The organism is Haladaptatus rarus, from assembly GCF_054177585.1.
The window spans coordinates 57,672-114,594 of sequence record NZ_JBPEHG010000014.1 but is presented as its reverse complement, the minus strand read 5'-3'; the positions used below and the strand labels follow the sequence as shown (position 1 = coordinate 114,594).

At 55.0% G+C, this 56,923-nt stretch carries 54 protein-coding genes and 1 pseudogene (1 of these 55 running past the window's edge); 15 read left to right on the top strand and 40 right to left on the bottom strand.

Annotated elements, in window-relative coordinates; translation table 11 throughout:
* The first annotated feature begins 89 nt into the window (after positions 1-89).
* Positions 90-2,036, top strand: coding sequence for an archaea-specific SMC-related protein (locus tag ACR3FE_RS22225; protein ID WP_458209893.1), 1,947 nt, complete (start codon positions 90-92; stop codon positions 2,034-2,036).
* Between the two features lie 741 nt (positions 2,037-2,777).
* On the opposite strand, the gene ACR3FE_RS22220 is transcribed toward ACR3FE_RS22225, so the two are convergent.
* The gene (locus ACR3FE_RS22220; RefSeq protein ID WP_458209892.1) at positions 2,778-3,170 is read right to left on the bottom strand and encodes an ArsR/SmtB family transcription factor; all 393 of its coding nucleotides are present in this window, start codon (positions 3,168-3,170) and stop codon (positions 2,778-2,780) included.
* Positions 3,171-3,453: 283 nt separating this feature from the next.
* A complete protein-coding gene (locus ACR3FE_RS22215) occupies positions 3,454-4,380 on the bottom strand; it encodes an ArdC-like ssDNA-binding domain-containing protein (protein WP_458209890.1) in 927 nt (308 codons plus the stop codon).
* 333 nt (positions 4,381-4,713) lie between these two features.
* On the opposite strand from ACR3FE_RS22215, the gene ACR3FE_RS22210 reads away from it, so the two are divergent.
* The gene (locus tag ACR3FE_RS22210) at positions 4,714-5,124 is read left to right on the top strand and encodes a helix-turn-helix domain-containing protein (RefSeq protein WP_458209889.1); all 411 of its coding nucleotides are present in this window, start codon (positions 4,714-4,716) and stop codon (positions 5,122-5,124) included.
* 23 nt (positions 5,125-5,147) lie between these two features.
* On the opposite strand, the gene ACR3FE_RS22205 is transcribed toward ACR3FE_RS22210, so the two are convergent.
* The 11 genes from ACR3FE_RS22205 to ACR3FE_RS22160 form a co-directional block, all read right to left on the bottom strand.
* Positions 5,148-5,423, bottom strand: a complete 276-nt coding sequence (locus ACR3FE_RS22205) for a DUF7389 domain-containing protein (RefSeq protein WP_458209887.1) — start codon at positions 5,421-5,423, stop codon at positions 5,148-5,150.
* A 55-nt stretch (positions 5,424-5,478) separates the two neighbouring features.
* Positions 5,479-6,624: a Fic family protein gene (locus tag ACR3FE_RS22200; protein ID WP_458209886.1), complete on the bottom strand. Its 1,146-nt coding sequence runs from the start codon at positions 6,622-6,624 to the stop codon at positions 5,479-5,481.
* 170 nt (positions 6,625-6,794) lie between these two features.
* A complete protein-coding gene (locus ACR3FE_RS22195) occupies positions 6,795-7,283 on the bottom strand; it encodes a DUF7995 family protein (protein WP_458209884.1) in 489 nt (162 codons plus the stop codon).
* A 126-nt stretch (positions 7,284-7,409) separates the two neighbouring features.
* Entirely contained in the window at positions 7,410-7,850 is a 441-nt protein-coding gene (locus ACR3FE_RS22190; protein WP_458209883.1) for an SWIM zinc finger family protein, read from the bottom strand.
* 709 nt (positions 7,851-8,559) lie between these two features.
* Entirely contained in the window at positions 8,560-8,691 is a 132-nt protein-coding gene (locus ACR3FE_RS22185; RefSeq protein ID WP_458209881.1) for a hypothetical protein, read from the bottom strand.
* A gap of 34 nt (positions 8,692-8,725) precedes the next feature.
* A complete protein-coding gene (locus ACR3FE_RS22180) occupies positions 8,726-9,067 on the bottom strand; it encodes a DUF7344 domain-containing protein (RefSeq protein ID WP_458209880.1) in 342 nt (113 codons plus the stop codon).
* A complete protein-coding gene (locus tag ACR3FE_RS22175; protein ID WP_458209878.1) occupies positions 9,064-9,321 on the bottom strand; it encodes a hypothetical protein in 258 nt (85 codons plus the stop codon). Before ACR3FE_RS22175 ends, ACR3FE_RS22180 begins: the two co-directional genes overlap by 4 nt.
* 243 nt (positions 9,322-9,564) lie before the next feature.
* Positions 9,565-12,939, bottom strand: coding sequence for a GAF domain-containing protein (locus ACR3FE_RS22170; protein ID WP_458209877.1), 3,375 nt, complete (start codon positions 12,937-12,939; stop codon positions 9,565-9,567).
* Positions 12,940-13,001: 62 nt separating this feature from the next.
* Positions 13,002-13,208, bottom strand: a complete 207-nt coding sequence (locus ACR3FE_RS27815; protein WP_472850193.1) for a DUF8012 family protein — start codon at positions 13,206-13,208, stop codon at positions 13,002-13,004.
* Between the two features lie 208 nt (positions 13,209-13,416).
* Positions 13,417-13,632, bottom strand: a complete 216-nt coding sequence (locus tag ACR3FE_RS22165) for a hypothetical protein (protein ID WP_458209909.1) — start codon at positions 13,630-13,632, stop codon at positions 13,417-13,419.
* A 213-nt stretch (positions 13,633-13,845) separates the two neighbouring features.
* Positions 13,846-14,919, bottom strand: a complete 1,074-nt coding sequence (locus ACR3FE_RS22160; RefSeq protein WP_458209875.1) for a hypothetical protein — start codon at positions 14,917-14,919, stop codon at positions 13,846-13,848.
* A gap of 398 nt (positions 14,920-15,317) precedes the next feature.
* On the opposite strand from ACR3FE_RS22160, the gene ACR3FE_RS22155 reads away from it, so the two are divergent.
* Positions 15,318-15,995, top strand: a complete 678-nt coding sequence (locus ACR3FE_RS22155; protein ID WP_458209874.1) for a right-handed parallel beta-helix repeat-containing protein — start codon at positions 15,318-15,320, stop codon at positions 15,993-15,995.
* On the opposite strand, the gene ACR3FE_RS22150 is transcribed toward ACR3FE_RS22155, so the two are convergent.
* The 7 genes and pseudogenes from ACR3FE_RS22150 to ACR3FE_RS22120 form a co-directional block, all read right to left on the bottom strand.
* Complete coding sequence (locus tag ACR3FE_RS22150) at positions 15,971-16,249, bottom strand: DUF7389 domain-containing protein (RefSeq protein ID WP_458209873.1); 279 nt, start codon at positions 16,247-16,249, stop codon at positions 15,971-15,973. The genes ACR3FE_RS22155 and ACR3FE_RS22150 overlap by 25 nt on opposite strands.
* A gap of 169 nt (positions 16,250-16,418) precedes the next feature.
* Positions 16,419-16,681 (bottom strand): annotated as a pseudogene (locus ACR3FE_RS22145) (type II toxin-antitoxin system RelE family toxin).
* The gene (locus ACR3FE_RS22140) at positions 16,674-16,952 is read right to left on the bottom strand and encodes a ribbon-helix-helix domain-containing protein (RefSeq protein ID WP_458209872.1); all 279 of its coding nucleotides are present in this window, start codon (positions 16,950-16,952) and stop codon (positions 16,674-16,676) included. The pseudogene ACR3FE_RS22145 and the gene ACR3FE_RS22140 overlap by 8 nt, the downstream one beginning before the upstream one ends.
* A 63-nt stretch (positions 16,953-17,015) precedes the next feature.
* Positions 17,016-17,507 carry a DUF7995 family protein gene (locus tag ACR3FE_RS22135; protein WP_458209871.1) on the bottom strand — a complete coding sequence of 164 codons (492 nt, stop codon included), beginning with the start codon at positions 17,505-17,507 and terminating at the stop codon, positions 17,016-17,018.
* A gap of 251 nt (positions 17,508-17,758) precedes the next feature.
* Positions 17,759-18,304 (bottom strand): hypoxanthine/guanine phosphoribosyltransferase, encoded by a 546-nt coding sequence (gene hpt / locus ACR3FE_RS22130; protein WP_458209870.1) that lies wholly within the window; start codon positions 18,302-18,304, stop codon positions 17,759-17,761.
* Positions 18,305-18,355: 51 nt separating this feature from the next.
* Positions 18,356-18,562, bottom strand: a complete 207-nt coding sequence (locus tag ACR3FE_RS22125; RefSeq protein WP_458209868.1) for a hypothetical protein — start codon at positions 18,560-18,562, stop codon at positions 18,356-18,358.
* A 194-nt stretch (positions 18,563-18,756) separates the two neighbouring features.
* Positions 18,757-19,173, bottom strand: coding sequence for a helix-turn-helix domain-containing protein (locus ACR3FE_RS22120; protein WP_458209867.1), 417 nt, complete (start codon positions 19,171-19,173; stop codon positions 18,757-18,759).
* Between the two features lie 222 nt (positions 19,174-19,395).
* On the opposite strand from ACR3FE_RS22120, the gene ACR3FE_RS22115 reads away from it, so the two are divergent.
* Complete coding sequence (locus ACR3FE_RS22115) at positions 19,396-19,944, top strand: hypothetical protein (protein ID WP_458209866.1); 549 nt, start codon at positions 19,396-19,398, stop codon at positions 19,942-19,944.
* Positions 19,945-20,035: 91 nt separating this feature from the next.
* Here the strand turns inward: ACR3FE_RS22115 and ACR3FE_RS22110 are convergent, their stop codons facing one another.
* From ACR3FE_RS22110 to ACR3FE_RS22090, 5 genes are all read right to left on the bottom strand, one after another.
* The gene (locus tag ACR3FE_RS22110; RefSeq protein WP_458209865.1) at positions 20,036-21,418 is read right to left on the bottom strand and encodes a uracil-xanthine permease family protein; all 1,383 of its coding nucleotides are present in this window, start codon (positions 21,416-21,418) and stop codon (positions 20,036-20,038) included.
* Between the two features lie 149 nt (positions 21,419-21,567).
* Positions 21,568-22,215: a nucleotidyltransferase family protein gene (locus ACR3FE_RS22105; RefSeq protein ID WP_458209863.1), complete on the bottom strand. Its 648-nt coding sequence runs from the start codon at positions 22,213-22,215 to the stop codon at positions 21,568-21,570.
* The gene (locus tag ACR3FE_RS22100) at positions 22,212-23,450 is read right to left on the bottom strand and encodes a molybdopterin molybdotransferase MoeA (RefSeq protein WP_458209862.1); all 1,239 of its coding nucleotides are present in this window, start codon (positions 23,448-23,450) and stop codon (positions 22,212-22,214) included. Before ACR3FE_RS22100 ends, ACR3FE_RS22105 begins: the two co-directional genes overlap by 4 nt.
* A gap of 39 nt (positions 23,451-23,489) precedes the next feature.
* Positions 23,490-24,536 carry a PLP-dependent cysteine synthase family protein gene (locus tag ACR3FE_RS22095; protein WP_458209860.1) on the bottom strand — a complete coding sequence of 349 codons (1,047 nt, stop codon included), beginning with the start codon at positions 24,534-24,536 and terminating at the stop codon, positions 23,490-23,492.
* A 141-nt stretch (positions 24,537-24,677) separates the two neighbouring features.
* Entirely contained in the window at positions 24,678-25,757 is a 1,080-nt protein-coding gene (locus ACR3FE_RS22090; protein WP_458209858.1) for a BMP family ABC transporter substrate-binding protein, read from the bottom strand.
* Between the two features lie 295 nt (positions 25,758-26,052).
* Here ACR3FE_RS22090 and ACR3FE_RS22085 point away from each other — a divergent pair, with 295 nt between their 5' ends.
* Genes ACR3FE_RS22085 through ACR3FE_RS22075 form a run of 3 tightly spaced genes read left to right on the top strand, consistent with a single transcriptional unit; the run spans position 26,053 to position 29,821 of the window.
* Positions 26,053-27,729 carry an ABC transporter ATP-binding protein gene (locus ACR3FE_RS22085; RefSeq protein ID WP_458209857.1) on the top strand — a complete coding sequence of 559 codons (1,677 nt, stop codon included), beginning with the start codon at positions 26,053-26,055 and terminating at the stop codon, positions 27,727-27,729.
* Entirely contained in the window at positions 27,726-28,826 is a 1,101-nt protein-coding gene (locus ACR3FE_RS22080) for an ABC transporter permease (protein ID WP_458209856.1), read from the top strand. Before ACR3FE_RS22085 ends, ACR3FE_RS22080 begins: the two co-directional genes overlap by 4 nt.
* A gap of 2 nt (positions 28,827-28,828) precedes the next feature.
* Entirely contained in the window at positions 28,829-29,821 is a 993-nt protein-coding gene (locus ACR3FE_RS22075) for an ABC transporter permease (RefSeq protein ID WP_458209854.1), read from the top strand.
* 24 nt (positions 29,822-29,845) lie between these two features.
* On the opposite strand, the gene yqeC is transcribed toward ACR3FE_RS22075, so the two are convergent.
* Complete coding sequence (yqeC, locus tag ACR3FE_RS22070) at positions 29,846-30,607, bottom strand: selenium cofactor biosynthesis protein YqeC (protein ID WP_458209852.1); 762 nt, start codon at positions 30,605-30,607, stop codon at positions 29,846-29,848.
* A 94-nt stretch (positions 30,608-30,701) separates the two neighbouring features.
* Between yqeC and ACR3FE_RS22065 the strand changes: the two genes are divergently transcribed.
* Positions 30,702-30,962: a sulfurtransferase TusA family protein gene (locus ACR3FE_RS22065; protein WP_458209850.1), complete on the top strand. Its 261-nt coding sequence runs from the start codon at positions 30,702-30,704 to the stop codon at positions 30,960-30,962.
* The gene (selD, locus tag ACR3FE_RS22060) at positions 30,955-31,989 is read left to right on the top strand and encodes a selenide, water dikinase SelD (protein WP_458209848.1); all 1,035 of its coding nucleotides are present in this window, start codon (positions 30,955-30,957) and stop codon (positions 31,987-31,989) included. Before ACR3FE_RS22065 ends, selD begins: the two co-directional genes overlap by 8 nt.
* On the opposite strand, the gene yqeB is transcribed toward selD, so the two are convergent.
* The 6 genes from yqeB to ACR3FE_RS22030 all read right to left on the bottom strand — a co-directional run bounded on the left by yqeB (position 31,986) and on the right by ACR3FE_RS22030 (position 37,665).
* Entirely contained in the window at positions 31,986-33,566 is a 1,581-nt protein-coding gene (yqeB, locus tag ACR3FE_RS22055) for a selenium-dependent molybdenum cofactor biosynthesis protein YqeB (RefSeq protein ID WP_458209846.1), read from the bottom strand. The genes selD and yqeB overlap by 4 nt on opposite strands.
* Positions 33,563-33,784, bottom strand: coding sequence for a hypothetical protein (locus ACR3FE_RS22050; protein WP_458209844.1), 222 nt, complete (start codon positions 33,782-33,784; stop codon positions 33,563-33,565). The genes yqeB and ACR3FE_RS22050 overlap by 4 nt, the downstream gene beginning before the upstream one ends.
* Before the next feature lie 26 nt (positions 33,785-33,810).
* Positions 33,811-34,164, bottom strand: a complete 354-nt coding sequence (locus tag ACR3FE_RS22045; protein WP_458209843.1) for a DsrE family protein — start codon at positions 34,162-34,164, stop codon at positions 33,811-33,813.
* Positions 34,161-34,532 carry a DsrE/DsrF/TusD sulfur relay family protein gene (locus ACR3FE_RS22040; RefSeq protein ID WP_458209841.1) on the bottom strand — a complete coding sequence of 124 codons (372 nt, stop codon included), beginning with the start codon at positions 34,530-34,532 and terminating at the stop codon, positions 34,161-34,163. Before ACR3FE_RS22040 ends, ACR3FE_RS22045 begins: the two co-directional genes overlap by 4 nt.
* Before the next feature lie 125 nt (positions 34,533-34,657).
* Positions 34,658-37,117, bottom strand: coding sequence for a xanthine dehydrogenase family protein molybdopterin-binding subunit (locus ACR3FE_RS22035; protein WP_458209840.1), 2,460 nt, complete (start codon positions 37,115-37,117; stop codon positions 34,658-34,660).
* A complete protein-coding gene (locus ACR3FE_RS22030) occupies positions 37,105-37,665 on the bottom strand; it encodes a (2Fe-2S)-binding protein (RefSeq protein WP_458209906.1) in 561 nt (186 codons plus the stop codon). Before ACR3FE_RS22030 ends, ACR3FE_RS22035 begins: the two co-directional genes overlap by 13 nt.
* A 202-nt stretch (positions 37,666-37,867) precedes the next feature.
* Between ACR3FE_RS22030 and cofC the strand changes: the two genes are divergently transcribed.
* Positions 37,868-38,536, top strand: a complete 669-nt coding sequence (cofC, locus tag ACR3FE_RS22025) for a 2-phospho-L-lactate guanylyltransferase (RefSeq protein ID WP_458209839.1) — start codon at positions 37,868-37,870, stop codon at positions 38,534-38,536.
* 250 nt (positions 38,537-38,786) lie between these two features.
* Positions 38,787-40,250: an NCS2 family permease gene (locus ACR3FE_RS22020; protein ID WP_458209838.1), complete on the top strand. Its 1,464-nt coding sequence runs from the start codon at positions 38,787-38,789 to the stop codon at positions 40,248-40,250.
* 147 nt (positions 40,251-40,397) lie between these two features.
* Here ACR3FE_RS22020 and ade read toward each other — a convergent pair whose 3' ends face one another.
* From ade to ACR3FE_RS22005, 3 genes are all read right to left on the bottom strand, one after another.
* Positions 40,398-42,089, bottom strand: coding sequence for an adenine deaminase (ade, locus tag ACR3FE_RS22015; RefSeq protein WP_458209837.1), 1,692 nt, complete (start codon positions 42,087-42,089; stop codon positions 40,398-40,400).
* Between the two features lie 270 nt (positions 42,090-42,359).
* Positions 42,360-44,822 (bottom strand): xanthine dehydrogenase family protein molybdopterin-binding subunit, encoded by a 2,463-nt coding sequence (locus ACR3FE_RS22010; protein WP_458209836.1) that lies wholly within the window; start codon positions 44,820-44,822, stop codon positions 42,360-42,362.
* A complete protein-coding gene (locus ACR3FE_RS22005) occupies positions 44,815-45,342 on the bottom strand; it encodes a (2Fe-2S)-binding protein (protein WP_458209835.1) in 528 nt (175 codons plus the stop codon). The genes ACR3FE_RS22010 and ACR3FE_RS22005 overlap by 8 nt, the downstream gene beginning before the upstream one ends.
* 298 nt (positions 45,343-45,640) lie before the next feature.
* Here ACR3FE_RS22005 and npdG point away from each other — a divergent pair, with 298 nt between their 5' ends.
* On the top strand, positions 45,641-46,309 hold the full coding sequence (npdG, locus tag ACR3FE_RS22000; protein ID WP_458209833.1) for an NADPH-dependent F420 reductase: 669 nt from the start codon (positions 45,641-45,643) through the stop codon (positions 46,307-46,309).
* A gap of 31 nt (positions 46,310-46,340) precedes the next feature.
* Here npdG and ACR3FE_RS21995 read toward each other — a convergent pair whose 3' ends face one another.
* The 3 genes from ACR3FE_RS21995 to ACR3FE_RS21985 all read right to left on the bottom strand — a co-directional run bounded on the left by ACR3FE_RS21995 (position 46,341) and on the right by ACR3FE_RS21985 (position 49,472).
* Entirely contained in the window at positions 46,341-46,583 is a 243-nt protein-coding gene (locus tag ACR3FE_RS21995; protein WP_458209905.1) for a sulfurtransferase TusA family protein, read from the bottom strand.
* 193 nt (positions 46,584-46,776) lie between these two features.
* Positions 46,777-48,105, bottom strand: coding sequence for a 5'-deoxyadenosine deaminase (locus tag ACR3FE_RS21990; RefSeq protein ID WP_458209832.1), 1,329 nt, complete (start codon positions 48,103-48,105; stop codon positions 46,777-46,779).
* A gap of 131 nt (positions 48,106-48,236) precedes the next feature.
* Positions 48,237-49,472 carry a Zn-dependent hydrolase gene (locus ACR3FE_RS21985; RefSeq protein ID WP_458209831.1) on the bottom strand — a complete coding sequence of 412 codons (1,236 nt, stop codon included), beginning with the start codon at positions 49,470-49,472 and terminating at the stop codon, positions 48,237-48,239.
* A gap of 627 nt (positions 49,473-50,099) precedes the next feature.
* Here ACR3FE_RS21985 and ACR3FE_RS21980 point away from each other — a divergent pair.
* Positions 50,100-51,755, top strand: a complete 1,656-nt coding sequence (locus tag ACR3FE_RS21980) for an N-acyl-D-amino-acid deacylase family protein (protein ID WP_458209830.1) — start codon at positions 50,100-50,102, stop codon at positions 51,753-51,755.
* Between the two features lie 149 nt (positions 51,756-51,904).
* On the top strand, positions 51,905-52,942 hold the full coding sequence (locus ACR3FE_RS21975) for an LLM class flavin-dependent oxidoreductase (RefSeq protein ID WP_458209829.1): 1,038 nt from the start codon (positions 51,905-51,907) through the stop codon (positions 52,940-52,942).
* A gap of 217 nt (positions 52,943-53,159) precedes the next feature.
* On the opposite strand, the gene thrC is transcribed toward ACR3FE_RS21975, so the two are convergent.
* Positions 53,160-54,419, bottom strand: a complete 1,260-nt coding sequence (thrC, locus tag ACR3FE_RS21970; RefSeq protein ID WP_458209828.1) for a threonine synthase — start codon at positions 54,417-54,419, stop codon at positions 53,160-53,162.
* Between the two features lie 180 nt (positions 54,420-54,599).
* Here thrC and cofH point away from each other — a divergent pair, with 180 nt between their 5' ends.
* Complete coding sequence (cofH, locus tag ACR3FE_RS21965; RefSeq protein WP_458209826.1) at positions 54,600-55,952, top strand: 7,8-didemethyl-8-hydroxy-5-deazariboflavin synthase subunit CofH; 1,353 nt, start codon at positions 54,600-54,602, stop codon at positions 55,950-55,952.
* Positions 55,953-56,038: 86 nt separating this feature from the next.
* Here cofH and ACR3FE_RS21960 read toward each other — a convergent pair whose 3' ends face one another.
* Positions 56,039-56,923, bottom strand: the 3' portion of a protein-coding gene (locus tag ACR3FE_RS21960) for a dihydroorotase (RefSeq protein WP_458209824.1). 462 nt of this gene lie beyond the right edge of the window; 885 of the gene's 1,347 nt are visible here — the last part of the coding sequence; its start codon lies beyond the right edge, outside the window; it ends in the stop codon at positions 56,039-56,041.

Below are 56,923 nucleotides of genomic sequence, written 5' to 3'. Positions count from 1 at the left end.
ATCTTCGGCACGTTCACTGACGTTTGTTCCGTACTGTGCTGTACAGGAGCCTTCAATACCGTTAAATGTGTTCGCGCAAAGCTTCTCCTATGAGCACAGAACAGGTCGAAGAAGGAGATGTCCGGGTTCAAGCCCATAACATCGGTGGCATCTCCGAAACTGAAGCAGTGTTCGAACCTGGGGTGACCATCCTCACAGGGCGGAACGCCACGAACCGAACATCGCTGTTGCAGGCGATCATGCTCGCGCTCGGAAGCGAACAGGCATCGCTCAAAGGTGACGCCGAGAACGGAGCGGTCGAATTACAAATCGGTGACCGCCGATACACGCGAACGCTCACTCGGAGCGGCGACTCAATCTCGCTATCGGGTGATCCGTATCTCGACGACCCCGAACTTGCCAACCTGTTCACGTTCTTGCTTGAAGGTAACGAAGCCCGTCGGGCCATCGAACGCGGCGACGACCTGCGCGGACTTATCATGCGGCCGATCGACACTGACGAGATTCAGGCCGAAATCGAGCGCCTTGAAACCGAACGACGTGAAATCGATGAGCGCCTCGGGGAGATCGAAAGCGAAGAGCGTCGCCTCACTGACCTTGAGCGCCGACGCGAAGAGCTCGAAACCGAGATTGACGAGAAGCGTTCAGCACTCAAAGCGGCCGAATCGGAACTTGAGTCGCTGGACGCCACGGTCAAAGAGAGTCGTGAGGAGAAGAAGGAAGTCGAATCAAAGTTCGACGACTTCCGCGAGACCCGTTCGAAACTTGACCGCGTCCGGCGAGATATCGAGACCGAATCCAAGAGCATCACATCCCTCACTGAAGAGCGAGCAGAAGTCGAGGAGGAACTCTCTGCGTTGCCGGACGCTCAGTCAGTTAACGAGGACGATCTCGAAAAAGAGCTGAACCGGCTCCGCGAACGCCGGCGAACCATCAACAGCATGGTCAGTGAACTCCAAAACATAGTACAGTTCAACGAGGAGATGCTGGAGGATGACCGGACCGACATTCGTCACGCATTGGACCAAGATGTGGCGTCGGACGGGTCGATCACCGACCAGCTGGTTGAATCGCAGACGACCTGCTGGACTTGCGGGAGCGAGGTCGAGAAGAGCCAGATCGAGACGACGCTCGACCAACTCTGTGAGTTCCGCGAGCAGAAACTCGAAACCGTCAGCGAAATCAACGACGAACTCGAAGAATTGACAGATCGCCAGCAAACCCTACGCGAAAATCGAGAACGACGAGAGCAACTTGAAACTCGCTTCGAAGGGATCGACGACGAAATCGAAAATCGAGAACAGCGCGTCGAGGATCTCCGGGATGACCGCGCGGAGTTAGAGGACCGATTGAACGAACTGGAGACAGAGGTCGAGTCGCTCGAGAGCGACGAGTTCGAAGAGACCCTTGACAAACACAAGGAGACCAACCAGCTTGAGTTCGAACTCGGCCAACTCCGTGAGGACCTCGAGGACGTCGAGTCCGAGATCAAGTCCATCCAGGAGATGCTCGAGGAACGAGAGGCGCTGCAATCTGAGCGTGAGTCAGTATCCGAGGAACTGGTCGACTATCGGACGAAGATCGACCAGATCGAAGAACAGGCCGTCGAGGAGTTCAACACGAACATGGAGACGGTACTGAACCTTCTAGAGTACGAGAACATCGACCGAATCTGGATCGAGCGGGTCGAACGCGAAGTGCGCGAAGGTCGTCGCAAAGTCGAACAGACCAAGTTTGAGCTTCACGTCATCCGACAGACGGAAGCGGGAACAGCATACGAGGACACGGTCGACCACCTGTCCGAGAGCGAACGCGAAGTGACCGGTTTGATGTTCGCGCTCGCGGGTTACCTCGTTCATGAGGTGTACGAGACGCTGCCGTTCATCGTGCTTGACTCGCTCGAAGCCATCGACTCCGACCGGATTGCCTCTCTCGTCGAGTACTTCAGCGACTATGCCGACTATTCCGTCGTCGCACTCCTCCCCGAGGACGACGCGGCCCTCAACGAAGCCCATCAGCGGATAACCAACATCTAACTCGACGTCGATTCCGTCGAACATCGCTGGTTCCATCGACGTTTAGTCGAAGGGATAGTCTGGAATGGAGAGTGCCTGCGATTGTTCCGGGATTGCGTCTACAATTTCGAGTTCGGTGACTGCTCGAGAATCAAACGGAATGGGCCGCCGGGCTTGGTATGGAGGAAGCCGACGATGACGAGGGGTTTGGTGAATGCAGTGAGTAGGTCCACGTAAATCCAAATCCCAGGACATATGGCATCCTGTTTTGTACATAATACACAATATTCATTGGGACAAAGCGCTGCTCACTGCCGCTAGATTTTGTCGACGGGGCATGATTCCGCCTGCTGCACCCCTCCATAGTCTCACCCAGAAATACGACACCACTCTGATAGTTTTCTAGTCGACAGTTGAGTTATCTCGTTGCTTGCTTTCGATTAGGACTGAGCAGTCGACTCGACTTTGTCGACGAAAACGGTAGAGTAATCGTCAGAGCGCCCACTCGTTCGTGTGTCATCCGTACAATTCTACACTTTGCAACGACCACCCAATTACCGATGAATGAGCGCCAGTTGAGGCTGAAGACGAGCTCAAGCCCTTCTTCGCTCTCCAATTCGGCTATAAACACGCATCATTGCCCCTCTTTACCCACTGTAGTCTTATCTTCCACGTTTTCGGGATATAGAGGTCCTACAAACGAATATCGATAGAATCAAACGCAATCTGAGGAGTAGTCGGGGTCGGTCTCTCTTTCCATCGCTAGCTGATGGGAAAAGACGGCTCGATTGGGAGACAGCAGCCGAATTCACGTGCAGGATGCGAGTCCTGCGGCTTGCCGCAGGCGAGCGCGAGGGGGTCGTCCGGACGCGACAATCGCCCACGATTGATGTGTATCTGCTTGGTGTTCCCTTCACGCCGGGCGACAACGAGGTCGTTAGCGACCAAGATACCGACGGCCTTCGAGATGGTTGGTTGTGAGTAGTCCACGGCATCCGCTAGTTCCGTAATGGAAAACTCGTCAGTGTGATAGCGGCATAAAAATGAGAGTATCTCGTGGACTGTTTGGCTCTTGAATAGATTCGTGTCCTGCGTAGGTATATCGAGGATGAGTTTCGATCCACCCCACGAATCAATATTCGCACTACTTTCCATAGCTAAGACTCTCTTTGTCTTCTCACTTAAAGTTTATATTGATACCGGCACTCTATTTATATACGTCGGCTAAAGCTCGACAGAGATACGAGGCAAGTATCTCTGGGTCAAACCCCAAGGCAGTTCACTCACATCTCCAAATTATTGAACGGGAAGACTATCTGCTGATGAGAGCCACGAAATACGCGTGACTGCAGTCACACCATCCAGGATTATCGTGAATGCGCTTCTTCTACAGATATTCGAGGCGAGTACCTCGGGGCGTGACCCCGAGGCAGTTCACCTACACTTCGATCACCTCGATAATCTCTTCTGCCGTGTTACTAATTCGCCCAAGTCGATTTTGCATCACCTCCGGGTCGTCACCTTGCCACGCGGCCAGATAGAATGCCGACCCACTCGTATCTAATCCGAAGTACCGCCCGACGACGTATGCCACGGCTTCAGCTTCGACTTCACGTTTCGATCGCTCAGTCTTGTCGTCGACATTGAAGTGAAGCAGTGCATGCGCGTATTCGTGGACGAGCGTCACGGCAAGATCGGCGTGATTCGCTCGTGCTTTCACCTCAACGACCGGCTGGCAGTCCAACCTATTCCGCTTGGTGCAGACGCCTTTTGCCTCACCATATCCCCATTCATCATCATTGACGACGCGAACATCAACGCCGAGTTCATCCGATGCCTCGAGGAGCGGAGGGACGAGAGTCTCGCCATCGCCATTCGCTTCGGTGTCCAGTTCGGGAAGCGGCTCACCCTCGGTCTGTGATACGTCGAAGACGGCAGTTGGTTTGAACCCAACAAGTCCCTTTGACCAGTCTTCTGCTGGTGTCTCGTCGTACTCACAGTCACTGGCTTCATGATAGGAAGGCGAATTCCCACACTCAGGACACTTGTTCGTGATGATCGGCGCCCAAATCCAAATCGCATGTTCACCTTCCTTGACGTGCCGGTCGAATTCGGACTGCCACGTGTTGTACCCGGCTACTTTCGTCGCATCTGGACACTGCTGATTGATCAGGAGTGTGTTCTGATGTGAGTAGTCATGGAACTGTGATTGGGTATCGAGCCACTTCTGGAACTCGTCGCTCGCTACTGCTTCGTCAACGAGGTCGATTAGCTTCCCAACCCACGTTTCGATGGTGCTGTGCATCTCGTCGCGTCGGGTGTCAGCGTCGTCGAACGACACCGCTGCAGAGTCACGTATCGCCATGATTTCTTTCTGGAACACTCCGATGTGAAGTGCCCCGCACCCGTCAGGGGCAGAAAAACAACTCTGTCACGTAGTACGATTCGTGTCACCGGCGACCCGAGCAGAATCAGAGTAATGGAGAGAATGTATAGGAGAGAAGTATAGCGACGAGCGCAGTCACACCGGCTCGTTTAGCGCGTTCAGGTGCCACTCCATAATGGCCAGCGTCAGAGATGAGCAACGACTCACCAGTTCCATCACTCACGATATATCTATCATCAGAAACCGATACACTCCAAGATGATGTAGTTCTAAGCGAAACGCTTGTGCATGAAGTGCCAGCATCAACAAATAATGAGCGACTCAGACCAATCACCAGCCGATCTCGACCGTGAGCGCAAACGGTTGAACGTCGTCACCCAGGAAACGCGGTTCTCCTTGATCCAAGATATTCTGGGACACCCAGCACAACTGCCGACACTGAAGGAACTGGACTATGTGAATCCAAGCAAGCGCCAGACGACGGTTCGCCAGCACCTTCAGCACCTGATCGACGTGGACATCGTCGAAGAGGTCGTACTCTCGAGCGACCGCCGGCAGAACGACCTTCCGTACAAGTTCTACGGGCTGAGTGACGATGGTCGGCGATTTCTTGAGGCCCATAAGCTACTACGTGCGGAGGATACGCTTCACACGATCTATTCACAAGTTGAAAAGACGGACGCCGTGCAGCGATATGAAGATGCACCCCGACCCGAACGCTGACCAGTTGGTCGACGACAAAAACGCTATTCGTCTTCGTCGCCTGGCTGAATCCGTCGAATTTCCTCGGCAAGCTCGTGGATGTACTCTCGAAGTGTCTCCATGTCCTCGCGAGCATCTTCGAGCGTTTTGCCTTTTGCCTTGGCTTCGATCTGATCTTGATCTCGGGTTCCGGTTCCCCGCTTCAGTTTCACTGTGATCAAGACGCCGACGTCACTCCGTTCGACGTATTCCGTCTCTGTTGATTTCCGCTGTTGTTTCGTCTCAGTTCCACTCTTGGGTACTGTGTTGGGTTCAGTCATGTATACTCTATGAGGCACATCTGCTGTGCCCCGCACCCCTCGGGGGCACAAAAACTCACTCGAGAATATCGAATACGTCGACCGCTTTGTACTCTTTTCCGCGTTCCTTTCCAGTCACTTCTTCGATCAGCCCATCTGCTTCGAGATCGTCGACAATCTTATAGGCAGTTCGACGTGAGACATCGAGGTACTCCACGAGGTCTGGAGCCGTGAAATACGGATACTGAAGCAACTGACGAGCAAACTTGTCCGTGTTCGTACTGCCAGGATACTCTTTCTCGTACCGCTTTTGGAGTTCTCGGAGCTGTTGGGTTCGGTCATACGACGTCTCGGCTTGGCTTCGAAGCCCTTCGATGAAGAACGTAAGCCACTCATCCCACGCACCCTCTTCACTTACAGCACGCATCCGCTCGAGGTACTCGACTTTGTGGCGATTGAAATATGCACTCGGGTAGATGTACGGACTCTCGAGATAGCCTTCACTCGTCAGGTAAAGGATAATGAGAAGTCGACCAAGCCGACCGTTGCCGTCCGAAAACGGGTGAACAGTCTCGAAGAAATAGTGAATGATAGCAGCGTCGATGAGTGGATGGTACTGCCCACCCATCTGGATATACGACTCAAGCGACTGCATGAGTCCATTGAGGCCTTCCGGGGTCGGTGGGACGAATGGGCGTTGTCCCGACCGGGGACTTGTTAGATGAACCATGTGGTCGCGGAAGTCGCCGACGACGTCACCGTCGTTCCGGACACCTTCGAGGAGCATCGAGTGAAGTTCTTTGATAAGTGTGAGCGTTATCGGATCCCCACTCTCGATTCTGTCGAGCCCGTAGTTCAGCGCGTTTTCGTAGTTTAGTGCTTCCTTGAGGTCTTTTTCGATTGTTGGGTTAGTCTCATCTGAGGAGTGTTGTGTGTGATACGCTTCGAGATCTTGATACTCAACATCCGCTCCTTCGATACGCGCGGATTCGACGGCTTCGATACGAATGAGAGAGGTGTAGAGAACTGCCGAAAAGTCGTCTGTCGAGCTAATCCCGTCAACACGGCCAATCTGATACGCGGCATCGGCCACGAGGTCACGTGTCTGATCGGAAATCTCAAGCTTCGGCTCTACTGAGAGCGATTCCGGTGAATAGTACGGATTCGGATGGGACGGTACGTACTTTCCCGGTGCACCGTCCGGCAGCTCTCTCGTGGGCATTTCTGTAGTACCACTCTGTTTCTCTATTGGTATAGCTGTTTTTATACGGGGTATACGAACGGCTCGTCCAGAAACTTGTGTGTAAAAAACGAGGGTGAACGGCATATTTTCAACCTTCAACTCAGTCTCTTTGTGCAGCTCATACAGAGATTCTTCAACCGATCGTCTCTTCAGTAGTGGACGTCTGCCGGCACGATCCACAACCGGTCGTCTGTATCGAGAACGCGATCGAGTTGTTCGCGATGCCGAATCGCGGTGCCGAACTCGTCGTACAAGAAGAGCGACGGCCCGCGATACGCGCCAAGCTTGTAGCAGGTATGCCGGGCGAGATTCTTGTCGCGCATGAGTTCGTCGGTGCTGAACTTGTCGACGGCCTCTTTCACCCGTTCGAGATTTCGTTCGAACTCCTGCCTGGTTGCTGTCCACCCATGCGTTAGGAGCGCTTCTCCGTCGTTTGAGTCGACTGGCGCTACAACAGGCAACTCTCCCCAGCGAGCCTTTCCTGCGACGGTCGGACCCTCTTCATCGAACGTCACGTAATAATCGAAGACAGCCTCTTCGGGGCCAGCGCCAACGAGCCGGTCGAACGTTGCGTTTCCACGAGCGAGTGCGTCGTCTTTTGTCGGTGCTTCAACGAGTGCGTAGATTAGCTGGTGCATTGGTTCACCTCGCCGACGCACTCCTTCGACAGAATTCACGTCATGCAACTCACCATCTGTGCGCCGGCACCCTCTCGCGGCGCAGATAACCTCTCTAAGAGAAGCGAACGTGCACTCGATACCCCGCTATTCGTCCGGGAGGTCGCGTCGCCCGGTTCGCACACAGTCCCAACAGGGAAAGCCACCGAGGTCAGCACACTCGCAGTCTGACGTCTGACCGGTATCCTCACCGTCCCCGGAATGGTCGTACCCGTCTTTTGGTTGTGTGCCACCGTCAGCGACGAGTGAGTACTCAGCTGCGGCTTTCAGGAGTGGCGTTCGAATAGCGACGCCAACCCGGTGTTTACACGCACCATCGCAGTGTGTATCCGCAGGGCACTCACAGGCGACGGGGATTCCATCGCGAATAGTAACGAGATACTCGTGGTCGTCCGGGTTCGCGTGACTCGCATTCCGAACACGGACACCCCTCGTATCAACTGTAAACTCGTGGGCTTCGTACTGAGCGCGCTTTACGACACGATATGTGAATGTCCGTTGAGAGAGGACGTGGTCGTCACTGGACATTGTATCTCCGCGAGGCACGTGCAATGCGCCCCGCACCCGTCAGGGGGCGAAAAATGGCTGTGAACGGTATCGATCGAGCAGTGACTTTCGGGACTAGTCTGGGGTTCGAACCATGTACTCGTCGAATGGCCAGTCTATTAAAATTTGGATGAGGCTATCCGTCGCCTTATGTCTGTACAAATCTGGGTTTTTTCTGGAACTGGCACCTCTATCGTCGCTGCAGATGTTTCTATCCCTCCTTTCTGAGGTATTTGGCGGATATCCTCACTCTCCATAGATACTCTGTGTATCCAAATTCATAAAAAGTTCATATCAATATCCGGTCGGCTTTGAAGTCATTATTTCGTGCTTGCTTCAGAAACCGGGCGATATCGACACACGCCTAAAGGCGCGGGTTTTCGCCTTGCAGTCATTATGAAAAAGATCGAGGTAAATTGAGGTCTGATTTCGCAACTGACCTCAATTATCGGACTTTACCGAATTCCAAGCTCACTCAACCAACCGGCGAAGATGCTGGTTAACTATGACCCGAAGTCATTCCCCGCTGTGAAGCGTGTATCATCGAGTTTCACTCTCCGTTACTCGAATCAACCGTCTTCGTAGTACGGTCGTGGCTGCGCGCACAGCGAAGCGAGCACGGAGCTGAGGGTGGGGCGGTGGGGTCTGGGTTGGTTCGGCACCTAACAAAAAAGAGGGCTATATCAGCCGACTATGCGTCCCACCACCGACCGCGCTCGGGGACGTGAATGTCGCTCCACCCGATCACGGCCACCGAGACGCGCCCCTCGTACCAGTTTGTGACGACTGACCGCAACTCCACCGTCTCACCCTCACGAACCATCGTCTTCTGCGATGCCCGCCACAGGGTGAATTACTCAGAGCCAATCGTCGGGGAGTTCGTCAGCGTGGTTCTGCATCAACTCCAGCAATGGGCGAATCTCATCGAATTGAGGCCCCTTCCGTACTGCGTTTGTATCTCGATTCCACTCGATGAACCCGGCGTCTTCGAGTCTAGGGAGGTGCGTATGGTTCATCTGAATCTGGAGCGATTCTACCTCATCATCCTCGAGGTCGACGTCAGCAGGAATCTGTGGATCGTCGTCGTCCTGTGGGTTATGCTCGAGCAGTGCGACGAGCAGTCGCCGACGGTACTTATTCGCAAGGATGTCCAGAAACCGATCCAGCGACGGCGGTGATGACGAATTGTTCGCGATCATGATTCGGAGTATCTGTTCTCGTAATTCTCTGTCCTCCCGGTACTGTTCGTGGTCGTGCTGGCTGCTGCAACGTGTGCTGTGAGTTCATCCACCCTAATCGGGGCGTCTTGTTCCAGGAGGGCCAGCAGAATGTGTCGGTTGTGAGGCTGGCTCAGGATACTGAGCATCTCGGTAGGCACTTCTTCCTCTAGAGGAGAAGACCAGGCTGCGTACGTGCGGCCGCCTGAATCGGTTCCCTGCCGGTCGATGGTCATACCCCCCAATTCCAATTACAGCGAGGAAAGGAACACCTCGGAGTAGTGCGAACGTTAGGCAGATTCAATCGCACTATTGCGATGCTAATCACAGCAAATGATTACCGGCAGACCATTATGTGTGCCTCGTCTATCCACTGGCTCTCCACATATTCAGGGAATGATATAAAATCACGAGTTTTCGATGCAGATAGCTCAACCCGCAATAATTAGATGGGAACATCTTTCAACAAAAACTGCTCTTCATGAGGGGTCGAACACCACCTCGAAGATGCTGCGCTCAGCACCCCGAAGGTGATAGTTGAACGTCGACTGTGAGAGGTCGAGCACGTCGGAGAGTTCCTTGCCCGTCTGCACGCGGGGCGACTCGAAGAACCCGCTCCGGTAGGCCAATTGGAGGATTTCCTGCTGGCGGGGCGTCAGGCGGTTCTCGAACACGCTCTGGAGCGTCCCTTCTATCTCGGGCGAGCGGGTTCGTGTGCGTCGAGCAAGGAGTTCGAGATCGGGAACCGTTTGCTGAATCGTTTCGACAAATTCGCGGACGTCAGCCGACTCCGGGAGGTCGATGACGGCGGTCGCGGTTCCCGCATCGATGGAGAGCGAGCGAACCGTTGCGTTCCGGTCGAGGACGTGTGAGAGGAGCACCGGATCGGCCAGCTGCGCTTTGAACATGGTGCCCTCGTCACGGTCAGTGAGATGGTGCAGTTCCTCGATGGCGAGCGACTTCTCACCGGCAGCTAACAGCTCACTGGATACAATATCCGTCGCGGTGAAGAACACGGTCATCTCGCCGTCCGATTCTCGCACGAACCCCTCGAACTCGATTGCACAGCCCGTTTCTCGGGCGAGGCGACACAGCGGGGTTTCTGCGCCCTCCGAGCGGAGTGTGAGTCCAATCACACTATCCGTCCGTTGGGTTTCTCTGGTTTCAATGGTGTGGATCGCGTGGGCGATTGTCTGCCCAAGTTCCGCCAGCACGTCAGTATCGCGCTCGTCGTACTGCGGAGTTCCGTCGTAGACCTTCAGGACGCCGTAGACAAACTCATTGTACACGAGCGGGATGCTAAGACACGAGCGTGCTCCCAGTTCCAAAGCGACCTCGCGCCAGGGGGCAGCCCGCGCGTCAGTTGCGATGTCATCAATAACCTGTGTCTCCCGCATCTGAATCGCGGACGCGAAGGGATTCCCATCGGTTCCTGGTCTGTCGCCCTCGACCGTGAGATCTGCCAGCGAACTGCTGTCGATTCCCGCCCACGCGCGCGGTTCGACCCCGTCGCTATCGGCGTCGAACTCGCCGATCCAGGCGAATTCGAAGAGCGCAGATTCCGCGAGCCGGTCACAGACGGCTTCGTCGATTCCGTCGACCGAGTCGGCCTGGACGAGCGCCTGGTCGATCTGCCGAATGAGCGTGTTGAGATTGTCGAGACGCGTTAGTTCCGTGTTTTTCCGTTTCAGCTCCCGTTCACCGTCGGCGCGATTCCACGCTGTCTCGACGGTCGCGGCAATCGTCTCCATGAGGTCGACTGTCCGCTCATCGAATGACCGAGTGTGTGTCGACCCAGCGCAGATGACGCCGTGTCTTCCGAGCGGAACGAGCACCCGGCTCCGCAGCCGCGACTCCGATGACGTACACAGGGGGCGACCGAGATCGTTATCAACATCGGCATCATCGCCGATGAACGTCTGCCAGACCTGGTCGGAAAATTCGTCGGAGAGTTCGACTGCCTGGGGGTCGAGGCTGGCACTCGTGTGTCGGGTATGCTCGTAGATATCTCCAGTCCGATCGTCGTAGCGCCACAGAGCGACGTAGTCGGCGTCGAGGACGTCCTGTGCGAGTGCCGGGGCGCGGTCGCTAATCTCCTCTGTATCGGCGTCGATCAGTTCGCGACACGCGTCGTTGAGGCGTTCAAGGGAATCGTTGGTCTGTCTGAGTGCTTGCCGCGACTGCTGGCGCTCGACCGCGATACCTGCAATATAGGTGGCGAAGTCCACCAATCGGTGTTCCCACTCATTCGGAGTGCGTGGCTCGTCGAAACAGAGCATGAACGAGCCCACGGGCTCGCCGTCCCCGTCTCGTATGGGTTCTGAGTGCCCAGCGAGCACATCGTTTGCAACGCAGAGTTCACGCCATTCCTCTGACCATCTGTCGTCAGTGGTAACGTCTTCGCAGATGACGCCATCGCCGCGAAACACCGCCTCTCCGCATGTGCCGATCATGAGGTCGTTGATCGGTGCATCTTCGAGCCCCTCTCCCCACGATGAGTCCAGGTCTGGGGCGATGGGGCGCTGAAACGAGTCGCGGTCGTCGGTAGCGAGCATGATACTCGCTCGGACGCCCTGACTGAGCCTCGGGACAGCGCCACACAGTGCGGAGAGACACTTCTCCAGTGGAACCTCTGTCGCGATCCGTTCCAGCAGCTCTTTTTGTTCCTCCAATAACCGTTCCCGTTGCTTGCGCTGGCTGATATCGTTAAACGTCGTGATGACTCCGGTGGTTTCGTCCTGGGCGTCCTTCAACGGGGTGAAATTGACTGTCACGGGGATGCGCGACCCGTCGGGCCGTTCGACGGAAACCTCCACGTTGCGGATAGGTTGTCCATCTTCTAATACTTCAGCGACCGGGCTTTCTTCGTGTGGGAGTTGCGTCCCGTCGGGACGGTAGAGAGCTTGCGATCCGCAGTACTGTTCGTCGGGATCACCGATCGTCGGTTCCCGACCCCAAAGCTGTGCTGCGCGGCGGTTGTAGTTTTGAATGACTGCATCGCTACCACAGACGAAGACACCGACGGGCACTGACTCGAACAGTGTACGATAGCGCTTCTCACTCTCGCGCAGTCGGTCGTAGGCGGCTTCTTTGGCCTCATGTAGTTCCTGGCCGCGCAGCATGATGTCCGTCGCGAGATGGGAGTCGCGGGTATCGAGGCGGTCGAGTACCGCCTCGCCGCCGTCGGCCTGGAGCTGGCGGACGACCGGCGTGACGTCCTCGACGCGGTGGATGATGTAATTAATGTCTCCTGATTCGTCGACCACGGGCGCGTTCGTCGGGGTCCGCCAGCGATCCTCGAACTCGTCGTCCTCGGAGTTGGGGCGAGGGATCGGATAGAACGTCACTGGCATCACGTCGGTCTCTTGCTCTGCTTTCACTCGTTCGAGTGACTTCCGTAACCGGGGCGGGCCTTCTGGGTTCGGGTCGACGGGGTCGGCGGGAAAGATTTCGAACAGCGTCTGCTCCATGATTTCTGCCCGCTCGGTCATCGTCGCGTCTAGGTAGGCGTCGCTCACAGCGACGATCTCGTAGTCCTCGGGTTCCACAATGAGGTAGAGCCCAGGGACGTTCTCGAACAGTTGTCGGAACGTCGACTCGGTGACGGTCGCCCCCGAATCGTGTTCGGTGGGTTCGTCATCACCGACGGGCTGCCACCACACCCGCCCACGAGCGCCGACCTTCTTCGTCTCGATGACGCCGTCCTCGACAAGCGTTTCGAGTCTGTTGTAGATCGTCCGGTTCGTACAGTCGAAGTGCTCGGCGACTTCCGGCGTGGTTACCGGGGTGCCAGGCGGCCCGAGGCCGTCGAGTTCCGCGAGAACAGCGTCGGGAGACGGTGCGAACGAACTCATACACGCAGTTGGCGAGTGGCATGCAAAAGTATTCGGTCAATAGAATCGATTGCAGAATACATTCAACGGAAACGGTTATATACACGAATTCGACGCGACCAGCTATCAAATCGAATTAGCGAACGATTGAACATTTCACTCAGAAGTGTCTGATAGCTACGTGTCGATTGGATTGAGTCCACTGAGATCCGCATACAGGACTTCATCCTACTGTTGAGGTTGCTGAGCGCGCGATGCAGTCGGTAGCCGGGGGCGTCCTGTGGAGCCATCCTGTGCGCCTCCGCCGACTTCCGGCGCGGAAAAACGAGGCGGGGAGGATGGTGTCTTCCATTGATGGTCTGCACCAGTCGTAACCACCAGTATGTGGTCGTGGCTGCGCGCACAGCGAAGCGAGCACGGAGCGGAGGGTGGGGCGGTGGGGTCTGGGTCGGTCTGGCACACAAAAAAGAAAAGAGATTGTTTCGTGAGCTACTCCCACTACCGACCGCGCTCAGGGACGTGGATGGTCGACCACCCGGTCCCAGCAACCGAGACACGCCCCTCGTACCAGTTCTTCGCGAGTTCAACTTCGCATCCAATTGCTGTTGCTGCATCCGCTGCCGTACTCGTCCCTTTCTCGAATTCACAAACGTCGACATCGATTCCAAATTGGGTTCGGATGCGCTCAACGAATGACTGCGTCGTTGGATGCATTAGCTCCTGCTCATGGCCCCCGCTACTTGAAGCGTTCCTTCTCTCAACATTGCCCGTAATTCTGGACATCAGAACCACTCAATGTCGAGCGCTTTTTGAACAATGTCTGTGTCTGGGCCAACGACCTCACCGATGACGCGTCGGGGAGTTTGAGCACCACACCTGCGGTCTGCACCGCGCGCCGGAACCGTTTGTATTGCAGACTGTCTCAGCTCAGGTCGATGCTCTCGATGTCCACCACGCTTTTAACAGCATCACCCCAGCCACAACCCACAGGCTAACGGCGACAAGCACTGCGAAGACATGTAACTCGGAGACCCAAAATGGAAGCGGAACGACGTGCTGGGCGCCTGCAAGCAGTACGGTAAGAACTGGGATATCCAAACTTTGTTCACCGAACTCATTGTCCGACCCCGCGACTCCGTAGGGTTGTCCGAACGATTCATCGTACGGCACTCGGTCGGCCTCATACGGCAAATTCGGGACCTGATAGCTGTTGACGACGCTTCCATTTTGCCGTATCTCGACCACGCGGTTGTTTCGACTATCCGTGATCAGCGTGTGGCCGTTGGGGAGGCGGTCGGCGTCGCGTGGCCAATCGAGAGGGATTCCATCGACTTCGTACACGACCCACGCTTCCTCCCACCGTCCCGTCGACTCGTTTTTGTGCAGTTCGACCACGCGATTGTTTTCCGAGTCCGCTACGACGACGGCTCCATCCCCAAGCCAATGGGGATTGTGTTGCTTGTTGAGTAGTGTTGGATCGCGATCCTTGTTTATGACTTCAACGACCCCTTTTCCGCGCTCGACGATGATGAGTTGATTCGTGTTCCGGACTGAGACGAGATATCGACCCTGTCCGATTCGATCGACGTCATTGATATGGAGCCAGTCGGTTTTTGTGGGGTCTGACGGGGCGTCATAATACTGACTTGCGTTCCAGACCCACGTTTGCTGTCCGGTTGAAAGGTTATTCGTGTAGATGCTCTCGTACTCCATGTCCGCGACAAGGAGCTCTCCTGAGGGAAGCATCTCTGCGTCGTGAACTTCGCTGTCTTTCCTCGTGCGAACTGGATAACTCCACTCACTGGAGACCGTCGGCTTTGATTGAAGGTCGATGAACCGAACGCCTGTTCGTTTACAGGGCGGCGTGTACGGGCCGCACCGCCGATATTTGTCGGCATAGGTCGCTAATACTGTTCCATTGTCGAGATACGAAACGCCTTGGTAACTGATTGCGTCCCCGATGCTCCACTGCACACTGCCATTGTTGTCGAGGGCGGTCACATTCCCACCCCAGCCTGGGCCCTGAACCCCAACAAGGATCGTCGTATTGGTTTGGGATGTTATCTTCGTCGTGTTCGGTGCAAGTGCCCAACTAGCACCGAATGTCACCCCGACAAGTAGTATTCCCGTTATGATGAGAAAAAATGCCAGCTTTGGCCCCTCAGAACGTGGTTGCATATCCGGTGACTCTCCTCGCTCGTTATCGATTCTCCTTTTGTGGAAAGATGGATACCCACTTGGTACTTCTGGCCCATGACCGATAAGAAACGAATCTCATTTTCAAGACAGGAATCGGAATCCGTAACACATGCCAAGTGTCGTTACCCAGACTAAAATGAGGGACAAAAGTCACTTGGTGGCCAGACGATTTTTCTCCTCTTCTTTCACACTCACTGCTAATGGTTCCCACCCCTTTCCGCCAGTCCCTTACACGATGGGTGGTTGTCGTCCTGACGCTTGGGGTGCTCCTCGCAGCCACCAGTCTCATGATTCACCATCCCTCCACCGATGGCCTGACACAGGACGAGCCCCAGCCCGTCTCGCACTGTACCGTCATCTCACACGAGGGAACGTATAAATTGACGCAGGATATTCAGGGCGGGAAACTGTCGGATAGTTGTATTCGAGTCAACGAAAGCCACGTCACGCTGCAAGGACGGGGCCATACGCTTCGTGGGAATGGCGCCACCGATTCCACGGCGATTTCCGTCTCGCACCCTCGAGGCGTGACTGATGTAACCGTTCGGTCAGTCAAAACGACGGGCTGGAATCGCGGTGTGCACGTCGCCAATGGCTCTGATATCACGATCCAGAATACCGATGCGTGGAAGAACGCCGAAGGAATCACGGTATGGAACAGTACTCACGTCGCCATTACAGAGGTGCGGCTGACGAACAATCTCTTCGGCCTCGTTGTTGATCGTTCAAGTCACCAGCTCTCGGTCTCGACAGCACATATCGAACACAACGTTGCCGGGAACGTTAGTTGGGGTGATTATCGGTCTGGGTCGAACGGAACGACAGCGACAACGAAACCCGGCTCTCGGGGACGCTACTCGGTCTCGTCCTCCGGCTGAATCTGTCGCACGTCCGCGGCGAGATCGTTGATGTACGCCCGCAGCGTCTTCATGTCGTCCCGCGCTTCGTCTAGTGTTGTCGCCTTTACTTTGGCCGTGATCGTGTCCTGATCACGGGTGCCAGTGCCACGCGTGAGCTTCACCGTGAGTGAGACGCCGACGTCAGTCCGTTCGACGTACTCCGTCTCAGGTGATGCCTCGCGCTTTGGGTTCGATTCGACGTCTGTCTCTGGTACTGGGTTGGACTCAGTCATGTGTACTCCGCGAGGGTCTCTGTCTGCCCCCGTACCCTACAGGGGGTAAAAAACGCTCTCCTCATTCGACTCGTGTGGGAGGGCCATTGCTCAGTTCACCGATCACCGCTCGTAGTCAGCGAGTGCTGTCGGGTACAATTTGAGTGGGCACGTTTGAGCTCTCGACGAGTTACGGTGGGAGGTGACGGTCGTAGATATTTTGCCGATGCCCCACGGCTTCGACGATAAGAACATCGTCGTCCCGATTCCACGTGATAATGGCACGGTAGTCACCAGCGCGTAGCTTGTAGTAGGGGTAGCCGGTGAGCTTTTCGAGGCGATGGGACGTCCAGTCTTTTGCCTCGTCGAGCTTCTTGACTAGCCGTTCCTGGGCTTCGGATCGAGTCCTTCGAGCAGTTCGAGTGCTTTTGGTGTCCACTCGATATCAGTCATCGATGCCGAGATGTTCCTTCACATCGTCGTGCGACACGGTCTCACCCTGTTCTCGCTGGTCACGACTCTCGGCAAGATGTTGGAGTGCCTCCTCAGACAACTGTGCTGAGGGAGTAACCGCGTCACGAAGCGCGTCGCGGATGAACTCGGATTTGTTCGCATACCCACGCTGTTCCCAAACCTCGTCAATCTGGGCGAGTAGCGCGCGTGGTACCCGGACGTTGATCTTTTCCATTTCCCCGTCTGAACCGGCGTCGCTGTCAGTGCTCATACGCTGTGATACGCACGTATCACAAAAAGATGCTTCGGTTCGATTTCTGCATTGGGCACGGTGTTAATAGTGAACGTCCGCTGGGATGATCCACAGCTGCTCATCTGCAGCAAGGACACGATCGAGTTGTCCCCGATGCCGAATCGCCCCACCGAATGCATCGTAGAGGAAGAGTGACGGCCCACGGTACGCGCCGAGATTGTAGCAGGCGTGCCGAGCGAGCTCTGTGTCGTGCATGAGTTCGTCAGTACTGAACTCGTTGACCGCCGTTCGCACTCGGTCGAGATTCCGTTCGAACTCCTGTCTGGTTGCCGTCCAGCCACGCTCTACCAGCTCCTCACCGTCGGCTGAATCGACCGGTGCCACGACCGGCAATTCACCCCATCGAGCCTTGCCTGCGACGGTCGAACTCTCCTCATCGAATGCCACGTAGTAATCGAAGACGGCCGCGTTATCGGGACCTGCGCCAACGAGTCGGTCGAATGTTGCCTTTCCGCTGGCGAGGGCGTCATCTGTAGTCGGTGCTTCAACGAGTGCGTAGATTAGCTGGTGCATTGGTTCACCTCGCCGACGAACTCCTTCGACAGAATTCACAGCATGCAACTCACCATCGATGCGCCGGCACCCTCTCACGGGGCAGATAAATTCGCTGGAAGCATTGCGAACGGGCACTCGATACCCCGCTACTCGACCGAGAGGTCACATCGTCCGGTTCGCACACACACCCAACAGGGAAAGCCACCGAGTTCAGCACACTCGCAGTCAGACATCTGACCGATATCTACACCGACCCTAGGATGGTCATCTTAGTGAATCGTAACCTTGTAGTCGTCAACGCTGATATCGATAAGACTCGTCGCCTCGTACTCAGTCTCGTCAAGCGCGGTCTCGCCCACTTTTCGGATGACGACTACGATGTCAACGATTTCCGTGCCGATATCGTCGAGAGCGTCGCAAATAGCCGCCAGTGTTCCACCCGTCGACAGCAGGTCGTCGACGATGAGCACACGGTCACCTTCGTCGATATCGTTAATGTACATCTCCGATTCCGAGTAACCAGTCGTCTGATGAAGTGCCACTTCGTCTTCGAGGCCGTACGATCGCTTGCGAATAACCACAAGGGGAATATCCGTCTGCAGCGAGAGGGCGGTCGCGATGTGGATGCCCATCGCTTCCGGAGCAACGATTTTGTCGACGTCTAAGTCTGCCGCACGCGCAACTCCGATTACGACCTCCCGCAGCAATGCAGGATCGAGCATTGGCACACCATTACTAATCGGATGAACGAGATACTGATACCCATCTTTGTCGATAATCGGTGCTTCGTGCAGTGACTTGCGAAGCTGTTCCATGAAATTCGTTTATCTAACCAGCAGAAAAGCGGTTCGCTCTCTATTAGCAGATCAGTGGATTCGAGGACAAGTGACGTCCTCGCCCGCCGTGAACGGCGGGGCTTCCACCACAGGTGGAACACTCGGTCGGTGACCGAGTGGAGGTTGCAAGACGTGTGCGCCAGCGTGGTCTCTGGCGTCGCCCTCGCCGTGGGCGGCCTCGGTCACGCTAGTGTCTTGGTGGCTCCGCCACGGGAGCCCCGCGTCGCGGCGAGTCATCAACCAGCGGTTTCTCAGCTGGGCTCTCTCCCCGTGAATTGCACTCGTGTCCAGGGTATGAAGTGGCTTAATTGGTCAAATTACGGCGAGTGGTGGCCGTGTCGTAGTCGGTAGTTTGCGTGGTGGAGTGACGCGATTCACGCCCGCCGGCAATGGCGAGATTCTCTCGCTGTCAAAAGGTGGTTCAGAATAGATTACTCGATCTCATCGAGGAGTCGATAGGCGCTAGTACGCGAATATGTAATGCCGAACTGCTCATCTAACATTTTTTGAACAAGAGACACACTCCATTCATCAGCGCCGTATCCGGCGTTTGCAGGTGACTCTTGCAGTAGTTGGGAGACTTCAGATTGCTCTTTGTCATCGAGTTTTGGCGGGCGACCGGGGCGATCCTTATCACTGGCAGCGTTCTTGATTGAGTCATCTTCGAATCGTTGAAGCCAGTTGTACACTGTCTTGCGAGAGAGCCCATACCACTCGGCTAGATCTGTCTGTGAGACACCCTGCTTATAGGCAATCGCGACCATGAGCCGTTTCGTTGCGTGAACGTCATCCACGTCATCGAGCGCATTCTGGAGTTCATCGACTGCAACGCTCTCTAAGTGCTTCATTACAGTATTTCACGAAAGGGGTGTGTAAAATGTTTTGGGATAAGGTATCTCTTCACCATTCATTTCACGTGGCGTTTTTCAGAAACGGGTACAAATAAGCTAACTGCCATCCACCTAAATACCAGTCTCTCATGAGCTGGGCAAACCGTTGATCCACTGCTCGCAGGCCGTCACCATACCGCCGTACCAGCGTCATCAGTCCGACAGAACCGATCAAACTTCATGGTCAAAAAAGCTAACTATGATGACTGCTTCACGAAACCTACGATGAACCATCCCTCGGGAAACTATGATTCTCTCACCGAGTTTCTTAGAGATACATTCAGCGAGAGAGATCTCGGGTTTCTTGTAGCGTTGTGCATAGGGAGCTCGATCTATTTTTATCAAGCGTATGGGATGGGTCTGATTGCAATTCCGGCCGTGATAGCAGTGGCGGTGACAGTAGAGCTGGGCATTTATACAATATTACAGCCGCATCTATCGAAAGCACATCAGTATAAGCCTGAAGGATCACACGAAAAGACGCAACAATCCACACCGATTACTGAGCAAATCCAGCAGAATTGGTTACTTCCAGGTTCTTTGATAGGCATTATACTTGGGTGGACATGGTTGCTCTGGGTATTCTTTCGAACTCCTACTAATCCAAATCCGGGCATTTCAGTCGGGCAGATTATATTCGAAATAAAAATTGCAAGTATGGGTTTGATAGCTCTTGGTATTGTTTTGCTCAGTGGAGAAGGGTTACTATCTTCATATGATGTTGACTAAAGTCAAATAATACAGATAGATGGAACGTCTCCACACTTTCAGGCGTCGCTGTTACCATCCGATTCAATGGGCGAAAAATACGAGAGCAGTTTTAGTCGTCGGGATCAGTAGAGGAGGTGGGAGTGAAATCCTGTGGAGTGCTCTCGTCAGCGGTATCTTGCTGAGTGTGACTGGTATCCTTGGGGACGACGTTATCAAGGATAAGCGAAATTAACGCAGTCATCACAACAGCTTCACCGAAGAACGTTTGCGCTTGCTTCGGGAGTTGCTGAAGGACGTCAGGACGAGTGGCAACACCGAGACCGACGCCGATGGATGCAGCGATAATTACCATATTCCGCTGATTGAGCGTGACGTTGTCATTGAGGATTTTGAATCCATTTGATAGCACCATTCCGAACATGACGAGTGTTGCACCGCCAAGAACCGGGTTTGGCATTGTCGCGAACACTGCACTTACCTTTGGAACGAAACCAAACAGCACCAAGATCACACCCCCGATGGCGACAACGATCCGACTCATGATTCCAGTGAACGTAACGACACCAACGTTCTGTGCAAAGGACGTGTTCGGGAAGGCCCCGAAAACACCCGCTAGGCCACTCATTACCCCATCTGCAATAAGGCCGCCTTTCAGTTCCGACTCCTCCGGTTCGCGGTCTTCGACGGCTGTAATTGCAGAAATGTGTCCAATCGTTTCCATTGAGGTGGTTATGTACAACACCCCCAGAATGAGAATTGGGATCGGTTTGAACTCGATACCGAATTTAAGCGGAACCGGATAGGCGAACCACCCTGCTGAAGCAACGGGGGAGAAGTCAACAAGGCCGAATATCGCAGCAGCAACGTAGCCGACAGCGATGCCGATCAGCAGGCTGAGGATTCGAAGATAGCCTGAGAACAGCTGATTAAGCCCGATTGCGACAGCGAACACAAGACCACCGACAGCGAGGTTAACTGGGGCACCGTAGTTTGAGGCGTTGACGCCGCCAGCAAGGTAGTCCATTCCAACTGGGATGAGATAGAGGCCGATAATCACAACAATCAACCCATTCACGAGTGGTGTGAAATATGACTCGAACCACTCAAACTTCCAGCCGATGAAAATCTCGACAACGGCTGCGACTACACACGCACCGAAGGCTGCTGCGAGGCTGTACTGTGTCGCAACGCCGATAATACCGCCGACGAATGCGAAACTCGTTCCCATCACGATGGGGAGACGTGCGCCAACTGGGCCAACTGGAATCGCTTGCACAATCGTCGCAAGTCCGGCGAAAATAAGTGCCATCTGAATAAGGAACGTTGTTTGCCCTGTTGCAAGTCCTACTGCACCTGCGATGATAAGCGGTGGTGCTATGTTTGGTAGGATCATTGCGAGGATATGTTGCAACCCTAACGGAATTGATTCGAACAACGGTGGTTTGTCATCGACTCCATAAATAATGTCGACGTCGGAGTTCTCACTCGACATGACTGTGGGATATTTGCTGCGTTACCATATATCTAGGTATTAATTGGCACACCGGCAGCAATAGACTTCGAGAAGCTAGATTAGATGGTTTGTGTGGACTCACAACCAGTTTGCCACAAACAGTGGCTCTGATTCACACTGGGACACACTCACTTGGTGAACCGCTTGAGGTCATCCACGTAATCGATGTCTCGTGTAACGCCAGCATCATCGGTTTCGACTAGCACGGAGTCTTCGTGTTCTACGATAAGTCGCCGCCCTCCTCGGTCACCTGCCACGGTCGCAAGCGCATCGAAGTGTTTGTCGCCGAAGAGAACGGGATTACCGCGTTTTCCATCATAGGACGCGGCAACGATGGTACCCGTCCCGCTCCGATACGCATCCAAGAGAGCATCTATCGTTTCGGAATCCACGAACGGCATATCTCCGAGTGCGAAGACGATCGCGTCCCAATCTCGTTCTTGAGCGAACGCAACCCCGTCACGAACTGACGTACTTTGTCCCTCGGCGTACTCTGCATTATACCGGAACGAGACATCGAAATCAACGAGCGAATCGCGGACTGCGTCGGCATCGTATCCGACAACCACACAGATTTCATCGAGACTAGCGCACATGAGTGACTGCACTGAGTGACGGACGAGGGGTTCATCGTCGACGGGCGTGAGAAGTTTGTTACCGCCTTCGAAACGCTCGCCTTTGCCGGCGGCGAGAAGGACGCCGCCGATAACCTGTCTCTCATCGTCGAATGTGTGTGAACGACTGCCTTCCCCGTCTGAAACGTTGTCGCCCGTCATTCGGTCGCAGTGTACGGGACGATACGTACTGATTCCTCTGTCTCGAATCCTGACTCTGTCAAGACGAATCCATCCGCACGGGTCGCCCGAGTACTTGAGGAGAGAACGCTCGGATCGAATGTGCCATCGTACACCGAAAACGGGGAACTCTCGTGTCCGAGCGGTTCTGCCACGCCGTCATTGAGTGTAACCGGAATGGCGTACTCGAACCCTTCAGTGGGCACGTCGACTCCGACGCTGGCAGTGGCTGTCACTTGCGGGAGAGACGTCACGCCGGTAAAGAACGGCCGCAAGACAAGCGTCGCAATGATATGTGCGCCGACCGGTTTGCCAGGGACGGCGAACACGACAGCATCGTAGTCTGGAATCGTCGCAGCTGCAATCGGTTTTCCGGGACGGACACGAACTCTGTAAAACCGGACATCACCCAACGACCGGAGTGCACGAATGACGTGATCCTTCTTGCCAACGCTCGTCCCACCTGTAGTAATAACGATGTCGCGTTCTGCCGCAATTGTTGCAATAGCGTCCTCAACGCGGTCGTACTCGTCAGGTACGGCGCCCTCGTACGCTACCGCGTGATTCCACGACCGAACCAACGATCCCAGCATCGATGAATCCAGGTCAGCGGTTCGTCCCTCATATATTTCGGTTCCAGTTGCCAGCAGCCCAACATCGAACCGCTTTGCGACGGAGACGGAATCGTACCCGAGATCTCTGAGCAGAATAGCATCCTTTGCAGAGAGACGTTTATTGGCCTCAAAGAGGGTTTCCCCTGCTGCGACGTTGCTACCTCGTTCATAGACATACGTACCGGGATTGATGTCTGAACCGCGAAGGGTCTTGTCGCTAACGGTCGCTTCTTCGATTTTCAACACTGCGTTGGCTTCCTCAGGAATCGGCGCACCGGTAGCAACGCGCACGGTTTCGTTCGCTTCCAAGGAGGGCGGGTCGTCCTCAGGAAACACCTCTCCCTCGATGACTTCGAACGGGTACGGTTGGGTTGCGTCAAACGCGAATCCATCCATCGTAGAGTGGCTATGCGCGGGCATGTCAGATTCAGCAACGATTGAATCAGCCAGCACATGTCCCTCGAATGCTTCAGTTATTGGGACACGCTCGGTCGACTGCGTCCTCAGTGCCTGCGACCGGAGCGAGAGCATCACCTCGACGGCTTCGGATCGACTGATCACATCACTATGCTCATGGGAAGGACTACTGTTATCATGTGTCATACATGGAGGTATCGGTGTTCGTCTATATCCTTTATGTCACTAATCGATAATGATCCACTGATCCTGGTAGCGTTCAAGGACTTCACGAGAATGTTCGTCGAGTGGATGATCCCGGTCAGGGATGTCAATCTCGTGGTCTGGCTCGAACAGCTTCGTCGTGAAGTAGCGGTGGCCAGTGTCAGTGATGATGGTCACGATGTTGTTGAATTCGGGGCGTTCACGAGCCATCCGGATAGCCCCTTCGACGTTGGCACCACTGGAAATCCCGCAAAAGATACCTTCTTCCTCGGCGAGCGAACGGGCGCGCTCGATAGCGGCATTGCTCTCGACAGTGACGACACCATCGAGGAGTTCTGCATCGAGGTTCTTTGGTACGAACCCGTCGCCGATACCCTCGATTTCGTGTGTCCCCCATTGGCGACAGGATAATAGTGGCGCTTCCTTCGGTTCGAGGGCATAGATAGCCGTATCCGGATCAGCTTCGCGGAGTCGCCGACCGACGCCAGTGACGGTTCCACCCGTCCCTTGCCCCGCAACGAATGCATCCGGGGCGCCGCCGAGTTGCGCTACGATTTCCGTGCCAGTGGTCTGTTCGTGAGCGGCTGGGTTGTCGGGATTGCTGAACTGGTTCGGGAACCAGTACTTGCCAGGTGATTCGTCGAGCATCTCCTCAACGCGATTCACTGCGAGATCAACGTCGCTCTCACCACCGGGCGTCTCGATGAGTCGGCCGCCATAGGCTCGGATGACCTTCTTTCGTTCCTCGCTCATTCCTTCCGGCATGACGATCGTCACGTCGTAGCCAAGCTGTGTGCCGACGAGGGTACACGCGATGCCGGCATTACCCGTCGAGCATTCGACGATCTCCATGTCCTGGTCGAGATCACCGCGATCCTCAGCAGCGGTGATCATTTCGTGATAAATACGGTCTTTGATGCTGCCCGACGGGTTGACGAATTCCAGTTTGGCGTAAATGGTAGCATCAGCGTCGTCGCTTGCGTTCGGGAGTTTCACCAGCGGCGTCTCGCCGATGTTCGCGAGAATATCGGTCGCAGCGGAATCTGTGCTATTATCTGATGAGTTCATATGTCCTTACCTCTACTTCAAGGTAGAAATATCCGCCGAAATTAGCGACATCTGACATAATGCGCGGCGGACAGTGAATCCGCTCGAAGCATTCAGTCACGCAGCCCGATTCGAAGATATCGTTCGGAAGGAGTAGTGTCGTTATTGCGGAACCTTCCCTTCAACTCCCTCGACATAGCTACCCATCTTTTGGAAGAGGAACGACCCGTTTTTACCCGAGAACTTGCTCTCCGCCCAGACATCGAGATTACCATCTTCGATGGCAGACCGCTCCTCCGATACCTTGTTCTTGACTTCTTTCGGGACAGATGGCCCCCACTCATCGAGATCGATGATGCCGGAGTTGAGTCCTTTCCAGTAACTGTCTGACTTCCAGGAACGGTTGTGCACAGCTTCGAGCGTCGGTTTGTAGAACACCTCCCAGTTCCAGATGGGTGACGTGAGATAATTATCCCCGCCGAATTTGCCCATCGGTGCGTCGTACCCCGTTGCCCAGATGTTCGCATTATTCGCCGCCTTCACGGCCGCCGGTGAGTCCTGATGTTGAGCCATGACGTCCACGCCCGCGTCTATGAGCGTCTGCGCGGCCTCCTTCTCCTTGGGCGGATCGAACCACGTGTTCGTCCAGCGAACCTTCGTCGTCACCTGGTCGTTGACTGCCCGCGCCCCGAGAGCGAAGGCGTTGATACCGCGCACAACCTCGGGAATTGGGAATGCGCCGACGTACCCGAGCGAGTTCGCCTCGGTTACGAGGCCAGCAGCGACTCCGGCGAGATACCGTGCTTGGTACATGCGGCCGAAATAACGACCCATGTTCTTCGCCGTCTTGTATCCGGAACAGTGTTCGTACAAGACCTTTGGATTCTGTTTGGCGATTTGCAACATCGGATCCATATACTCGAAGGTGGTTCCGAAGATGATATCGAAGTCCTGTTGAGTGTATTGTTGGATAATTCGACTGGCGTTCGCCGGGTTGACGGCTTCCGAGTATTCCGTTTCCAGCCAATCAAATTCATTCGCTACTTTCTTTCGTCCTTGATCGTGTGCCCACGACCACCCGAGATCGCCGACCTCAGAGATGTAAATCCATGCGGCCTTTACCGATTCCCGTTTATTCTGTTTGTTGCTGTTATTGCTCGTTGTACAGCCGGCGAGCCCGATTGTGCTAATCGTGCCGAACGCCTTTATTACGTCTCGTCGTGTAGGGTTCGTGTCTGCCATAGTTCTGGTTGGTTTAGTTGCTGGTTGTGCGGCTCGTCGTGATCCAACGGCGGTCGTGAAAGACCGATGGTTGTCAAGTTACGGCCCGTGCTAACGTGACACAACCTATATAATAAGAGTATTCATTACTAATAGTTATATATACAATTTGTCTATCATAACCATCTAGATAACGTTTGTAGAATTTGGGTGTAACGAATGTGAACAGGTGGTATATAGTCGAAGACGATAGATAGATGATTGAGAACAAACGTTATACTACTGGGAAATGCAGATATGCGTGTGATTTACAAACATGGCTGAGGATTCATTTCTCCGGATGGAGAGCATCGTAAAGAGATTCCCCGGAGTGATCGCAAACGACCATGTGAACTTCTCCGTCAAGCGAGGGGAGATTCACGGATTGCTTGGGGAGAACGGCGCTGGAAAAAGCACACTGATGAAAATCCTCTACGGTCTGTACTCCGCTGACGGGGGAGAAATCTGGATCAACGGTCAGCGACTCGATTTGGATTCCCCGCAGGATGCTATCACCAACGGCATTGGCATGGTGCATCAACACTTCATGCTAATCCCACGGCTGACAGTCGCCGAGAACGTTGTCTTAGGTGAGCGCGAACCCGCCTCAGCGTTTCGGGAAGACAACGACTCTGCCAATTGGCTCCCGGAGGCACTCAGGGAAAATAGTACGATTCGAGGATTGGCTCGTCGGTTCTCTCTCGGTCTCGATGTACCGGAGCAGCGTATTGCAACTCTAGCCGATGAGTATGGGTTCGACATTGATGTCACTTCGCACGTCTGGGAATTGGACGTAGGACAGCAACAGCGTGTCGAGATATTGAAAGCGCTCTATCGAGACGTCGACCTTCTCATCCTCGACGAACCAACTGCGGTACTAACGCCGAACGAAGCCGAACGCCTCTTCGATACCTTAGACCGGTTAACCGATCAGGGTCTCTCAATCATCTTTATCACGCACAAACTCAAGGAAGTCGAGGCAGTCACTGATCGGGTGACGGTTCTCCGAGAAGGGGAGACCGTCAGGACAGTCGAAACGGAGTCAGTAAGCCGTTCAGATCTCGCCCGGTTGATGGTGGGCCGCGATGTCCTCTTCCAGGTCGATAAAAAAGCCGTGGAAATTGGCGATCAGGCACTTCGGGCTGACGATCTTTATGCGGACGATGATCGCGGTATTGAAGCGCTATCTGGCATCGATTTGACCGTCCACCAAGGTGAAATCGTTGGGATTGCAGGCGTTAGCGGAAACGGACAAAAAGAGTTGGCCGAAGCGCTCGTCGGACTACGCGACCTCAGAAAAGGGACGATAACGCTTGGTGACGCTGACCTAACCGGAGAACATCCCCGACAATTCATCGAGAACGGTGTCTCGTTCGTCCCCGAGGATCGACTGAAATACGGCTGCGCGGAAGATTTGGCGGTAATGTACAACGCGACGATGAAGGACTTCCGCGACGATCGGTTCGGAGATGGCTCATTTCTTGACTACGATGAGTTGCGAATATACGCCGAAACCCTTGTCGAGGACTTCGACGTTCGCGGTGTTCACGATGTGACCGAGGTTCCTGCCGGCGACCTCTCGGGCGGCAATCTCCAGAAACTTATTCTCGCACGCGAGATTCACCGAGATCCTCGTGTTCTCGTTGCAAATCAACCCACACGTGGAGTCGACGTCGGCGCAATCGAGTTTCTCCGTTCGGCGATTCTCGACCAGCGCAAACGCGACACCGGTATCGTTCTCATCTCCGAAGATCTCGATGAGATTTTCGACCTCAGTGACCGTATCCTCGTCATCTATGAGGGTAAAATCGTCCACGAAACCACACCTGAAGAAGCCGACCGCGAACGCGTCGGTCTCGAAATGACTGGTGGAGCCGGAACCGTGGATCTCACATCGGATTCCGAATCGGGCTCAGAGGGTTCAGCGATGACCGACGGAGGTGAGCGACCATGAACGTCGAAGTTGAACTCTCCGCGAGGGAGACGATTCCTCCGTGGCTTGCGTATGGAACACCAGTACTTACTGTAATCGCCGCGCTCGCAACAAGCGCCATCGCATTGGTCGTACTTGGCGTGAATCCTGTCGCTGCCTATTCGTTGATGTTCATTGAGACTGCGACTAACGAATTCGGGATTACCCAGACACTCATCAAGTCGGTGCCGCTCATCCTCACTGGACTTGCAGTATACCTCCCGCTTCGGGCAGGCCTCTGGAACATCGGGGCAGAAGGCCAACTCTACGTTGGAGGTATCGTCGGAACGTGGATCGGACTAAATATCGGTTTACCAGCGATGGCGCTACTGCCATTAGCGCTCATTGGTGCTGCGATCGCCGGTGGAGTTTGGGCTGGCATCCCTGGGTGGCTCAAGGCGAAGTGGGACGTCAACGAGATTATCACCACACTTCTGTTGTCGTTCGTCGCCATCGAACTTGCCAACTACATGGTTCGCGGACCGATGCAGGGTGGGGCAGGCAATTTCCCAGTGAGTGCTCTCTTACCCTTGGCTGCACAGTTACCGACGATATTTGGAACGGGAATCCACGCGGGATTGCTCCTTGCCGTACTCGCTATCGTGGGCGCCTACGTAATCATCACCAAAACGAGATTTGGCTTCGAGGTGACATTCGTCGGTTCGAACCCTGAGGCCGCTGAACAAGCCGGGATGAGTACCTACAAGGTGTACCTGTTGGTCTTCTTGCTCGGTGGCGCTCTTGCCGGGTTTGCCGGATTCAACGAAATCGCGGGCGTGCAAACCCGTCTACGGCCGAACTTCTCACCTGGATACGGGTTCACGGCGATTCCAATCGCCCTGCTCGGACGGAACGGTGCGTTCCGCGTCATGCTCGCGGCGGTGTTCTTTGCCTTGTTGTTTGTCGGCGGGTCGAGCATGGAGGTGAGCCTCGGTGTTCCAGGCGCGCTGGTTGACGTCATCCAAGCACTCATCATCCTGTTTCTTATCACCGCCGAGTTCATCAAGAGCTACAGAGTCGACGTCCGTGTCGAGCGTGAAGCGTCTAAACAACCTACCAGCCGGGTGGAGGAGGTCTAAAAATGGTGGGATTCCTCGCAGGCCTGCTCGGCGCGACCGTTCAGGCGGCCACGGTGCTTATCTTCGCGAGCCTTGGTGAGATAATCAGCGAACGCGGTGGTGTACTCAACCTCGGCGTCGAGGGCATCATGTTGGTCGGCGCTCTTAGCGGATTCATCGTCACGGTCATCACAGGAAGTTACTGGCTGGGATTCTTCGCTGCCATCCTGCTGGGTGCGGCCATGTCATCGATTCACGCGTTCCTGACGATATCGCTCAAGTCAAACCAAGTCATTAGCGGGATAATGCTAACGTTGCTCGGTATTGGGCTGACGACCTTCTTCGGCCAGCAGTGGGTCAGTAAATCGATTACCGGCTTTCCACAGATGACGCTCCCGATCGTGGGCAAGTATCTGGTAGAAATCCCAATCATCGGGGAGGCATTGTTCCGCAGCACGGCACCAGACTTTATCGCGCTTGCACTGGTGCCCGTTGTCTGGTACTTCCTCTTCCGGACGAATCTCGGATTGGAGATCATCTCCGTCGGGGAAGATCCTGAGACAGCCGACACCATGGGCGTAGGCGTGTTCAAGATGCGGTATCTGTGCGTCCTACTTGGTGGTGCATTCGCGGGTGCGGCGGGCGCACATCTCTCACTGGCGTACTCTCAGCTTTGGGTTCCAGGAATGGTCGCCGGACGGGGGTGGATCGCTGTCGCACTGGTTATCTTTGCACAGTGGCGGCCAGAACGCGCCCTCGTCGGTGCGTACCTATTTGGTCTATTAGATGCGCTCCAGTTGCGGTCACAGGCAATCTCGCTCCAACTCAATGCGGGAACGCCGCTGGCAGATCTCGTCAATCCTGTTTTAGAGTTCCTTATGCACCCGACTATCATGGCTACCTACCCGTACATTGCGACCATCTTAGTGTTAGTCTTCACTGTCGTCCGGCTTGAGAACAAGCAGCTTGGTGTCCCAGCTGCGTTACTGGAGCCGTATAGCCGGGAAACTGATTAACCGACGGTGGTCGACGGCGACCGCCTATCGCTCATTTTCGGCGATTTCGAGCGTTTCTTTCTCGAAGGACGAGACAATGGCGCGGTCAAATCGATCAGTTTGCTCAAAAACCGTCGATACAACATCGCGTGCTGTTTCCCGCTGGGCAGGCGTATCGGCCTTGTTGACCAGCAGTATCGCGGTTGCCTCAGCGCCCACTCCCTTGAGTCCACCTGCTTCGTCCGCGAGTACCGTACCCACTGCTTTGGACGTGAGGGGAGATGCAATGTCGAGTCCAGTGATCGCAGATACCCGTTCCGGACGGTGAACTGTCGGCGCTTCCAGCGGTGCTCCGACTGCGCGAACCGAAGCGACCACGATGACGGATGAACTCAGTTCCGGAATGACGGGTTCGTTCGATCCGGGAGCCTTGAATTCGCGACGACGCGCGCCATCGGCCTTGACGAGAATCACGTCGAGCGTGCCGCGTCTATATAACGAATTGAGAATAGGTTGGTCGTATCCACGTACCTTCTTGTCAGCTCGTTTCGGATTTTCGACTCGATCGCTGGCGAATGCCACTGGAGTCTCGTGATCGACGAGAGCCATTGGCAGTTCGTCAGTGGAAGCCATCAGGAGCGGGAACTCGTCCGGCGGTGGCATATGAGTCGTCGTGGTATACCCCACCGTGAGATTTCGGCTCGCCATCTCCATGGCAAGATAGCGCATCGCCGTCTTCTTGCCGCCCGCGCCGACAAACGACACGAGTTCCCGGTCATTCAACCCGAATGCTTCGACGAGGTTCATGCTTCACGGTCGCATTCCACGGACAATAGTCTTGACCCGGAGACCGACGAGAAGAGACGACAATGTTATTGATTCGCATGGGGAATGGACGAACATGAAACACGTTGACGTTACGGGTGAAGTTTGCCCGCGTCCAGCACTCATCGTCCGACGAGAACTCTCGGAGATGGAACCCGGCGATGAGCTGTTTGTTCGAGGAGATTATCCGCCGGCAGAGCAGAACCTGCGACGGACGTGTACCAAACATGGGTTCGAGGTGACCGGGAGTGGTGATGAAGACGCGACTGAGGCGTTTGAACTCCGTATTACGATGACTGAGGAAGCAACTATTTCGGAGCGGAATCGCAATGAGTGATACCGATTCTAACCGTGATGACTCTCCTGCTCTCACCGAGTTTGCCGAATTACATGGGTGTTCCTGCAAAGTGGGTCAGAACGATCTCGAATCGCTGTTGGCTGAAGTTGGCCTTGATGAACGCCAGGACGACTTGCTTCTCGGCGTTGGAGAGGACGCCGCTGCACAACGGTTACACGACACCCTTGCACTGGTCTCTACGGTCGATTTCTTCACGCCGATTATCGACGATCCGTACCATTTCGGACGCGTCGCGGCCTGCAACGCGGCGAGCGACGCATTTGCTACTGGAGCTATCGACAACCTAAGTTGTCTCGTCGTCCTCGGCCTTCCACGAGAGGTGACAGAACACGCGCCAGCCGTGCTCGCGGGGATACTCGACGCGTTCGAAGAGATGGACGGGACGGTCGCCGGTGGCCATACCATCTTGAACCCCTGGCCGTTCGCGGGCGGCGCAGTTACGGCGACCGCGAAACCGAGTGACCTCCTCAGTACGCTCAACGCGACACCGGGTGACCAACTCTACTTAACTAAGCCACTTGGAACCCAACCTGCGATGGGAGCGCTTCGCGTCAAAGACGGTGAGTTCGGCGCGACGGTCAGAGACTCAGTCGAGCGGTCAATCGATCAAATAGGGGACGAAGCGCTATCGTGGATGACGACACCGAACCGCGAGGCGGCCACGACTGCCAGAGAACTCGCCACGGCGGCGACGGACGTTACCGGGTTCGGCCTGGTAGGACAGGCTCGAGTCCTCGCAAAGAACGCTGATGTCGGCGTCGAGATAACCTCGCTTCCCATCATCGAAGGGACGCTCGAACTGTCACAACTATTCGGATACGGCCTCGAAGATGGTGAAAGCGCTGAAACAAGCGGCGGTCTCCTCCTATCAGTTCCGTCCCACCGGACTGCGGAGCTAGAGACTGCACTTTCGGATGCTGGCGTATTCTACCGACAGGTCGGCCACGTTACCGACGGTATGGGCGTGCAACTCGTGGAACCGACGGTCGAAGAGATCACGCGCTAGCGGAGGCGCAGTACTGCCTCAAGGACGCCGCCACCGAGACAGAGTGCCTTATCGGAGATCTTCGTATGGTCGACCGCCTCACCTCGTGGATCCACGTCGCCAAGCTTCGCTCCCTCGGAGACCTCGATGTTTTCATGAACGAGTCCTCGAACGAGCCCGTCGATTTCCGCTTTCACAGGTTCGTCGTCTATGTGCCCAACGATATCACCAGCAGAAACAATGTTTCCGATGGCAGCCTTCGTCTCCCAGTGACCGTCCGTCGGAGCACGAAGCACGCGTTCGTGGGTGTGCCCTCGGCGCCTGCCGGGTTCACCATCGTATGGGCTCGTCGTTCCCTCGTAGAAAACCCGCCCGAGTTCGTGGCCGCGATCTGTCTCAACGACGGCATGGACGTCTTCACCGGCCTCGAATCCTGGCCCAAGTCCGATAACGACGTCGGCATCTTCGCGGCGAGTTCCGGTGTCGAACCGCCCCTTCGCCATGATCGCATCGACGAGAACGGCAGGGTTGAGTTCGTTCGCCACCGTGGCTTCTCGATCCTCAAGGACCGGTATGTCGTCTTCAGTAAGGATTTCGAGCGCCTCGTCGACGGACGCGGCACGACGACCAATGACGCCCTCGATAGAAACTTCGTCCTCGTACATCGCATCGGCGAAGGCGACAGCACGCCTGACAACAGTCGGTTCAGCTACTTCAGTAACGATAACGGGGTACCCCGCCTGATGAAGGCGATAAACGACGCCGCTTCCGAGGTCGCCACCGCCCCTGACAACCACGAGGTCGTCAAGGTTCAATCGTGATGCTGGTCGTCCGGACGCGTCGTAGCGATCCTTGTTCATCTCCGCAAGGATAGACAGCGCGATGTCCTCTGGGCCACCACCACCGAGTTTGAGCCCGATTGGGGCACGTACTCGTGCAAGATCGCGACGACTGTACCCATCCTCGACGAGCGATTCGATGACGTGTTCGGTCTTGGTCTCACTGGCGACGAGACCAATATAACCGGCGCCCCCGTCGATGGCAGCGGCGACGGCCTGCTGGTCGAACGTCCCGCTTCGCGTTGCGACAGCGACCGCAGTCTCGGATGTCATCGGGAGATCTCGGAGCACGTCACCATACTCGCCGTGAATCACGTCTGTACTGTCGGGGAACTGCTCTGGGTCGGTGTACCCCTCGCGGTCATCAACGACAGTAACGTCGTAGCCCAGTCGCTCTGCGAGCGCCGCCAGGTCGACACCGATATGGCCACCACCGGCGACGTAAAGGCGCGCTCGTCCGCGGATGCGGTCGATAAATACGTCCATCGAGCCACCACATACCATTCCAGTGTTTCCACCAGGTTTGAGTTCATACGTCCTGACACCTGGAGATTCGTCCCCCCGCAACACGTCTCGTGCGGCTTCGATGGCGAGTCCTTCTACCGTGCCACCGCCGATGGTGCCGAGTTCGTCGTCCTCGGTGACGAGCATCCGCGTACCGACGTTCCGTGGGGCACTGCCGTTCTTCCCGACCACGGTTAGCATTGCTGCCGGTTCGCCTCGATCGACGAGTTCGGAAATTTCTTCGAAGACAGTCATACGAAGTTCTTTGTCTCCTGTTCGAGTACGAGTTCTATTACCTTATCGTACGGGATACACTCGATGTCCGGCGGAAGGTCGACACCACGAATTTCAACATCTTTCTCGACAGCGTAGGTAGGGACATCAAGTTCTGGCTGTAAGAGGACGCCGTCCTGAATAAGGACGATGCGGGCGTCGTCGTCACCTGCGGCGGTTCTAAACGCGATCTCGGCCATTGGTTTATCAACGAGATAAAGCATGGTTAGAAATCCAGTGTGTGATCAGCGTCGCGGATAAGTTCGGCGACCGCTTCGCCAGAGCGCACCGCTACGTCATCCGCAATTTCGTCTGCGTCGATACTTCTCTCGCTCATCGCGTCGGCGTCCACGACCATCTCCCCGTTTTCTGCATGGAGGTCGGTAATGTGATCGGGCATGTTCAACGCTTCTCGGTCAACAGCCGCACGGGCGGCGTAGACGGCGTCGTCGGTGAAGATGACGGTCACATCGTGCCGGTCAAATCCCGCTGCGACACCACGCGCAGCACGCAGTCCCTCGGGCACGTGTACACGCCCATATGGGCCGCGTGTGAGTAAGACGGCGACAGTACACTTCATAATGAGATCACCCGGTCAGCCTCCCCAAGAATATCAGCAAGGTCTGGCAGTAATCCGAGTTCGACACCCTCGGGATAATCTGTCTCAGCGTCGATGCCGCGTGCGTTTACGCAAAGTCCACAACAGATGACTTCGGCGCCGTCGGCGATAAGGGTCTGGAACTTTTGCGTCGGCATCTCGTCGTACAGTCCAGCGTCTGAACAGTCCGGTAACTCTTGGTCGGCGACCGGAACGAACGCACCGTCGAGGTAGTGGAAGTATGTTACTTCGTGACCAGCGTCAAGTGCCGCCCGTCCTAGTTCATAAGCGGTTCGCCACCGTTCGCTGTCGAACGGACCGCCTGTCACAAGAAATCCGAGATGGGCCATATCTGAAATGTAGCGTATTACTCTTTATTAGCATTTGCCCCGAGATCGCCGCCACGAATAGGCAAAACTCCCAACTCATGGTGGCTAATCTGTATAGTAAAAACACAGGTAGAATAGATGGATGGTCAGTCGCGTCGTTCCAACGCTTGCTTGATTTTCTCGGCCGTGATTGGGAGCGTGGAGACCCGGACACCGACCGCATCGCGGATGGCGTTACTGAGCGCCGGGGGAACACCATTCGTCGGGAGTTCCGCGATAGATTTTGCGCCGAATGGGCCAGTTGGCTCGTGCGTCTCGACCAGAATCGTTTCCATCGGTGGATGATCGGTGGTTCGGGGCATGCCGTACTGCCGGAACCCGAGCGTCTGCGGTTGACCCTCCTCGTCGAATTCGAGACCACCGCTGGTGGCGAATTCAAGACTCATGTGTTCGCCACCTTCGATCTGTCCTTCGACCTGCGGCGGGTTGATGGCGACACCACAATCCGCAGCGAAGACCATCTTGTTGATCTCAAACTCTCCGGTTTTCTCGTCGACGGTGACGTCGACGAACTGAGCGCCGAACGGTGGTGGACTCTCATCCGTCGAATGATGACCTTTGCCCATTATCTGTTCTCGTTCCTCGTCGCCGTAGGCGGCCTCGTAGCCAATCTCCTCGAGCGAGACGCTGTCGCCGGTCTCATCACTGTAGACCTCGCCGTTGCCGGTTTCGAGGTTCGCCACCGGTTCGTCGAGCAACTTCGACCCCCAGTAAAGAAGCCGTTCTCTCGCCTCTTCGGCGGCCTTTTTGACAGCCTGACCGCTAATATAGGTCGTCGAAGAGGCGTACGCGCCATAATCGAACGGGGTTAGATCTGTATCGGAGGATGTGACGACGACGTCTTCTGGCTTACAGCCGGTGACTTCCGCGGTAACCTGACTGAACATTGTGTCTGTACCGGTACCCGTATCGACGCCACCAACCTGGAGGTGGAACGAACCATCTTCATTCATCGTGAGCTGGGCAGCACCCAGTTCCTTCCCAGCGACGCCGCTCCCTTGTGCGATGATGGCCATCCCGACACCACGGTGGAGATGATTCTCGTCCGGCTGCTCGATGGCATCATACCCAATGGACTTCTTTCCGCTATCGATGCATTCGTGGAGGCCGCACGACCGAATCCGTCTGGCGAACCGGTCACCTTCCTTGAGGATGGCCGAGTTCCTGTCAACATCACCTTCACGGATGGCGTTTCGCATACGGAATTCAATAGGATCGATGTCGAGACGTCGGGCGACCTCGTCCATGTGCGACTCAACGGCAAAGTGACCCTGGGGCGCACCGTAGCCACGCATTGCCGCACCCATCGGAAGGTTCGTGTGGGCAACGTCACCCTCGAAACGGACATTTGGAACACGTGGATACAGTGGGAGCGGCTTCGTCCCGACGTTGTATGCGACGGTCATTCCGTGAGTGCCGTACGCACCGGAGTTTGACAGCGTGTAGAAATCCATTGCTTCGAGTTCACCGTCCTCGGAGACGGCTGTTTTCATTCGCATCCGCATCGGGTGACGGAATCGAATCGCGTAGAACTCCTCACGGCGAGTCAACTCTACCTTGACCGGCATCTCCGCCTTCAAATGGAGGGCGAAGGTAATCGGTTCAATAACCATCTCCTGCTTTGAGCCGAACCCAGCGCCAATTCGCGGTTTCTTCACTCGAATATCTCGAATCGGGATGTCGAATAAGTGCGAGAGCTGCCGCCGTGTGTGGAATGGTACTTGCGTCGCCGTGATGAACGTGTACCGGTTGTCTTCGTCCGTATATGCTATCGTGGCGTGGGGCTCAGGAACGCAGTGTGACTGATACGGTGTCTCCCACTCCGTTTCGAGCATCCGGTCGGCGTCGGTCTCCTCGAATACGCTGTCAACGTCGCCGAGTTCACCCGCAAAATGGGATTCGAGATTGCGGTCGTAATTCGCACCAGATTGCTTGTTGTCGACGTCGTCGGATTCGAATAGCTGCGGGGCCTCCGGATCCATCGCATCCTCAGGGTCGAACACGGTATCGAGTTCCTCGTATTCGACCTTGATTTGACGGATAGCACGGTCGGCGGTGTCCTTGTCTTTTGCCGCAACAGCAGCAATGGGATCTCCGACGAATCGCACGTGTTTGCGGAGGATGCGCATATCCCATGGACTCGGCTCTGGGTATGATTGACCAGAGCTGGAGTATAATTTGTCCGGAACGACATTGTCCCAGGGCGTGATGATAGCGTAGACACCGTCCATCTTTTCTGCTGCGCTCGTGTCGATGTCCGTTACGTAGCCGTGCGCAATGTCGCTGCGAAGTATTTTGCCTTCAGCGAGTTCGGGGAAGCGCTCGCGGTAGTCCGCGGTGTAGCGTGCATCACCCGTGACGATTTTCCGTGCATCATACTTCTCGGTATCGTCGCTGATATGTTCTCGCTTCGCTGAGTTTTTCGAAGCGTCACCGGAGTCTGTTGGTTCGGTCAGGGTCTCTCCGAGTTCCTTGACACCCTCGTCTTCTGGAAGGGTTTCGTCAATGTCGAGATTGTCTTCCGTGGGATGACTCATTCGCCACATCCCCCCTGAAAATCATCCCGACCGTAGCCACAGGCCCCCTCATCTTCGGCAATATCGGATAGTCCACCATCAGTGGAGACGGATTCGCTACTGTGCATTCTGTTGCTCGCGTCGAGAACCGCCTCAACGATCTTCTTATAGCCGGTACACCGGCAGAGATTATCCGATAGTGCCTCACGTACCTCCTGTTCCGTCGGGTCAGGATTCTCGTCCAAGAGCACCTTCGAGCGGACTATCATCCCGGGAATACAAAATCCACATTGGAGCGCGAAGTTGTCGACGAAGGCCTCTTGAACTGGATGAAGGTCGTCCTGACTGCCCAGTCCCTCGACGGTGTGAACCTCAGCACCATCAGCCTTCACGATTGGCAGCACGCACGAATTTTCAGGTTCGCCGTCAACCACGACCGTACAGAATCCACATGCACCTGTATCACAGCCTCGCTTGGCACCCGTGTATCCGTTTTTCCGCAGGACATCGAGGAGACTATCGGATCTTGATGCGTCAAACTGTCTTTCTTCCCCGTTGATTTCTAGTTCCACTTGCAAGTGAATCACCGTCCAGTGGCTGGTTATACTGTTATACTGGGACAGTCGAGTATAAATAAACTGTTGAGGTTTCGACTGAGATCGGCGTGAAATGAGGTCATCACGTGAGTCGTAGTTTAACTCTCTCCGATTTCCTGCCGAGACTGGCACCGACTCGGTTAGCGTCATGCATCGTTAAGTCACAGCGCAATTAGTCGCTACCATGAGAGTTCTCGTACCGTTTGACCCGCGGAATCCGAAGTCGCGACTTGCTCCGATTCTCAACGAGGACGAGCGGCAGGAGTTCGCGAGAACGATGTTGAAAGACGTAATCGAGGCAATTCGTGAAACCGGCATCACTCCGGACGTACTGACCCCGACACGGATCAGAGTACGAGATGCATCGATTCTCGTTGATGACCGTCCATTGAGCTCTGCCGTAAACGCGACACTCGATGCAACAGTAGGCCCGATTGCCGTGGTTATGGCCGATCTCCCGCTCATCACACCCGCTGCCTGTTCTCGATTATTCAAAGCGGAAGGCGAAGTAGTTTTCGCGCGGGGGTTAGGCGGAGGAACGAACGCACTGGTGACTCGACATCCGGAATTCGCTGTTGACTATCACGGAACGTCGTATCACGATCATCTTCAAATCGCTGAGAACCACAATTTATCGGTGACCGAATTGGACTCGTTCCGATTCGCCGTGGACATCGACCAGCCGGAGGATTTGGTCGAAATTCTTCTTCATGGAGACGGACAAGCACATGAATGGCTTAGGAGTACGGGATTCCGACTCGAAAATGGTGATGGACGCATGACGGCCAAACGAATTAATGATCAGAACACTATGAATCGCCCAGGATCTTCTGGTCTCAACGACGTACCGTGAGAGCAAGACCCTCTGTATCGACGACTTTGACTTTCTCTCTTTGTCTGTTTGGATTCGTAGCTAGTACAAGATTTCGCTCTCGTTGTGGCTTGGCTGCCGATTTGCGGTTGCTGTGCGACGCAATTTCACACACTAACACACATTTTCACAGATTTCCTAAATGCTGAGGTGCTATGGTTTATACTGTCAACCTCACTCGGTAAAAAATTAGTTATAAGAGGATGTGTGATATTCACATTCATGTTATCGTATGTCAGGGGAAGCCAGCACAGATGATGTCGTAGCTAGTGAAGAGACCGAACACGGAGAGGTGGTGCAGGAGTCATGGTTTGCAAATTACTTTGGCTTAGCAGAAAACGGAACCGATGGACGAACTGAGGTAATTGCTGGTATCACGACATTTCTGACGATGTCGTACATCGTCGTGGTGAATCCAGCGATCATGGCGGGAATACCCGGCTCAAAGCCAGGAATAATCATTGATGGCTATACACCGGGTGAAGTTCAGCAGATGCTAGCTGTCGTCACAGTTCTATCGGCAGCAATCGCCATCTTCGTGATGGCATTTTATGCGAATCGCCCGTTCGCACAGGCGCCCGGCCTCGGTCTGAACGCCTTCTTCGCGTTTACCGTCGTCGGTGCGCTCGGCATCCCGTGGCAGACCGCACTCGCTGCTGTCGTTACCGAAGGTGTGTTGTTCATCGGCCTAACTGCCGCAGGGGCACGGAAGTACATCATTCAGTTATTCCCCGAGCCCGTGAAATTCTCGGTCGGGACGGGGATTGGACTATTCCTCGCTATTATTGGACTCGAAGAGATGCAAGTGGTCGTTGGTGATCCAGAAACCCTCGTGACACTGGGTAATATCGCGTCGAGTCCAGTCGCTTTGGTTTCGGTATTCGGGTTGTTCCTGACGTTAATGCTGTACGCACGGGGAATTAAGGGATCGATCATCTTTGGGATTATCGCAACGACGGTAGCGGGCTATGCAATCGAAGCCGCAGGGCTAGTCAACTCCGGAACGTTAACCCAAGAGATTCCAAGCGCACAGTACGACATCACGCCCCTCGTTGGTGCGTTCATCCAAGGCTTCCAGAACCTCGATGCCTTTGCGTTCGCGCTCGTTGTCTTCACCTTCTTCTTCGTCGACTTCTTCGATACGGCTGGGACACTCACAGGTGTCTCACAGGTTGCTGGCTTCCTTGACGATGACGGAAACCTTCCCGAGATTGAGAAACCGCTGATGGCCGATGCCATTGGAACGACTGCCGGTGGTATCCTTGGCACTTCGACAGTCACGACCTACATTGAGTCCGCGACTGGTGTCGAAGAAGGCGGCCGAACGGGGATGACGGCGCTCGTCGTCGGGCTGTTGTTCCTTGGAGCGCTCGTAATCGTCCCCCTCGCTGCAGCGGTTCCGTTATATGCATCGCATATCGCACTGGTCGTCGTGGCACTGCTGATGTTGCAGAACGTGACGGAAATCAAATGGGATGATCTCTCACACGCTATCCCGGCAGGGATGACCATACTCATCATGCCGCTAACCTTCTCTATCGCGTACGGCATCGCCGCAGGAATCATCTCTTACCCGGCCATCAAGACTGCCAAGGGAGAATGGCGTGACGTTCATGTTGGTCAATGGATTCTTGCGGCAGCGTTCGTCCTCTACTTCGCTGTTAGGACGAGCGGCGTGATGCAAACAGTCGCTTGAACAATTCTCCACATTCTCTATCCTAATTTGCTCATTGGATAGTCCAGACCCAGTCATAGAATGTAATGGACGGGAGTCGTCCAGAGCCATACCCCGTGGCATTCAACTCGAGAGTTCTGTAAAAAGGAGCAACCGCAAAGTGCTACCTTAGTTACTGACAACCACGTCAACGTAGTCGAATGCTTCGACATCGACGAGGCCGTTGTTGGTGAGACGATATTCCGGGATGACCTCAAGGGCGAGAAATGAGAGTTCCATCAGACCTCCCCCATGGGAGAGACCAATCTTGCGAGCAGCGTCTTCGACCGCTTCAAATTGTTCCTTGACAACGGGAAGTGGTTCATCAGACATGAGCCCTGCAACTGGCAACGGGAGTGACGTCATTTCGTCGGATATAGGATCGTATGCTGCGATGCCACCTTCTATCTCGCAAAGGTGGTTCGCCACCTGGGCCATGGCATCGAAGCTTGCCCCCGCCACAATACAGTTATGAGCGTCATGAGCAATGGTCGAACCGATTGCACCACGTTCGAGGCCTAACCGATGGACGAACCCACGACCGATACTGCCGTCGTGGCCATAGCGCTCTATGACGGCCATTGGAAGAATATCTGCTTCCATATTGGCGGTGAGAACTCCGTCCAATCCGGTGGGTGGGTTTTCAGTCTCGACCGGTACCCTCGCAGCCATACGTGCTGTCTGAAGACCACCTTCGGCATCGACGACGCGAACTTCGACCGTTCCGGTTCCATCGTGTTTAGTGGCAAGATCAGCAGCAGTAACCGGATCAAACTGAACGGTGTCTGTCGCAACCTCTGAAGCTGGTGGTTCGTCTGCCCCATCAGTCGGGTCAAGTACACCAGCGACGAGGACGTGTTCGACGTCCCACGATTCCAGATTGTTGAGCAACACTATGTCGGCAGATGCACCGGGTTCAATTCGGCCAAACGGGAGATCATAACTTTCAGCGGTATTGATCGTTGCCATCTGAATTGCCTCCATTGGATCAACGCCTAGTTGGATGGCCTTCTTGACGACAAAGTCGACCCCGCCTTGCTCGATTAAATCTGTTACGTCCCGGTCATCAGTACACAGCGAAAGGCGACGGGTATCAACCTCGTCGACGATCCCGATGAGGTCTTCGAGGTTCTTACTTGCCGACCCCTCACGAAGGTAGACTCGGAGGCCGGCGGCAGCCTTCTGTCGTGCTTCCTCGATAGCAATACTCTCGTGGTCGTTGTCGAGATAGCGGGCGACCTCTTGGAGGTCGTGCCCAATAATCCGGGGTGCGTGCCCATCGACCGTCAGTCCACGTTCGCGAGCGGCGACAATCTTCGAATGAACCTCCTCATCGCCGGCGAGTACTCCTGGGATGTTCATAACCTCGCCGAGTGCGACTACCTTGTCAGCGTCGAGCAAGTCCGCCACGGCATCTACATCCATGGTCGCGCCACCGTCTTGGAGATGGGTCGCCGGTACCGATGACGGGACAGTGAAGCGGGCTTTCAATGGGGTGTGTTCCGTGTCGTTGATGACGGCACGAACACCCTGTGTTCCAAGAACGTTCGCAATTTCGTGAGGATCATGAATCACGCTGGTCACACCGCGTGGGACTACGGCGGCACCGTATCGCGGAAGGGTGACCATCGACGATTCAACGTGCATGTGCGCATCAATCAGACCCGGTGCGATGTACCCCGTTTCGAGTTCGCGCTCTGCTGGCCGTTCTTCGAGTGCGACCACCTCCCCATCGTTGACTGCCACCGGCCGGTCTTCCAAATTACCGGTGTTGACGTTAACCAACGTTCCGCGAATCAGCAGATCGACTCGGTCGCTCATCGCACTAACCTCTCAACCAACTGCGTTTGATATCTGCTGCTATTCGTTTCTGACTTTGCTTCCATGACAGCAGCGAGCATATCCAGACCGTGATACGACCGAGTACAAATAGCTTGTCACGGGTTGACGTCCAACATACACTGTAGACTCACTAAAGCAAATTCGCCACAATATTCTGTCGGGAAATGAGCGACACGATTAGCCAGGAGGCAACTGACGATAGACACAGAGAGGAAGAACGAAGGATCAAGGACGGTGAAATAGTCTGCGTCAGTCGCCGCGTCCGTCAAGCCCTTGCTTGATTTTCGCGGACGTGATCGGCATATCGTAGATACGGACACCGACAGCTTCACAGATGGCATTACTGAGCGCAGGTGGAACCGTGTTTGTGGGCACTTCGGCAACGGACTTCGCACCGAACGGCCCGGTCGGCTCGTGTGTCTCGACGAGGATGGACTCGATAGGTGGTGACTCCGCGGCCGTCGGGAACGCGTAGTCGTCGAAGTCTCGGACTTCCACACGACCCTCATCGTTTATCGTAATTCCATCATTGACGGCCATCTCGTAGCTCATATGATTGGCACCTTCGACCTGCCCTTCAGCCATCCCGGGGTTGATAGCGACGCCACAATCGACCGCCACCGCCATTTTGTTGACCTCAAACTCGCCAGTTTCCTCGTTGACGGTGACATCGACGAATTGAGCCGCGAACGGCGGTGGGCTTTCCTCAGTACAATGTGTACCCTTGCCAAGAATTTGCTCTCGTTCCTCGTCGCCGTAGGCGGCCTCGTAGCCAATCTCCTTGAGCGAGACGCTGTCGCCGGTCTCATCACTGTAGACCTCGCCGTTGCCGGTGTCGAGGTTCGCCACCGGTTCGTCGAGCAACTTCGACCCCCAGTAAAGGATTCGCTCTTTTGCGTCTTCGGCAGCCTTCTTCACTGCCATCCCACTAATGTAGGTCGTCGAAGAGGCGTACGCGCCGTAGTCGAACGGCGTGATATCGGTGTCCGAAGATTTGATAACGATGTCCGTTTCGTCAACGCCCAGAACTTCCGCCCCAATCTGGATGAAGGCAGTATCCGCCCCGGTTCCGATGTCGACACCCCCGACCTGGAGGTGGAACGAGCCGTCCTCGTTCATCATGAGCTGTGCAGCACCGAGTTCGTCGCCAGCGACGCCCGTTCCTTGCGCGGAGAGCGCCATACCAATACCACGGTGGAGATGGTCGGCATCGGGTTGCTCGACGTTGTCCCAGCCAATCGCCTCCTTGCCGCGCGCAATGCAGTCGTCGAGACCGCACGATCGGATACGGCGTTCTGCACCTTCGCCGCCCATCATACCTGCTATTTCGTCAAGGTCGCCCACCTCCATGTAGTGGCGCTGTCGAAATTCGACAGGGTCGAGATCAAGGTCGCGTGCGACTTCATCGAGATGCCCTTCGAGTGCGAGGGTTCCCTGTGGTGCACCGTATCCACGCATCGCGCCGGTCTGTGGCGTGTTCGTGTGCATGATGTCCGCTTCGAAGCGGACGTTCGGTACCTTCGAATACAGTGGCAATGGCTTGCTACCAACGTTGCCAGCGACCGTCATGCCGTGGCTTCCGTACGCCCCGGTGTTCGAGAGCGCGTACAACTCGATAGCCTCGATTTGGCCGTCATCAGTCACCGCCGAGCGAGCCCGCACCGTCATCGGGTGGCGCGACCGCATCGCATAGAACTCCTCTTCGCGGGAGGCCTCGTACATAACGGGGCGTTCGGCCGCCAGCGACAGCGCCAGTGGAATTGGCTCAACAACCATCGCCTGTTTACCTCCGAAGCCGCCACCCACTCGAGGTTTCTTGACTCGAATGTCTCTGATCGGAATGTCAAATAGGTGGGCTAGCTGCCGCCGGGTGTGATTGGGTACCTGTGTGCTCGTGATGAGAACGTGCCGGTTGTCCTCATCGGTATACGCAAGCGAAGTGTGCTTTTCCACCTGCGCGTGGGATTGCCGGATAGTCTCCCACTCAGTTTCGTGGACGTGGATGTCCTCCCGTTCGAGCGCAGCCTCAACATCGCCAATCTCACCCTCAATGTGAGACATCCGATTACGATTGTAGTCGTGACCGACAATCTCGTTTTCGACCTCGTCATCATCGAAAAGCTGCGGCGCGTCCTCGTTGAACGCCTCCTCAGGGTCAAGGACGTAATCGTATTCCTCGTACTCAATCTCGATGGCTTCAGCGGCAGCCTCGGCAGTTTCAGCGTCCTCTGCGGCGACAGCTGCAATGGGGTCTCCGATATAGCGAACGTGCTCGTTGAGCACATTCATGTCCCATGGACTAGGCTCAGGGTAGGACTGTCCGGCACTGGTATACTTCGCGTTTGGCACCGCATCGGACCACGGCGTGAGGACGGCATAAACGCCGTCCATTGCTTCGGCCGAACTCGTCTTGATATCAGTCACACGTCCGTGTGGAATCTCGCTTCGGACGACTGCAGCATGCGCCAGATCTGGGAACTGTTTCTCGTAGTCTGCCGTATACTTCGCCTCGCCCGTCACGAGCTTTCGGTCATCGTCTTTTTCAGACGGCTGTGAGATGCTCGCCCGTTCCTCGGGAGCCTTTCTATTGTTCGCCGGTTCGTCCCATTCGAGTGGATGCTCTTCGAGGTCTTCGAGTTCTTCGAGTTGCTCTCCGGGTGGGTGTGATGCCGCACCACCGTCTGCCTTGGGATCGTTTGTTTTCTCACTCATTGAGATCACCTCTATTGCGGGAGTCGACCCTCGCACCGCCATCGGTTACGGCAGCTTGTTCACCACGCATTCGACCGGCTGCATCGAGGATCGCCTCGACCGGTTTTTGGTAGCCTGTACACCGGCAGATGTTGTTGTCGATAGCTTCGCGGACTTCCGTCTCCGATGGATCCGGGTTGGCAGTCAGCAGTGATTTGGCCTCGATTACCATCCCCGGTATACAGAACCCACACTGCACCGCAAAGTGGTCGACGAATGCTTGTTGGATCGGGTGCAAATCGTCCTGACTACCGAGCCCTTCGATAGTTTCGATCTCAAAACCGTCGGCGTCTTCGGCCGCCAAGCCACACGCCATTTCTGTTTTACCGTCGACGAGTACTTTGGAGGCGCCACAGGTTCCCCCGTCGCAGCCACATTTCACGCCGGTGTAGCCCTCCCGTCGTAGTACCGTCGCCAGGTCGTCGTTCTCCCCGGCTTCGACTGTTTTCCGTTCGCCGTTAATTGTCAGGTCAATCTTCACGGTGTTTCCTCCGTTAAAGCGTATGTGCTAGGTGCACACGCGTCGTATTATGGAATGGGTTACAGCGACACATATATCTATGGTTGTGATTGACATGGTTTGACGTCCTGCAAGCCACCTATCTAGATGTGGAACAAGTGGCGGACGATACGATTCCGCTGTGGAGATCCCCAGTCGATGTGATTCTCAAACCAATTCGTGGCAAATTGTGTGGCAACCTCCGACCGAACTCTCGGCGATAAAGTGGATTTTCACTAGGATACATACATTTTTCAATCAATGAGTGAATCTTAATCACATGGAGATTGCACTCCTCGGCGGTACTGGAGATATCGGTGAAGGACTCGCGCTGCGTTGGGCTCACGATACGGATCATACGATTCTCATCGGATCCCGAAAACCTGAGAAAGCAGTGAGTAAAGCCGACGAGTACCAAACACAACTAGCTGAGCGCGGAATTGAGCAGACGCTGACGGGGTACGGGAACGAGGAGGCCGCAGATCGCGCCGATATAATCGTAGTCAGTGTTCCGCCCCAATACGTCGCTGATACCGTCAAAACTGTTAGCCCGGTACTTGATGAGGATGACGTACTCGTGAGTCCAGCAGTTCAAATGTCGCGTGATGCAGCTGGATTCCATTATGATCAGCCTGAAGAAGGAACGGTAGCTGAGGTCATTGCGGCCGCCGCTCCGGAGGGTGTTCCCGTCGTCGGCGCGTTCCAGAACATCGCCGCTGGTGCACTCAGTAATCTTGATAACGAACTGGCTGCCGACATCGTCGTTACTGGTGACGACGGCGACGCTAAGGCAGTAGTACGATCCTTAGCTGAAGATATCGAGGGGCTTCGTGCCCTTGACGGCGGTCCCCTCGCTAATACCGGTGTCGTCGAAAGCGTTACGCCGCTACTCATCAACCTCGCGATGAACAATGAAGGGATGCATAATCTCGGCGTCCGGTTCCAGTAGAGGCCACAGCACGACCGCTGTGGTGCCAGCATTAGCTGACGACCGACTGGTCAGTAGGCGACGATTCGGTCACGCAGATGCGTAGCGAAAATTTGGTCTCGGAGTTACTTTCAGACCCGTCGGACACCTCGTATCCATGTTTGTAGCACGTTCGTCTGATGCTCCGCTCTGCCGGTGGGTAATCACCCACGACGGTCAGTTCGTCTCCAGGGTCGAGTTCCTGAAGGCACCGGCGGACGATAAGCACAGGTTGCGGGCAAACCAAGCCGCTCACGTCAATCTGCACGGTTTGTTTGTTTGGTACCGAATCACATAATAATTCTGCCTCCCGATGGATTCACGTGCCGACTCCCGTGGGAGCATAGTCAAATTAACTAGTGGCGTTTCCGACCGCCGTCCACAGAGAATCTATCGAGTGTCATCACACAGCAAAAACGGGAGATCGCACGTGGGACACAGCTGTCTTGCTACGGTTTGACCTCTTGAGCAATTTCGCGTGCTTTTTCGAGGTCAAGGTCGATATCGTGAGCCTGGCGGTGTATTTCCTCGGCATTGGCGACAGTTACTTCGCCATCTTCCATGAGAACGTTTCCGTTGACCATCGTGAACTCCACGTCGTCGCCGTGGGCCGCGAATATCAAGTGGGAGAGCACATCGTGCAATGGCGTCGCGCGAGTGAGATTCGTCTGTATGCCTATTATATCGGCGCGCCAGCCTTCACGGATTTTTCCGACGCGGTCAAAGCCAGCCGCCTTCGCTCCGTTAATCGTGGCCATGTCGAAGATAACCTCCGCCGGTGTGACCGTCGGGTTCAGTTGGTCGACTTTCTGGAGGAGGCTTGCTTGACGCATCTCCGTAAACGCGTCGAGCGTATTATTACAGGGCGGACCGTCGTTGCCGAGTGCGACGTTGATGCCCCGGTTCAGATAGTCACAGATAGGGGCGATGCCCGAAGCAAGTTTCATGTTTGATGATGGACAGTGGGTCACGTGGGTGCCCGTATTGGCAAGGATTTCCCGCTCAGACTCATCGGTCCAGACACAGTGTGCGAGCACAACGTCCTCACCGGTGAGTCCAACCTCGTCGAGCCACTGGATATTGCGCATTCCTGTATCCTCTTCGACCGCCTCGATCTCGCTACGGTTCTCGCTGGCGTGCGTGTGGATTCTGACGCCTTCGTGCTTGTCGGCAAGTTCGCGAGCGCCTCGAAGACAGTCTTCGGTGCAGGAGACGGCAAATCGCGGAGTGATGGCGTATCGAATTCTATCGTCGCATGACCCGTGGTACTTCTGTATGAGCCGTTCGGATTCGTTCAGCGCCTGATCGGTATCCTCTAGAAGGCTATCAGGTGACCGCCGATCCATCATGACCTTGCCAAAGATGCCTCGCAATCCCATTTCACCAGCGACCTCGAGGGCGCGGTCAGCGTGTGCAACTGAAAGGTGATCGATAGCGGTCGTGGTGCCGGTCTCGATGAGTTCTAAGTAACCCAACTTCGCGGCTATCTCCATCGAGTCCTCTGTCAACGTGGCCTCCATGGGGAGGATGTAATCGAACAACCAGTCCAGAAGTTCGGTATCGTCGGCGACGCCTCGACCGAGTGATTGCACGGAGTGTATGTGCCCTCCCACCAAACCCGGCATTATGATATCATATTCTTTGTGCTCGTGATCTGGATACGTATCGACGATTTCCTCACGTGTACCGACAGCATCGATTTCTGAACCGACGACGACGACGCCGCCATCGCTGATAACCGTCGATGAGTCGGCGACCACAGTGCCCGAGAGTATCATTCCAACGAACCATCTCAACCTACGGTAAAATATATTTTGACCCCGCTGTCTCCATTGTGGGCAGCGGCCCAAATCTGTGGCAACGGGAACGGTTATCTCGAATTAAAGAGATTCGAGGAGATCTGGTTGGGCTACGATTCGCTAGCTTTCTTTTGGACTGCTTCAAGGAGTACCTCAGTGCCGACTAGGATATCTTCCCACTCGGTGTATTCGCTCTCACGGTGGCTGATACCGTCGACACTCGGAACAAATATCATACTCGTCGGGCAGATCTTGTTGAGGTAGTTTGCGTCGTGTCCAGCGCCACTGACAAGGCGGGTATAGTCGTACCCGAGTTCTTCGATTGATTCTACGACAGTGTCGATACAGCCTTGGTCGAACGGATCGGCGTCGATCCGCATGATTTCCTCGAATTCGTACTCGAGACCCTCTCGTTCGGCAGCCCATTCGATTTCCCGTTGGATACGCTGGACGGCTGACTCGACGACTTCGTCGTCGTACGAACGGAAATCGATGGTGAATTCAACAGTCTCAGGGATTACGTTGATCGCGTTCGGCCAAACGTCGACGCTGCCGACGGTGCCGACGAGATCAGTGCCCTCAGTGGCAGTGATACGCCGTACTGCCTGCACGACATCGCTGGTCGCCACCATCGCGTCGTGTCGCATGTCCATCGGTGTTGGGCCAGCGTGGTTTGCCTGTCCCTCAAAGCTAACGTTCATCCAAGAGAATCCAAAAACCCCTTCGACGGCAGCTACAGGTAATTCCTCTTGCTCGAGAAACGGCCCCTGCTCGACGTGCAGTTCGAAATAGCAGTGGAGGGGTCGAGGTTCACTCGGCGTATCACCCTTATACTCGATGCGCTCTAGTTCCTCCCCGAAGGTTTTCCCATTCTTGTCTTCACGGCTATAAGCGTACTCGACATCGAAGATATCGCAGAACACACCGCTTCCGAGCATATCTGGTTGGAATCGAACCCCCTCTTCATTGCTCCAAGCAACGACTTCGAGAGGTCGTTCAGTCGTTATATTGGCATCGTTGAAGGCTTCGATTACCTCGAGGGAACCGAGGACTCCAATAACACCGTCGTAGCGCCCACCGTTGTATTGGCTATCGATATGGGAACCAAACAGAACTGGATCGAGGTCGGCGTCGCTACCCTCACGACGGCCGAAAATATTGCCTACCTCATCGATCGTGACGCTCAGATCTGCATCCCGAAACCACTCGACAATAGTATTGCGGGCTTCTTTGTTCTCGTTCGATAGCGACGGTCGGTTGACTCCCGCACGATCGGTGGCGCCAATTTCGCTGAATTGTTCGAATCGGTCACGGTACCGCTGATTGTCGATCGTTACATCTCCCATAATCACACTCACTATCAGTACGAACTTTAATTTTTGCAAGATTTGAATCGCGGCACCTCCTTTCTCGAAGAATAACGCAACGAGTGGGTCGTTGACTCCGAGCGAAGGAGGGTGAGATCGCTGAAATTGTGAAATTGCTCCATCTCGCTCGATGAACAGCACTTATAGAATTGCAGTGCGAGAAAACCCACGACTGAAGTCGTGGGATGAATCGCCGTCATTGGATTCAAACACTGAAATCAATAGATTTGAGTGCCCTCACAACGTATCTAGGCGTGTCGATTCGATGGTTTCCCATCGAATTCTGACAGTCCGAAAACTGGCAGTTGACTCGGTGTTTGCCGCATCAAAATGTATGCCCTCGGACTCGCAGACCGACACAAAACAATCAGGTACCTCCGAGTCCTTCACAGGATAGGAGTAACGGGGGCGTGGCACTCCCATCGGCGCGTCGGGTCGAAAACGTAAGTTCCCAAACCAACGCAACCGGGCGTGGGAAGCCCACGACTAACGTCGTGGGAGGATGCCACCCAATGCCCGTCGACGGTCAGGCACACATCTCATTACAGTGTGCCAATGACTCACACAACCGAAAGAATCAAACCTTCGATGCGCTTTGCTCGGCTTATGTCATCAACCTGCACCGAGTCTATCGAATTCCAGAATGCGCGCGTTCTCGATGGAAGCGGACGGAAGGCGTTCACGGCACACGTCCTCGTCGCTGATGGAAAGGTACGACGCATCGCTGATGAACCAGCGGGAGCCGATAATGAAATTGACCTCCAAGGATCCTATCTCGCCCCCGGTTTCATCGATATGCACGCACATTCAGAACTGCGGTTAATCAACACGCCCAGTGCTGCGGAGAAGGTGACGCAGGGAATCACTACGGAGGTGCTCGGGCAGGACGGTGTCAGCGTCTCTCCTGTCTCAAAGGAGTTGAAAGAGGAATGGGCTACGCGCATCAAATCGCTGGATGGCGAACTGGAAGAAGAATGGTCTTGGCTAACAGTCGGCGAGTACCTTGACGAACTTGCATCGACTGGGACGGCCGTCAACGCTGCTTACTATGCACCGCACGGGAATCTTCGGTCACTCGTTGCCGGCTTCGAAGATGACGAACTCTCAGATGGTGACATCACCACCGTCCAAGAAGAACTTCGGAACGCGATTCAAGAAGGCGCATTTGGGATGTCAAAGGGAATGATCTACCCTCCAAGTTCTTACGGTCGAGATCCGGAACTCGAAGCGTTGGCGTCGGTGTTAGCTGAATTCGACTCGTTCATGATTTCCCATGTCTGGAACGAGACAGACTACGTCGTTGAGTCGATCGACCGGTACCTCGATATTTGTCAGCGTGCCGGCTGTCATGCCCATGTCTCGCATCTCAAGGTCGGTGGCCAACATAACTGGGGAAAATCCGAGGAAGTTTTAGAGCTATTCGATGCAGCGCAAGCGGCTGGCCAACGTGTATCCTTCGACCAGTATCCGTACACGGCAGGTTCGACTATGTTGACCGCCCTGCTACCACCGTGGGCGCGACAGGGGGACACTAAAGATATCGTGGAGCGACTCAAAGAGAAGGACTCGGTCGAGAAAATCGCCGAAGATATCGAAAAACCAGGTGAATGGGAGAACCTTGCGAAGGCCGCCGGGACATGGGACAACATCCTTATCACCCAAACTGCGAGCGGTAATCATCAGGGTGAAACAGTCGCTGAGATTGCCAATGAGAGGAACGTTGACCCTGTCAAGGCAATGTGCGTGTTACTCGTTGAAGAGGATCTTGATGTGACGATGGCGGATTTCATCATGTCCGAAGAGGATATCGAGCGGTTCCTCGCCGATGAAAGGGGTACCTTTTGCACCGATGGTATCTTCGGTGGCAAGCCGCACCCACGTGCTATCGGCACGTTCGGACGCATCCTTGAGAGGTACGTCCGCGAACATGAGGTTCTTTCACTGAGGAAGATGGTTCACAAGGCCGCCGGGAGGCCTGCTGACATTCTCGGCCTTCAGAATCGTGGTTACATCAAAGAGGGCTACGTTGCCGATCTCGTCGCCTTCGATCTAGAGACGGTGACGGAAAATGCAACGTACGAAGACCCATATCAACTCACGGATGGCATGCAATACGTTCTCGTTGGCGGTGAGATCGCCGTTACAGATGGGGAAACAACCGGGCAACGAAACGGCTCGGTTCTCCGATCGACCGACGAGTGGCAGGGTGAGAAACGCCCGCGACTCAATCGCAAAGCCTCAAGCGAAATTACCTCGGAGTAATCGAAGCAGACGGTGGCAACCGAACCAAATCAGATACTGATCGGCAGTTTGGCGGCCCACAAATTGCTCACATTTTCTGTGGTTGAGTGAGGATGGTAGACACACCCATAGTTATTTATGAGGTGTTGGTATACTTTAAAGAGGACTCTATGAGTGCTAGCAATGAGGTAAGCGACCGAGGAGACCGTGTTGGCCTTTACCTACAAGACAAACATCCAGTTCGAGAGAACATGGAACTCGTCCAATATGCGGAGGAGCAGGGATTCGACGAGGTTTGGCAGGCGGAGTCACGCTTAGCCCGCGATGCCATCACGCCCATGGCGGCGTACGCCGCCGTAACTGATGACATCAAGATTGGTTCGGGTGTGATCAACAACTGGACGCGCAACACCGCGCTCATCGCTCAAACGATGAGTACCTTGGAGGAACTTGCTGGCCCGAACCGCATCCTCTGTGGTATCGGAGCCTGGTGGGATCCACTCGCCTCAAAGGTCGGTATTGATAGGTCGAATCCACTTCGGGCGATGCGAGAGTGCGTTGAGGTGACGAAGCAGTTGCTGGACATGGAGAACGTCACATACGATGGTGACTTCGTCAACGTTCGCGATATCGAGCTCGACGTTGTTCATGGTGACGCTGGGCCACGCACAGTACCCGTGTACGTGGGTGCAACGGGATTCACAATGCTTGAGTTGACCGGTGAATTTGCCGATGGTGCCTTATTGAACTACCTCGTTAGTCCGGAGTACAATGAAAAGGCACTCGACCATCTCGAGAAAGGTGCTGAGCGTCAAGGTCGGACACTCGACGATATCGACCGCCCGCAACTAGTCGTCTGTTCCATGGATCATGACGCCGACAAAGCCTTGGACAACGCTCGAGAGCTCATTACACAGTACCTTGGACAGCAGCCACACATCATGAAGGCCAGCGGAGTGAGTCAGGGTCTTATCGACGAAGTCGGCGAAGCTATCGGCGGGTGGCCTGCCGACAAAGACGATATCAAGAAGGGAATGGATCTGATCCCCGACGAAGTTGTCCACAAATTGACTGCTAGCGGGACACCCGACCAGTGCCGGCAGAAAGTTCGAGAGTATGCAGAAACTGGTTGTCAGTGTCCCATCCTGTATCCGTTAGGTGACGATCCGCACCTCATGATCGACGAATTCGCCGATGGATATCTGTAAGATACGACTCTCGAAGATTGGTACACGTAACGTCGTTGCAGTCCGGCACTAGCCGGATGCTGTCGCACGTGGCATCCCACTCCCACCTACGGGGGTGTGAGAACCGACGGAACTACATCGGAATGCTATTTTCCGATCGGCTGTACTCGTTTTTTCCAACGCCCTGGCTCATCCACAGTTGGAACGAATGATTTTCCGTGATACCGTCTCGCTGTGATCAGTCGTCGGTGGTCATTGCTTCGGCGTTCCCGTACAGCTTCTGCACCTCCGAGAGATCAGGATCGATACGTTGTACGTCGCTGGTGGCTTGTTTGGCGCTCTCGGTGTCCTTTAGACCAAATCCGGTGGACGTGACGACTACGCTCTCGTCGGATTCGATGAGGCCCTCCTCGAGACACTTTCGGACGCCCGCAACAGGTGTCGCGCCAGCTGGTTCAGAGTAGATTCCCTCAGAGCTCCCGAGTAACTTCTCGGCCTCAAGGATCTCTTCATCGGTGACGGTGACGGATGTGCCACCGCTCTCTTCCAGCGCTCGACAGGCCTTAATGATATTTCGTGGGCGGCCGACAGCGATACTATCAGCCAGTGTATTGGCGATCTCATCGACATCGTCGTGGTCGTGGAAGGTGTCGTGTATCGCCGAGGCACCCTCAGCCTGAACGCCCAGCATCTTCGGTGTCTCTTCTACGTAATCGAGGTCGTAGAACTCACGGAACCCTTTCCACGCCCCGGCGATGGTACATCCATCACCCATCGAAAAGACAAACCAGTCTGGAATCTCACCCCGAACCTTCGACTGCTCGGCTAGTTCGTGACCGACCGTGCGTTTACCTTCGACTTGGAACGGATTGATTGCCGCGTTGCGGTTGTACCAGCCATACTCATCGGTGACTGTCACACTCAAATCATATGCTTCGTCGTAAGAACCGTTGACCGCGAGGACGTCAGCACCGTAGACGAGTGGTTGTGCAAGTTTACCGGCGGGGGCATCACCCGGGACGAAGATGCGACAGTCAAGCCCACCACGTGCAGCATAGCCAGATAGTGAGGCCGCCGCGTTCCCAGTCGATGCACAGGTGATGATGTCTCGGCCCGCGTGCTTCGCCTTCGTGACGGCGATCGAGCTAGCTCGATCCTTGAAGCATCCAGTTGGGTTACGGCCATCGTCCTTAACGAGCGTGGTAACCCCAAGTTCGTCACTGAGGTTCGGCGCATCAAAGAGATCCGTTCCGCCTTCGTTGAGCGTCACGGGCACAGCGTCATCGTGAACGGGAAGGAAGGCCTCGTATTTCCACTGACTGCGGATATCACCGTCCAAGTCGACGTTGAAATTGTCGTGGACGATGTCGTAGTCATATTTGACTTCAAGAATGCCCTCGACATCCTCGTGTTCTGGACAGGTGTAGATTATCTGGTCGGGATCGTATTCCTTCCCACAGATGGTACACTCTAAGGCGGTCACGTGATTCATTGCCATAGGAAAGAGAAGAGAGCGATACTACATAAAAACCCCGCCGTGATGGCATCGAGACAAGCAACAAGGTGCTGTGCCATAGGTGTGTGTCTCCTCTGCAAGAGACGTGAACGTATTGTATACAGATTGATGACGCCGTCGCGCTGACGAACCTTTTTGTCGGATTAGCATGGTGGTACTCGTATGGCGGACGTATTCAGAGCTGGGATTAGTGGCCCGAGCGGCCGTATTGAGTATACACATCGCCCAGAGACGGATCAGTCGTTCGAAAACGCTCTCGAGAAGGCGAAGGCGGGCGAACGACTCACAGTCGCAGATGGCGTTGAGTTGATCACAACCGGAACTGACCATCCCGCAATCGATCAAAGGCGGAAAGAGGAGGTTCTCCGAGTGGCAGACTATCGACGAGCGGAGATAGTCGGTGAGGAGGTCACCTTTGTCGCGAATATCAATAATAACGTTACGACGGCCTGTAACACGGGCTGTCTATTTTGCAACTTCAAGAACTCTGCTGGTAAGTTCGAGATAGAATATGCAGAGAAACACGACGGCTTCACGAAGACGCCATCGGAGTCTCGGAACATCGTCCGGGACGCAGTGAACCGCGGTATTTACGAAGTTTGTTCGGTAAGCGGCCTCCATCCCGCGCTCGTTCTCGATGACGACCATCGTGAGATCCTGGAATCGAGCGAAAGGGCTGACCTAAACTACACCCCGCCATCGGCGTATGATGTCGATCCTGGTACCTATTGTGAACAAATACAGGCAATGAGTGTGGATGGGAGTCACGTTCATTCGATGACTCCCGAGGAGGCCTATCATGCCCGTCGCGGGACGAACTGGAAGTACGAAGATATCTACTCGCGGCTAAAACGTGCAGGGCTTGACAGCGTTCCAGGGACGGCTGCGGAGATACTGGATGATGAAGTTCGTGACGTTATCTGCCCCGGGAAGATCGATACAGACGAGTGGATTGCAGCAATGGAAGCAATTGCGAACGTCGGCCTGCCGATGACGGCGACGATCATGTATGGACATGTTGAAAACGCGAAGCATCGAATCCAGCACTTGAAGGTCATTCGGGATCTTCAGGACAAAACCGAGAATATAACTGAATTTGTTCCTCTCTCGTTCGTGTATCAGAAGACCCCTCTTGCCGAATACGGAATCATCGACAGAGGTGCCACCACGGACGAAGATGAATTGATGATCGCCGTCTCTCGGTTGTTCCTCGACAATATCGAGCATATCCAGTCTTCGTGGGTCAAATTTGGCGATGAGCAGGGACTGAAAATGCTGAACTGTGGTGCTGATGACTTCATGGGAACGCTTCTTTCCGAGGAGATTACAAAGCGTGCAGGTGGTGATCATGGTGAGTTCCGCTCGTTCCAGGATTTCGTCGATATGATCACCGCAATCGGACGTGTCCCTGTCGAACGGTCGACAGACTACGAGCGGCGTAGGCGAATCGCCCCGTCGAAAGAACCTATTGGACCCAAACTCGGATCGCGCGCCGATGGAACTCCCCTGCTCTGATCGATTCCTCCTTGCTGTGAACTGCGGAGTTCTCTGCTACTGTAACGATAAGCCAGAAAAAACACTCCAGTCACTGTGCCAAAGAATCAGGACATTGCTTCTCTCCGAATGAACTCCCCGTCACCCGGGGACGATAGCACTTCATGCTCCCGTGCAGCAACCTTCCCATCGACGATAACAGTATCAACACGAGCAGACCATCCGCGACCTTCATAGGGCGTCCAGCCACCGTTGAACGTGAGATTCTCGGCTGACACTTCGTAGTCGTCCTCGCGTAAGAGGACGATATCTGCATCTGTCCCCTCACGAAGTAGGCCCTTTCGTGGATAGATACCTGCCTCTTGGGCGGGGCGGGCGCATACGAGTTCGTGAAGACGTGACCACGTGAGTCGGCCCTCGTGGACACCCTCACTGACGAGAAATTCGAGCATCGTCTCGATGCTCGGAAGACCAGCGTACGGCTGCCAGATGTTCTCCCACCCGCGCTCGCGGTCTGCACGATAGGTGGGGAAATGTTCGCTGGCAATGAGGTCGATCGTTCCGTCTTGGACAGCCCGCCATAACCGTTCCACCTCGGTAGCCGACTTTAGACTCGGATTGACCTTCAAAAATGGCCCACGTTCGGCGACATCGTCCTTGGAGAACGCAAGATAGTGGGGGCACGTCTCTAACGTGACTGTTGTATTCATGCGGGATTGGAACCGTGCACCTTCACGTGCGCCACTTCCGCTTGAGACGTGGACGACGTGTACCGGACAGTCAGTATACTCTGCAAACCACCCAACCCGGTTGATAGCATCAAGTTCCGCCTCAAGGGGTCTTGAGTCCATATACACCTCAGGTTCATCGCCCTCGATTTCTCCCCGAGCGTGATTCAAAATCCCCTGCGTCTCACAGTGAACACGTACTTTCCCACCAGCGGTTCCGACTTTGGACATCAATTCAACAATCGTCTCGTCGTCAGCGAGATA

Bases quoted from the DNA above. Each gene is read 5' to 3' on its own strand.
- ACR3FE_RS22225 (WP_458209893.1), top strand. From the start codon at position 90: ATGAGCACAGAACAGGTCGAAGAAGGAGATGTCCGGGTTCAAGCCCAT.
- ACR3FE_RS22220 (WP_458209892.1), bottom strand. From the start codon at position 3,170: ATGGAAAGTAGTGCGAATATTGATTCGTGGGGTGGATCGAAACTCATC.
- ACR3FE_RS22215 (WP_458209890.1), bottom strand. From the start codon at position 4,380: ATGGCGATACGTGACTCTGCAGCGGTGTCGTTCGACGACGCTGACACC.
- ACR3FE_RS22210 (WP_458209889.1), top strand. From the start codon at position 4,714: ATGAGCGACTCAGACCAATCACCAGCCGATCTCGACCGTGAGCGCAAA.
- ACR3FE_RS22205 (WP_458209887.1), bottom strand. From the start codon at position 5,423: ATGACTGAACCCAACACAGTACCCAAGAGTGGAACTGAGACGAAACAA.
- ACR3FE_RS22200 (WP_458209886.1), bottom strand. From the start codon at position 6,624: ATGCCCACGAGAGAGCTGCCGGACGGTGCACCGGGAAAGTACGTACCG.
- ACR3FE_RS22195 (WP_458209884.1), bottom strand. From the start codon at position 7,283: ATGCACCAGCTAATCTACGCACTCGTTGAAGCACCGACAAAAGACGAC.
- ACR3FE_RS22190 (WP_458209883.1), bottom strand. From the start codon at position 7,850: ATGTCCAGTGACGACCACGTCCTCTCTCAACGGACATTCACATATCGT.
- ACR3FE_RS22185 (WP_458209881.1), bottom strand. From the start codon at position 8,691: ATGGTTCGTGAGGGTGAGACGGTGGAGTTGCGGTCAGTCGTCACAAAC.
- ACR3FE_RS22180 (WP_458209880.1), bottom strand. From the start codon at position 9,067: ATGATCGCGAACAATTCGTCATCACCGCCGTCGCTGGATCGGTTTCTG.
- ACR3FE_RS22175 (WP_458209878.1), bottom strand. From the start codon at position 9,321: ATGACCATCGACCGGCAGGGAACCGATTCAGGCGGCCGCACGTACGCA.
- ACR3FE_RS22170 (WP_458209877.1), bottom strand. From the start codon at position 12,939: ATGAGTTCGTTCGCACCGTCTCCCGACGCTGTTCTCGCGGAACTCGAC.
- ACR3FE_RS27815 (WP_472850193.1), bottom strand. From the start codon at position 13,208: ATGGCTCCACAGGACGCCCCCGGCTACCGACTGCATCGCGCGCTCAGC.
- ACR3FE_RS22165 (WP_458209909.1), bottom strand. From the start codon at position 13,632: ATGCATCCAACGACGCAGTCATTCGTTGAGCGCATCCGAACCCAATTT.
- ACR3FE_RS22155 (WP_458209874.1), top strand. From the start codon at position 15,318: ATGGTTCCCACCCCTTTCCGCCAGTCCCTTACACGATGGGTGGTTGTC.
- ACR3FE_RS22150 (WP_458209873.1), bottom strand. From the start codon at position 16,249: ATGACTGAGTCCAACCCAGTACCAGAGACAGACGTCGAATCGAACCCA.
- ACR3FE_RS22140 (WP_458209872.1), bottom strand. From the start codon at position 16,952: ATGAGCACTGACAGCGACGCCGGTTCAGACGGGGAAATGGAAAAGATC.
- ACR3FE_RS22135 (WP_458209871.1), bottom strand. From the start codon at position 17,507: ATGCACCAGCTAATCTACGCACTCGTTGAAGCACCGACTACAGATGAC.
- hpt (WP_458209870.1), bottom strand. From the start codon at position 18,304: ATGGAACAGCTTCGCAAGTCACTGCACGAAGCACCGATTATCGACAAA.
- ACR3FE_RS22125 (WP_458209868.1), bottom strand. From the start codon at position 18,562: ATGACTCGCCGCGACGCGGGGCTCCCGTGGCGGAGCCACCAAGACACT.
- ACR3FE_RS22120 (WP_458209867.1), bottom strand. From the start codon at position 19,173: ATGAAGCACTTAGAGAGCGTTGCAGTCGATGAACTCCAGAATGCGCTC.
- ACR3FE_RS22115 (WP_458209866.1), top strand. From the start codon at position 19,396: ATGGTCAAAAAAGCTAACTATGATGACTGCTTCACGAAACCTACGATG.
- ACR3FE_RS22110 (WP_458209865.1), bottom strand. From the start codon at position 21,418: ATGTCGAGTGAGAACTCCGACGTCGACATTATTTATGGAGTCGATGAC.
- ACR3FE_RS22105 (WP_458209863.1), bottom strand. From the start codon at position 22,215: ATGACGGGCGACAACGTTTCAGACGGGGAAGGCAGTCGTTCACACACA.
- ACR3FE_RS22100 (WP_458209862.1), bottom strand. From the start codon at position 23,450: ATGACACATGATAACAGTAGTCCTTCCCATGAGCATAGTGATGTGATC.
- ACR3FE_RS22095 (WP_458209860.1), bottom strand. From the start codon at position 24,536: ATGAACTCATCAGATAATAGCACAGATTCCGCTGCGACCGATATTCTC.
- ACR3FE_RS22090 (WP_458209858.1), bottom strand. From the start codon at position 25,757: ATGGCAGACACGAACCCTACACGACGAGACGTAATAAAGGCGTTCGGC.
- ACR3FE_RS22085 (WP_458209857.1), top strand. From the start codon at position 26,053: ATGGCTGAGGATTCATTTCTCCGGATGGAGAGCATCGTAAAGAGATTC.
- ACR3FE_RS22080 (WP_458209856.1), top strand. From the start codon at position 27,726: ATGAACGTCGAAGTTGAACTCTCCGCGAGGGAGACGATTCCTCCGTGG.
- ACR3FE_RS22075 (WP_458209854.1), top strand. From the start codon at position 28,829: ATGGTGGGATTCCTCGCAGGCCTGCTCGGCGCGACCGTTCAGGCGGCC.
- yqeC (WP_458209852.1), bottom strand. From the start codon at position 30,607: ATGAACCTCGTCGAAGCATTCGGGTTGAATGACCGGGAACTCGTGTCG.
- ACR3FE_RS22065 (WP_458209850.1), top strand. From the start codon at position 30,702: ATGAAACACGTTGACGTTACGGGTGAAGTTTGCCCGCGTCCAGCACTC.
- selD (WP_458209848.1), top strand. From the start codon at position 30,955: ATGAGTGATACCGATTCTAACCGTGATGACTCTCCTGCTCTCACCGAG.
- yqeB (WP_458209846.1), bottom strand. From the start codon at position 33,566: ATGACTGTCTTCGAAGAAATTTCCGAACTCGTCGATCGAGGCGAACCG.
- ACR3FE_RS22050 (WP_458209844.1), bottom strand. From the start codon at position 33,784: ATGGCCGAGATCGCGTTTAGAACCGCCGCAGGTGACGACGACGCCCGC.
- ACR3FE_RS22045 (WP_458209843.1), bottom strand. From the start codon at position 34,164: ATGAAGTGTACTGTCGCCGTCTTACTCACACGCGGCCCATATGGGCGT.
- ACR3FE_RS22040 (WP_458209841.1), bottom strand. From the start codon at position 34,532: ATGGCCCATCTCGGATTTCTTGTGACAGGCGGTCCGTTCGACAGCGAA.
- ACR3FE_RS22035 (WP_458209840.1), bottom strand. From the start codon at position 37,117: ATGTGGCGAATGAGTCATCCCACGGAAGACAATCTCGACATTGACGAA.
- cofC (WP_458209839.1), top strand. From the start codon at position 37,868: ATGAGAGTTCTCGTACCGTTTGACCCGCGGAATCCGAAGTCGCGACTT.
- ACR3FE_RS22020 (WP_458209838.1), top strand. From the start codon at position 38,787: ATGTCAGGGGAAGCCAGCACAGATGATGTCGTAGCTAGTGAAGAGACC.
- ade (WP_458209837.1), bottom strand. From the start codon at position 42,089: ATGAGCGACCGAGTCGATCTGCTGATTCGCGGAACGTTGGTTAACGTC.
- ACR3FE_RS22010 (WP_458209836.1), bottom strand. From the start codon at position 44,822: ATGAGTGAGAAAACAAACGATCCCAAGGCAGACGGTGGTGCGGCATCA.
- npdG (WP_458209833.1), top strand. From the start codon at position 45,641: ATGGAGATTGCACTCCTCGGCGGTACTGGAGATATCGGTGAAGGACTC.
- ACR3FE_RS21990 (WP_458209832.1), bottom strand. From the start codon at position 48,105: ATGATACTCTCGGGCACTGTGGTCGCCGACTCATCGACGGTTATCAGC.
- ACR3FE_RS21985 (WP_458209831.1), bottom strand. From the start codon at position 49,472: ATGGGAGATGTAACGATCGACAATCAGCGGTACCGTGACCGATTCGAA.
- ACR3FE_RS21980 (WP_458209830.1), top strand. From the start codon at position 50,100: ATGTCATCAACCTGCACCGAGTCTATCGAATTCCAGAATGCGCGCGTT.
- ACR3FE_RS21975 (WP_458209829.1), top strand. From the start codon at position 51,905: ATGAGTGCTAGCAATGAGGTAAGCGACCGAGGAGACCGTGTTGGCCTT.
- thrC (WP_458209828.1), bottom strand. From the start codon at position 54,419: ATGGCAATGAATCACGTGACCGCCTTAGAGTGTACCATCTGTGGGAAG.
- cofH (WP_458209826.1), top strand. From the start codon at position 54,600: ATGGCGGACGTATTCAGAGCTGGGATTAGTGGCCCGAGCGGCCGTATT.